This is a genomic window from Planotetraspora thailandica, from assembly GCF_016863335.1.
GTDB classification, from domain to species: domain Bacteria; phylum Actinomycetota; class Actinomycetes; order Streptosporangiales; family Streptosporangiaceae; genus Planotetraspora; species Planotetraspora thailandica.
Window position 1 is genome coordinate 402,189 of sequence record NZ_BOOR01000007.1, and the last position, 51,668, is coordinate 453,856.

48 protein-coding genes (1 of these 48 only partly in view) are annotated in these 51,668 nt (G+C 70.3%); 27 read left to right on the top strand and 21 right to left on the bottom strand.

Annotated elements, in window-relative coordinates:
- On the bottom strand, positions 1 to 181 hold the 5' end (the start) of the coding sequence (locus tag Pth03_RS06805; protein ID WP_239118812.1) for a DMT family transporter. Its footprint begins 779 nt before the window's first position; 181 of the gene's 960 nt are visible here — the first part of the coding sequence; it begins with the start codon at positions 179 to 181; the stop codon falls past the left edge of the window.
- A gap of 67 nt (positions 182 to 248) precedes the next feature.
- On the opposite strand from Pth03_RS06805, the gene pdxR reads away from it, so the two are divergent.
- Both pdxR and iolB read left to right on the top strand, forming a co-directional pair.
- A complete protein-coding gene (gene pdxR, locus Pth03_RS06810; RefSeq protein WP_203943248.1) occupies positions 249 to 1,622 on the top strand; it encodes a MocR-like pyridoxine biosynthesis transcription factor PdxR in 1,374 nt (457 codons plus the stop codon).
- Between the two features lie 104 nt (positions 1,623 to 1,726).
- Complete coding sequence (iolB, locus tag Pth03_RS06815) at positions 1,727 to 2,542, top strand: 5-deoxy-glucuronate isomerase (RefSeq protein ID WP_203943249.1); 816 nt, start codon at positions 1,727 to 1,729, stop codon at positions 2,540 to 2,542.
- Positions 2,543 to 2,578: 36 nt separating this feature from the next.
- On the opposite strand, the gene Pth03_RS06820 is transcribed toward iolB, so the two are convergent.
- Positions 2,579 to 3,760, bottom strand: a complete 1,182-nt coding sequence (locus Pth03_RS06820) for an MFS transporter (RefSeq protein ID WP_203943250.1) — start codon at positions 3,758 to 3,760, stop codon at positions 2,579 to 2,581.
- A gap of 112 nt (positions 3,761 to 3,872) precedes the next feature.
- On the opposite strand from Pth03_RS06820, the gene Pth03_RS06825 reads away from it, so the two are divergent.
- The gene (locus Pth03_RS06825; protein WP_239118813.1) at positions 3,873 to 4,520 is read left to right on the top strand and encodes a DUF1707 SHOCT-like domain-containing protein; all 648 of its coding nucleotides are present in this window, start codon (positions 3,873 to 3,875) and stop codon (positions 4,518 to 4,520) included.
- Positions 4,521 to 4,545: 25 nt separating this feature from the next.
- On the opposite strand, the gene Pth03_RS06830 is transcribed toward Pth03_RS06825, so the two are convergent.
- The 3 genes from Pth03_RS06830 to glpX all read right to left on the bottom strand — a co-directional run bounded on the left by Pth03_RS06830 (position 4,546) and on the right by glpX (position 6,299).
- Entirely contained in the window at positions 4,546 to 4,845 is a 300-nt protein-coding gene (locus tag Pth03_RS06830) for a helix-turn-helix domain-containing protein (RefSeq protein WP_203943252.1), read from the bottom strand.
- The gene (locus Pth03_RS06835) at positions 4,842 to 5,192 is read right to left on the bottom strand and encodes a type II toxin-antitoxin system RelE/ParE family toxin (RefSeq protein WP_203943253.1); all 351 of its coding nucleotides are present in this window, start codon (positions 5,190 to 5,192) and stop codon (positions 4,842 to 4,844) included. Before Pth03_RS06835 ends, Pth03_RS06830 begins: the two co-directional genes overlap by 4 nt.
- A gap of 78 nt (positions 5,193 to 5,270) precedes the next feature.
- On the bottom strand, positions 5,271 to 6,299 hold the full coding sequence (glpX, locus tag Pth03_RS06840; RefSeq protein WP_203943254.1) for a class II fructose-bisphosphatase: 1,029 nt from the start codon (positions 6,297 to 6,299) through the stop codon (positions 5,271 to 5,273).
- A gap of 139 nt (positions 6,300 to 6,438) precedes the next feature.
- Here glpX and Pth03_RS06845 point away from each other — a divergent pair, with 139 nt between their 5' ends.
- Complete coding sequence (locus Pth03_RS06845; RefSeq protein WP_203943255.1) at positions 6,439 to 7,029, top strand: TetR/AcrR family transcriptional regulator; 591 nt, start codon at positions 6,439 to 6,441, stop codon at positions 7,027 to 7,029.
- Between the two features lie 87 nt (positions 7,030 to 7,116).
- Positions 7,117 to 7,665: a DUF4245 domain-containing protein gene (locus tag Pth03_RS06850; protein WP_203943256.1), complete on the top strand. Its 549-nt coding sequence runs from the start codon at positions 7,117 to 7,119 to the stop codon at positions 7,663 to 7,665.
- A 33-nt stretch (positions 7,666 to 7,698) separates the two neighbouring features.
- Here the strand turns inward: Pth03_RS06850 and Pth03_RS06855 are convergent, their stop codons facing one another.
- On the bottom strand, positions 7,699 to 7,938 hold the full coding sequence (locus Pth03_RS06855) for an exodeoxyribonuclease VII small subunit (RefSeq protein WP_203943257.1): 240 nt from the start codon (positions 7,936 to 7,938) through the stop codon (positions 7,699 to 7,701).
- A 123-nt stretch (positions 7,939 to 8,061) separates the two neighbouring features.
- On the opposite strand from Pth03_RS06855, the gene asnB reads away from it, so the two are divergent.
- Positions 8,062 to 9,906, top strand: coding sequence for an asparagine synthase (glutamine-hydrolyzing) (gene asnB / locus Pth03_RS06860; protein WP_203943258.1), 1,845 nt, complete (start codon positions 8,062 to 8,064; stop codon positions 9,904 to 9,906).
- A 5-nt stretch (positions 9,907 to 9,911) separates the two neighbouring features.
- Here the strand turns inward: asnB and xseA are convergent, their stop codons facing one another.
- On the bottom strand, positions 9,912 to 11,114 hold the full coding sequence (gene xseA / locus Pth03_RS06865; RefSeq protein ID WP_203943259.1) for an exodeoxyribonuclease VII large subunit: 1,203 nt from the start codon (positions 11,112 to 11,114) through the stop codon (positions 9,912 to 9,914).
- A gap of 153 nt (positions 11,115 to 11,267) precedes the next feature.
- Positions 11,268 to 11,900, bottom strand: a complete 633-nt coding sequence (locus Pth03_RS06870) for a DUF8129 domain-containing protein (RefSeq protein WP_203943260.1) — start codon at positions 11,898 to 11,900, stop codon at positions 11,268 to 11,270.
- Positions 11,901 to 11,988: 88 nt separating this feature from the next.
- Here Pth03_RS06870 and Pth03_RS06875 point away from each other — a divergent pair, with 88 nt between their 5' ends.
- Complete coding sequence (locus tag Pth03_RS06875) at positions 11,989 to 12,954, top strand: 4-hydroxy-3-methylbut-2-enyl diphosphate reductase (protein WP_203943261.1); 966 nt, start codon at positions 11,989 to 11,991, stop codon at positions 12,952 to 12,954.
- A 49-nt stretch (positions 12,955 to 13,003) separates the two neighbouring features.
- On the opposite strand, the gene Pth03_RS06880 is transcribed toward Pth03_RS06875, so the two are convergent.
- Both Pth03_RS06880 and Pth03_RS06885 read right to left on the bottom strand, forming a co-directional pair.
- Positions 13,004 to 13,516 carry a DUF6542 domain-containing protein gene (locus Pth03_RS06880; RefSeq protein ID WP_203943262.1) on the bottom strand — a complete coding sequence of 171 codons (513 nt, stop codon included), beginning with the start codon at positions 13,514 to 13,516 and terminating at the stop codon, positions 13,004 to 13,006.
- 11 nt (positions 13,517 to 13,527) lie between these two features.
- Complete coding sequence (locus Pth03_RS06885; protein WP_239118814.1) at positions 13,528 to 14,853, bottom strand: DNA recombination protein RmuC; 1,326 nt, start codon at positions 14,851 to 14,853, stop codon at positions 13,528 to 13,530.
- Positions 14,854 to 14,951: 98 nt separating this feature from the next.
- Between Pth03_RS06885 and ychF the strand changes: the two genes are divergently transcribed.
- The 11 genes from ychF (at position 14,952) to Pth03_RS06940 (ending at position 29,999) form a co-directional block, all read left to right on the top strand.
- A complete protein-coding gene (ychF, locus tag Pth03_RS06890; RefSeq protein WP_203943263.1) occupies positions 14,952 to 16,040 on the top strand; it encodes a redox-regulated ATPase YchF in 1,089 nt (362 codons plus the stop codon).
- Between the two features lie 159 nt (positions 16,041 to 16,199).
- Entirely contained in the window at positions 16,200 to 16,937 is a 738-nt protein-coding gene (locus Pth03_RS06895) for a VOC family protein (protein ID WP_239118815.1), read from the top strand.
- 599 nt (positions 16,938 to 17,536) lie between these two features.
- Positions 17,537 to 18,454 carry a conjugal transfer protein gene (locus tag Pth03_RS06900; RefSeq protein WP_239118816.1) on the top strand — a complete coding sequence of 306 codons (918 nt, stop codon included), beginning with the start codon at positions 17,537 to 17,539 and terminating at the stop codon, positions 18,452 to 18,454.
- Positions 18,455 to 18,504: 50 nt separating this feature from the next.
- On the top strand, positions 18,505 to 18,789 hold the full coding sequence (locus Pth03_RS06905) for a hypothetical protein (RefSeq protein WP_373318502.1): 285 nt from the start codon (positions 18,505 to 18,507) through the stop codon (positions 18,787 to 18,789).
- 21 nt (positions 18,790 to 18,810) lie between these two features.
- Complete coding sequence (locus Pth03_RS06910) at positions 18,811 to 21,690, top strand: TcpE family conjugal transfer membrane protein (RefSeq protein WP_203943265.1); 2,880 nt, start codon at positions 18,811 to 18,813, stop codon at positions 21,688 to 21,690.
- 119 nt (positions 21,691 to 21,809) lie between these two features.
- The gene (locus tag Pth03_RS06915) at positions 21,810 to 24,290 is read left to right on the top strand and encodes an ATP-binding protein (RefSeq protein ID WP_203943266.1); all 2,481 of its coding nucleotides are present in this window, start codon (positions 21,810 to 21,812) and stop codon (positions 24,288 to 24,290) included.
- Entirely contained in the window at positions 24,287 to 26,677 is a 2,391-nt protein-coding gene (locus tag Pth03_RS06920; RefSeq protein ID WP_203943267.1) for a type IV secretion system protein, read from the top strand. Before Pth03_RS06915 ends, Pth03_RS06920 begins: the two co-directional genes overlap by 4 nt.
- A gap of 10 nt (positions 26,678 to 26,687) precedes the next feature.
- Complete coding sequence (locus Pth03_RS06925; protein WP_203943268.1) at positions 26,688 to 27,329, top strand: hypothetical protein; 642 nt, start codon at positions 26,688 to 26,690, stop codon at positions 27,327 to 27,329.
- Complete coding sequence (locus tag Pth03_RS06930) at positions 27,326 to 28,519, top strand: bifunctional lytic transglycosylase/C40 family peptidase (protein ID WP_239118817.1); 1,194 nt, start codon at positions 27,326 to 27,328, stop codon at positions 28,517 to 28,519. Before Pth03_RS06925 ends, Pth03_RS06930 begins: the two co-directional genes overlap by 4 nt.
- Before the next feature lie 3 nt (positions 28,520 to 28,522).
- Positions 28,523 to 28,918 carry a (deoxy)nucleoside triphosphate pyrophosphohydrolase gene (locus tag Pth03_RS06935; protein ID WP_203943269.1) on the top strand — a complete coding sequence of 132 codons (396 nt, stop codon included), beginning with the start codon at positions 28,523 to 28,525 and terminating at the stop codon, positions 28,916 to 28,918.
- 130 nt (positions 28,919 to 29,048) lie between these two features.
- A complete protein-coding gene (locus Pth03_RS06940) occupies positions 29,049 to 29,999 on the top strand; it encodes a hypothetical protein (RefSeq protein WP_203943270.1) in 951 nt (316 codons plus the stop codon).
- 77 nt (positions 30,000 to 30,076) lie between these two features.
- On the opposite strand, the gene Pth03_RS06945 is transcribed toward Pth03_RS06940, so the two are convergent.
- From Pth03_RS06945 to Pth03_RS06975, 7 genes are all read right to left on the bottom strand, one after another.
- A complete protein-coding gene (locus Pth03_RS06945; RefSeq protein WP_203943271.1) occupies positions 30,077 to 30,829 on the bottom strand; it encodes a succinate dehydrogenase/fumarate reductase iron-sulfur subunit in 753 nt (250 codons plus the stop codon).
- The gene (locus tag Pth03_RS06950; RefSeq protein ID WP_203943272.1) at positions 30,829 to 32,715 is read right to left on the bottom strand and encodes a fumarate reductase/succinate dehydrogenase flavoprotein subunit; all 1,887 of its coding nucleotides are present in this window, start codon (positions 32,713 to 32,715) and stop codon (positions 30,829 to 30,831) included. Before Pth03_RS06950 ends, Pth03_RS06945 begins: the two co-directional genes overlap by 1 nt.
- A gap of 10 nt (positions 32,716 to 32,725) precedes the next feature.
- Complete coding sequence (gene sdhC / locus Pth03_RS06955; protein ID WP_203943273.1) at positions 32,726 to 33,526, bottom strand: succinate dehydrogenase subunit SdhC; 801 nt, start codon at positions 33,524 to 33,526, stop codon at positions 32,726 to 32,728.
- A gap of 102 nt (positions 33,527 to 33,628) precedes the next feature.
- The gene (locus Pth03_RS06960; RefSeq protein ID WP_203943274.1) at positions 33,629 to 34,066 is read right to left on the bottom strand and encodes a response regulator; all 438 of its coding nucleotides are present in this window, start codon (positions 34,064 to 34,066) and stop codon (positions 33,629 to 33,631) included.
- A complete protein-coding gene (locus tag Pth03_RS06965) occupies positions 34,059 to 35,645 on the bottom strand; it encodes a sensor histidine kinase (protein ID WP_203943275.1) in 1,587 nt (528 codons plus the stop codon). Before Pth03_RS06965 ends, Pth03_RS06960 begins: the two co-directional genes overlap by 8 nt.
- Positions 35,642 to 36,823, bottom strand: a complete 1,182-nt coding sequence (locus Pth03_RS06970; RefSeq protein WP_239118818.1) for a PP2C family protein-serine/threonine phosphatase — start codon at positions 36,821 to 36,823, stop codon at positions 35,642 to 35,644. Before Pth03_RS06970 ends, Pth03_RS06965 begins: the two co-directional genes overlap by 4 nt.
- A 32-nt stretch (positions 36,824 to 36,855) precedes the next feature.
- Positions 36,856 to 37,791, bottom strand: coding sequence for a LysR family transcriptional regulator (locus tag Pth03_RS06975; protein ID WP_203943276.1), 936 nt, complete (start codon positions 37,789 to 37,791; stop codon positions 36,856 to 36,858).
- A gap of 148 nt (positions 37,792 to 37,939) precedes the next feature.
- Here Pth03_RS06975 and Pth03_RS06980 point away from each other — a divergent pair, with 148 nt between their 5' ends.
- Genes Pth03_RS06980 through Pth03_RS06990 form a run of 3 tightly spaced genes read left to right on the top strand, consistent with a single transcriptional unit; the run spans position 37,940 to position 41,372 of the window.
- Entirely contained in the window at positions 37,940 to 38,671 is a 732-nt protein-coding gene (locus Pth03_RS06980; RefSeq protein ID WP_239118819.1) for a succinate dehydrogenase cytochrome b subunit, read from the top strand.
- Entirely contained in the window at positions 38,668 to 40,599 is a 1,932-nt protein-coding gene (locus Pth03_RS06985; protein ID WP_203943278.1) for a fumarate reductase/succinate dehydrogenase flavoprotein subunit, read from the top strand. Before Pth03_RS06980 ends, Pth03_RS06985 begins: the two co-directional genes overlap by 4 nt.
- 32 nt (positions 40,600 to 40,631) lie before the next feature.
- Positions 40,632 to 41,372: a succinate dehydrogenase/fumarate reductase iron-sulfur subunit gene (locus Pth03_RS06990; RefSeq protein WP_203943325.1), complete on the top strand. Its 741-nt coding sequence runs from the start codon at positions 40,632 to 40,634 to the stop codon at positions 41,370 to 41,372.
- A 55-nt stretch (positions 41,373 to 41,427) separates the two neighbouring features.
- Here Pth03_RS06990 and Pth03_RS06995 read toward each other — a convergent pair whose 3' ends face one another.
- Together Pth03_RS06995 and Pth03_RS07000 are read right to left on the bottom strand one after the other, a co-directional pair.
- The gene (locus Pth03_RS06995; protein ID WP_203943279.1) at positions 41,428 to 42,009 is read right to left on the bottom strand and encodes a Clp protease N-terminal domain-containing protein; all 582 of its coding nucleotides are present in this window, start codon (positions 42,007 to 42,009) and stop codon (positions 41,428 to 41,430) included.
- A gap of 3 nt (positions 42,010 to 42,012) precedes the next feature.
- On the bottom strand, positions 42,013 to 42,246 hold the full coding sequence (locus tag Pth03_RS07000; protein WP_203943280.1) for an RNA polymerase subunit sigma-70: 234 nt from the start codon (positions 42,244 to 42,246) through the stop codon (positions 42,013 to 42,015).
- A gap of 98 nt (positions 42,247 to 42,344) precedes the next feature.
- On the opposite strand from Pth03_RS07000, the gene Pth03_RS07005 reads away from it, so the two are divergent.
- Positions 42,345 to 44,036 carry an ABC transporter ATP-binding protein gene (locus Pth03_RS07005; protein WP_203943281.1) on the top strand — a complete coding sequence of 564 codons (1,692 nt, stop codon included), beginning with the start codon at positions 42,345 to 42,347 and terminating at the stop codon, positions 44,034 to 44,036.
- A 2-nt stretch (positions 44,037 to 44,038) separates the two neighbouring features.
- Positions 44,039 to 45,787 (top strand): ABC transporter ATP-binding protein, encoded by a 1,749-nt coding sequence (locus tag Pth03_RS07010; protein ID WP_203943282.1) that lies wholly within the window; start codon positions 44,039 to 44,041, stop codon positions 45,785 to 45,787.
- Between the two features lie 37 nt (positions 45,788 to 45,824).
- On the opposite strand, the gene Pth03_RS07015 is transcribed toward Pth03_RS07010, so the two are convergent.
- A complete protein-coding gene (locus Pth03_RS07015) occupies positions 45,825 to 47,900 on the bottom strand; it encodes a S9 family peptidase (protein ID WP_203943283.1) in 2,076 nt (691 codons plus the stop codon).
- A 57-nt stretch (positions 47,901 to 47,957) separates the two neighbouring features.
- Here Pth03_RS07015 and mshB point away from each other — a divergent pair, with 57 nt between their 5' ends.
- The 4 genes from mshB to rraA are packed head-to-tail and all read left to right on the top strand — an operon-like array spanning position 47,958 to position 50,214.
- Positions 47,958 to 48,863 carry an N-acetyl-1-D-myo-inositol-2-amino-2-deoxy-alpha-D-glucopyranoside deacetylase gene (gene mshB / locus Pth03_RS07020; RefSeq protein ID WP_203943284.1) on the top strand — a complete coding sequence of 302 codons (906 nt, stop codon included), beginning with the start codon at positions 47,958 to 47,960 and terminating at the stop codon, positions 48,861 to 48,863.
- Between the two features lie 10 nt (positions 48,864 to 48,873).
- Positions 48,874 to 49,251: a DUF6113 family protein gene (locus Pth03_RS07025; protein WP_203943285.1), complete on the top strand. Its 378-nt coding sequence runs from the start codon at positions 48,874 to 48,876 to the stop codon at positions 49,249 to 49,251.
- Positions 49,221 to 49,742 (top strand): hypothetical protein, encoded by a 522-nt coding sequence (locus tag Pth03_RS07030; RefSeq protein ID WP_239118820.1) that lies wholly within the window; start codon positions 49,221 to 49,223, stop codon positions 49,740 to 49,742. The genes Pth03_RS07025 and Pth03_RS07030 overlap by 31 nt, the downstream gene beginning before the upstream one ends.
- Positions 49,723 to 50,214: a ribonuclease E activity regulator RraA gene (gene rraA, locus Pth03_RS07035; RefSeq protein ID WP_203943286.1), complete on the top strand. Its 492-nt coding sequence runs from the start codon at positions 49,723 to 49,725 to the stop codon at positions 50,212 to 50,214. The genes Pth03_RS07030 and rraA overlap by 20 nt, the downstream gene beginning before the upstream one ends.
- Here the strand turns inward: rraA and Pth03_RS07040 are convergent.
- Entirely contained in the window at positions 50,196 to 51,464 is a 1,269-nt protein-coding gene (locus tag Pth03_RS07040) for a CysS/YqeB C-terminal domain-containing protein (RefSeq protein ID WP_203943287.1), read from the bottom strand. The two genes, rraA and Pth03_RS07040, sit on opposite strands and share 19 nt — an antisense overlap.
- Between the last annotated feature and the right edge of the window lie 204 nt (positions 51,465 to 51,668).

Sequence of the window (51,668 nt, forward strand, 5' to 3'; positions counted from 1 at the left end):
TCCGGACGACGACGAAGAAGATCACTGCGGCGATCGCGTAACGCACGGCCTGCCCGCCGTACAACGGATAGCCGTCGACGACGTCGGAGACGGCGGCCAGAGTCCCGACCATGAACATCGCCGCGGTGGCTGCGGCGGCCGCCTTCCCCTGGCCGGAGGCGGTTCTGGCAACGGAGGTCACAGGTGGAGATGCTAGGAAGCCAATGGTTCACTGAATCAGTCCAATCGGGCGGCGAAATCGGGTACCAATGGCGGATCTCCATCTCACACTCGACCGGGCCGCCGGCGGGCTCGCCGGGCAGATCGCCCGCGAGCTGAGAGCGTCGATCAGGTCGGGACGGCTGGCCCAGGGCACTCGCCTCCCGGCGAGCCGCGATCTCGCGAGAGACCTCGGCCTGTCGCGTGGCGTCGTCGTCGAGGCCTACGAGCAGCTCGTCGCCGAGGGGTTCCTGGAGGCGAGGGTCGGCGTGGGCACCCGGGTCGCCGCTGCGCCGAGCAGGCCGCAGGCGGCGGAGCGGCCGGAAGCCGCCTCCTACTACGGGCACCGCCCGACCTCGCCCGACCTGGCGTCCTTCCCCCGCCGGTTGTGGCTGGCCGCCATCAGGCACGTCCTCGCGACGGCTCCCAACGACGCGCTTGATTACGGCGATCCGGGCGGGGTCCTCGAGCTGCGTGAACAGTTGGCGTCCTATTTGCGTAGGGTGCGCGCCGCGGATGCGGCGCCGGAGAACGTGGTGGTCGTCACCGGCATGGCGCAGGGACTCAGCCTGGTCGTGCGCGTCCTGGCCGAGCGGGCGGGGCGCGACGTGGTCCTGGCGGTGGAGGACCCCACGAGCCCCCGCCAGCTCCCGCTGCTCGCCCGCGCCGGGGCGGACATGGTCGGGGTGCCGGTCGACGACGAGGGCATCGTCGTCGGCGATCTCGCGAAGACCGGGGCCGAGGTCGTGCTCCTCACGCCCGCCCACCAGTACCCGACGGGCGTCGTGCTCTCACCACGCCGCCGGGCCGAGGTGATCGCCTGGGCGGCGGAATCGGGCGCGCTGGTGCTGGAGGACGACTACGACGCCGACTTCCGGTTCGACCGGGAGCCGGTGGGCTGCCTGCAGGGGCTCGCGCCCGACCGGGTGGTGCTCGCGGGCAGCGTCAGCAAGGCGCTCGCCCCCGGCCTGCGGCTCGGCTGGCTCGTGGCCCCGCCCGCCCTCGCCCGGTCCGTACGGCAGGCCAGGGGCGAGCTCGACCTGGGCTCGCCGGTCATCGACCAGCACGCCCTCGCCCACCTCATCGCGTCCGGCGGTTACGACAGGCACCTGCGCCGCATGCGCAGGGAGTACCGGACCCGCAGGGACGCGATGACGGCCGCCCTCGCCGAGCACCTCCCTGAGATCGCCGTCCACGGGATCTCCGCCGGGCTCCACCTCTACGCCGAGATGCCCGACGGCCGGCAGGAGGTGATCGCGGAGGCGGCCCGGGCGGCGGGGCTGAGCGTCGACCCGGTGACCAGGAACGGCGGGGGAGCCGCGCATGCGCTCGTCATCGGATTCGCCCGCCTGCCGGCCCATCGCATCCGAAAGGCCGTGGAGGAGGTCGCCTCCCGGGCCGGCCGGAACGCCGGGACACGTTGACGAGGCCGGCGCGTCGTAACCGGTGTACGCGGTCTCGTGGCGGGCAGGGCGCTGCTGTACCCACCGGAACCCACCGGACGACATAGCCCGGCAGGAGCCGCCACATGACCCACATCCCGTTCGGAACGGCGTCCGCCGGCGCGTGGTCGGTGGAGATCACGCCGGAGTCGGCCGCGTGGGACTACTGCGGCCTGCGCGTGCTCGACCTGGACGGCGACACCGTCGAGTTCGGCACCGGACAGGACGAGATGCTCGTGGTGCCGCTGTCGGGCGCGTGCCAGGTCGAGGTGGACGGCGAGCGTCTCACCCTGGCCGGGCGCCCGTCGGTGTTCGCGGGCGTCACCGACTTCGCCTACCTCCCCGTCGCGGCCACTGCGCGGATCACCGGCAGGGGCCGCATGGCGCTCCCCTCGGCCAGGGCGGCCCGGCGGCTGCCGGTGCGGTACGGCCCGGCCTCCGAGGTGCCCGTGGAGATCAGGGGCGCGGGTCGGGCGAGCCGCCAGGTCAACGACTTCTGCGCGCCGGAGGCCTTCGACTGCGACAGGCTGGTCGCCGTCGAGGTGCTCACGCCGGGCGGCAACTGGTCGTCGTATCCGCCGCACAAGCACGACACCGCCGGGGAGGGCGAGGCCGTGCTGGAGGAGATCTACTACTTCGAGGGCGGCCCCGGCTACCAGCGCGTGTACGGCACGCACGAGGTGCTCGCCGAGGTGGGCGGCGGTGACGTGGTGCTGGTGCCGCGCGGATATCACGGCCCGTCGATGGCGGCCCCCGGCTACGACCTCTACTACCTCAACGTGCTGGCGGGGCCGGGGGACAAGCGCTCGATGGCCTTCCGCGACGACCCGCGGCACGCCTGGATCCGCTCCTCGTGGGCCGGGCAGCCGATCGACCCGAGGCTGCCCTTCGGGCCCGCCTGAGGTGCGCTCAGGCGGGCCTGGCTAACAGGCCCCAGCTCACGACGTGGCGGTGGCCGTGACCGCGGGAGCCGTACGCGGCTCGAAGCCCCGCGCGAGGATGATGATCACGGCGGCGAGCACCAGGGGAGCGGCGAACGCGATCCGGTAGTCGGCGGCCTCGGCGATGCCCCCGACCAGGGCGGCGCCGACGATGAAGCCCACGTAGTTGAACATGTTGACCCAGGCGATGGCCTGACCGGTCCCGGCCGGGTCGAGGCGTCCCGCCGCGGAGAACGACTGTGGCGCCACGACCGACAGGCCGATGCCGGTGAGGGCGAAGCCGGCGATGGCGAGGGGTTCGTTCGGGGCGAGCACGATCGCGACGAAGCCCAGTGTGGCGACGGCCGCGCCGAGCCGCACGATCATGGCGGGCCCCCATCTGCGGACCGCGAGGTCGCCGCCGATCCTGACCACGAACGTCGTCGCCTGGTACGCACCCAGAGCCAGCGGCACCACGGCCGCCGACGCCTTCATGATCTTGTCCATGAAGACGGATCCGTAGTTGGAGATCGACGAGTCGCCCACGTAGAGGAAGGCCATCGCCAGGCAGAGCGGGATGACCGCCTTCCACGGGATCGAGGGGCCGGTCTGGGCGGCCTCCACCTCGACGTGCTCCTCCGCTGGCGTGCAGAGCCAGGCCGACGCGACCAGCGACAGGATCGCGGCGGGGGCGAGCACGATGGCGAACGTCACGGGGAGGCCCAGCCCCATGCCGCCCGCCGCGGAGGCCCATAATGCGCCGATGACCGCCGCCGCGCTCCACGACGCGTGGAACCCGGTCAGCACGGCCCTGCCGTACCGGCGTTCCACCGTGACGCCCTGCATGTTCATGCCCGCGTCGACGCCGCCGAGGCCGAGCCCGAACAGTACGTTGGCCGCCACGAGCATCGGGACGCTGGGGGCGAGGCCGGCGAGGAAGACGGCCGCGCACGCCAGCGGCTGGACGACCCGCAGGATCACGCGGCTGCCGTGGCGCGAGGCCAGCGACCCCGCGATCACGCTGCCGACGCCGGCGATGACCGGGACGACGAGCAGGAGGATGGTCAGTTCGCCGTCGCTCAGCCCGTGCTTCTTCTGCAGCGCGGAGACCTGGGTGAGCAGCGTGGCGAACGTGAGGCCCTGGACGAAGAAGACGGCGAAGGTGGCGAGCCGCGCCCGCCGGTCGCGTGGAGTAGGCACCGCGGCCTCCGACGAACATGAGGGGGGTTCAGGTTCCGTCAGACTAGGAGCCCCCGGCCACCTGGTCAATGGTGGGTGATCGACCGGGATGGATCGGTTTAGTCTCAAAGATGTGAGCAGCGAGTCTCGACTGAGCAACCTGGTCTCCGCCTTCCTCGCCGCGCGGGTGCCGCAGTCTCCCGCCGCCGCGGAGCTGCGGGCCTCCGACGCCGACAGGGAGCGGGTGATCGCCGCCCTCGCGGAGGCCGCGGGCGACGGCAGGCTCACCCACGATGAGCACGAGGAACGGGTCGGACAAGCCTACGCCGCGAGGACGCTGGGCGACCTCGCCGCACTGACCGCCGACCTGTTGCCCCCCGAGCGCCAGCCGCTGCGGATGGACGAGCGCCCGCTGACGGCCTTCTTCCGCAGCGAGCAACGCACCGGCCGCTGGGTCGTGCCCTCCCACGTGCCCGTGACCTCGGTGGGCGGCCGGATCACCATGGACCTGTGCGAGGCTCTGCTTCAGTCGCGCCACGTCGTCGTCCAGCTGGCCGTCATGGCGGGCACGGTCACGCTGATCGTCCCCGAGGGCGTGCGCATCGTCACCGCCCCCTCCGCCCGGGTGGGTTCGGTGCGCGACGAGGTACGGCTCCCGCCGGGCGCGACCGGTCACGCCCCCGACGCGCCCGTGATCGAGCTGGCCGGGTTCGTGCTCGGCGGCAAGGTCGTCGCCCGGTCGCCCCGCCGCCCCAAGAGAAGCCTGTTCCGCCGCCCCTGACCGTTTCGTCGGCGATCCCCGCCGATCAGGCCGCCGGCGCCCGCGGACTTATGCGCACCTGCAATTCCGCGTCCAGAGCCCGGGCAAGGCGTTCGAGCACCGGCAGCGTGGGCACGGTGCCGCCGGCTTCGAAGCGCGCCACGGCCGACTGTGTCATGTCGGCCGCGGCGGCCAGCTCACTCTGGCTCCATCCACGATCTTCCCGCATCTGCCGTACGGCACGGCCGAGTTCGAAAGCCAGCCGAGTGGCCTCATACGCCTCGGCCGCGCCGGGCTCGGCCAATCGCCGCCCTCTGAGCTCGCCCCAGGAGGTTCGCTCGTTCATTCCGGCTCCTCATCCGCCGTGTGTGCTTGGTCGATGCAGCGAAGCAGCGCCCGGCGAGCTCGCTTCACCTCTCGGTCTTCCCGCATGCGAGTCTTACAGAAGACCGTCAGCAAAACGATCCGCCTACCTGGAGCTATCCAGTAGCCGATCCGCATCGACAGCTCATCTATGTGGAACCGCAGCTCTCGGAGCTTGCCGTCGAGTTGCCGCGTGTACGGCTCCCCGAGTAGCGGACCTTCCATAGCTAAGAGATCGATATAGAAGGCTGCTCTCGCGAACGACGTTGCCGACAACTTTTCGAGCCACTCCTGAACCTCAGGCTCCAGCTCCACGGTACCCCAGGTCATAGCGATGATGCTATAGATGGAGGTCCGCGCGTGTCCGGATGTTCGGCGAACACATTTGCGAGAGGCGAGCGGGCGGACTCAGACGGCCGTGTCGAAGTTGATCGCGCTGTAGGCCCCGAGCTTCCAGAGCTGGTGCTCGCTCTCGATCTTCCGGATGGTGCCCGACCTGCCCCGCATGACGAGCGAGTGCGTGACGGCCGCCCCGCCCTGGAAACGCACGCCGTACATCAGTTCGCCGTCGGTGATCCCGCTCGCCGCGAAGAACACGTCGTCGGAGCGGACCAGGTCGTCGGTGGTGAGCACCTGACCGAGATCGAGCCCCGCGTCGAGGGCCTTGGCGCGCTCCTGGTCGTCGCGCGGCCACAGGCGGCCCTGGATGACCCCGCCCAGGCACTTCATCGCGCACGCCGCCACGATGCCCTCGGGCGTGCCGCCGATGCCCAGCATGAGGTCGACGCCGGTTCCGGCCCGGGCCGCCATGATCGCGCCCGCCACGTCGCCGTCGGTGATGAAGCGGATCCGCGCCCCGGTCTCCCTGATCTCCTTGACGATGCCCTCGTGCCGGGGCCGGTCGAGGACCACCACCGTGACGTCGGACGGCTTGGCGCCCTTGGCCTTGGCCACCGCCCGGATGTTGTCGGCCACCGGAGCCTCGATGTCCACCTTGTCGGCGGCTTGGGGGCCCGTGACCAGCTTCTCCATGTAGAAGACGGCCGAGGGGTCGTACATCGAGCCGCGCTCGCTGACGGCGATGACCGAGACGGCGTTGTTCATGCCCAGCGCGCACAGGCGGGTCCCGTCGATCGGGTCCACGGCCACGTCGCATTCGGGACCGGTGCCGTCGCCGACCGGCTCGCCGTTGTACAGCATGGGGGCGTTGTCCTTCTCGCCCTCACCGATCACGACGACGCCGCGCATCGACACGGTGTTGATCAACTGGCGCATCGCGTTGACCGCCGCGCCGTCCGCGCCGTTCTTGTCGCCGCGGCCCACCCAGCGGGCGGCCGCCATCGCGGCGGCCTCGGTCACCCTGACGAGCTCCAGGGCCAGGTTGCGGTCGGGTGCGTGCTCGCCCGTGGCCAGGGCGGCAGGTACGTGGTCGGACATCGATCCCCTTTCCCGTATGTCGAGATCGTAGTTCGACAGACCGCGCTTTGTCCGATTGGTCTGGACCTGTTGGCGCAGGTGGCGAGCCATTTGGTCTGGTTGTCCCCAGGGGGCGGCGGGTCGGGATATGGTCGCCGTCATGAGGGGCGACACCGAGCGAACGGCCACAGCGCGCACGTCAGAGCGTGGAGCCGCCACGCGGGTCGCGCTCCTCGACGCGGCCAGGGAGACATTCGTCACCAGTGGATTCGCCGAGGCCGGCGTGACCGAGGTGGTGGCCCGTGCGGGCGCCAGTGTCGGCAGCCTCTACCACCACTTCTCCGGCAAGGCCGACCTCTATCTGACGCTTTTCGAGGAGTTCCAGCACCGGCAGACGCAGCGGACCAAGCAGGCCGTGCAGAACGCCAGGGCGGCGGGCGACAACGATCCGATGCCCCTGTTCCTGGCCGGTGCTCGTGCCTACCTCGAGGGCTGCCTGGCCGAGCGAGACCTCGCGGCGCTCTTCCTGCGGGGCGACGCCCCTCCCGGGTTCGAGGTGATCATGCGCGACCGGCTCCGCCAGTGGGCGCGCAGGACGGCCGCCCTGTTCGAGCACGAGGACACGCTGGTCATCGTGGTCACGGGCGCGCTGGCCGCGGTCGTGCAGGAGGTGACCCTCTCCGAGGATCCGGAGGAGGCCCGCCGGACGGCGGAGGACGCCCTGCGCATCATCGCCCGTACGACGTCGTGATCGCCGTGCCGTACGGCGCTCCGGACGCGGCACCGCATGAGCGGCTGGCCGCGGGGGCGTGGTCATGAGCCGGTAGTCTCGTGTGACGTGGGACGACTGACGCAGGGTTTGTACGGCTACGCGTTCGCTCTGTTCGTGTGCCTCGCGGCCGTGGGCCTCTTCCTGCTCGTCACGCCGCAGAGCAGGACCGGCCACGTGCCGCGGATCGACTATTCGATCGACCAGGCCAACGCCGCCCGCACGGCCTCCTACCAGGTCGAGGCGCCGCGCCAGGTCCTTCCGAAGTGGGTGCCCAACAGTTCCTCGCTCACCCAGACCGGGTCCACGGTCTCCTGGCGGCTCGGCTTCGCCACGGAGAAGGAGATGCACGCCCTGGTCGCGCAGAGCGACGAGCAGCCGCAGGCGGGCTTCGCCGACCGGATGGCTAACACCGACAAGGTCTCGGGAACACGGCAGATCAACGGCGTGGCCTGGCAGGAGCGGTTCCGTTCGGACAAGGACCAGCGCTCGCTCGTCCGGATCCTGCCCGATCACACCGTGGTCGTCACCGGCTCAGCCGACTGGCAGGAGTTGAGCGCCCTCGCCGGCTCACTGAGCCCGGTGCCCCGCCCGGCCGCCACGCCCGCGGCCGGCTGACCGGCCTCACCGGGCGATTCCGGGCCGCCGAGATCAGAAAGGCGCCTCGGCGGAGCCGTTCTCCTGCTGATCACCGCGCTGGGCCATCGCCGCGGCCAGCTTGACCCTGGCGCCCTGCAGCCACTCCTCGCAGATCGCCGCCAGCTTCTCGCCGCGCTCCCAGAGCTCGATGGACTGTTCCAGCGTGAGCCCGCCCGTCTCCAGCCGGCGCACCACCTCGGTGAGCTCTTCCCTGGCCTGCTCGTACGACGGAGTCTGCTTGTCGTCGGTCACGCCCCCACCTTAGATCTCATCCGCTGCCAGGATGCCCGATGTCTGATATGGGCATAAAAGACCATATTTGCCTGTTTTCACTTAGTGTGACTAACCAGTTTCGGGGGGAAGGGGACGTCAACAATGTGTGGAATCACGGGCTGGGTGGACTACGAGAGGGACCTACGGCAGGCGCGAGGGACCGCACAGGCCATGGTGGACACGATGGCCTGCAGAGGACCCGACGCAGAGGGGCTGTGGCTCTCGCCGCACGCCGCGATGGGCCACCGGAGGCTCGCGATCATCGACATCGAGGGCGGCCGCCAGCCCATGATCAATGAGGAGGACGGCCGGGAACGGGCGATCCTGTCCTACAGCGGCGAGGCGTACAACTTCCACGAGCTTCGCGCCGAGCTTCGGCAGCGGGGGCACCGTTTCCGGACCGAGAGCGACACCGAGGTGGTCCTCGAGGCCTACATGGAGTGGGGCGAAGACTTCGCCACCCACCTCAACGGCATGTACGCCCTGGCCATCTGGGACACCCGCACCGAGGAGCTGCTGCTCGTCCGTGACCGGATGGGCATCAAACCGCTGTACTACTACCCGACGCCCTCGGGGGTGCTCTTCGGCTCCGAGCCCAAGGCGATCCTCGCCAACCCGCTCGCGCAGCGGGTGGTCGACGCCGACGGGCTCCGCGAGCTGCTCGCCTTCGTCAAGACGCCGGAGAACGGCGTCTTCCGCGGCATGTACGAGGTGCGCCCCGGCCAGATCGTCAGGATCCGCCGCGAAGGCGTGAGCAAGCGGCGCTACTGGCGGCTCGAAGCCCGCGAGCACACCGACGACATCCCCACGACCGTCAGGAACGTGCGGGAACTGCTGGACGACATCGTCGCCCGCCAGCTCATCTCCGACGTGCCGCTGTGCACCCTCCTGTCCGGAGGGCTCGACTCCAGCGCCGTCACCGCTCTCGCCGCCCGGGCGCTGGAGGGCACCGGCAAGGTCCGCTCGTTCTCCGTCGACTTCACCGGCTACACGGAGAACTTCCAGCCGGATGAGATGCGCGACACCCCGGACACGCCGTACGTCCACGATCTCGTGCGGCACGTCGGCTCCGATCACACCGACATCGTCCTGAACTCGGCCGACCTGATGGACCCGGCGGTGCGCGACGCGGTGTTGCGCGCCAGGGACCTTCCGATCGGCATCGGCGACATGGACACCTCGCTGTACCTGCTGTTCAAGGCGATCCGCGGCCACTCCACGGTGGCGTTGTCCGGTGAGTCGGCCGACGAGGTCTTCGGCGGATACAAGTGGTTCCATGATCCGGAGGCGGTCAACGCCGGCACCTTCCCGTGGCTGGCCGGCGTGGGCCTGGCCGGGCACTCCGCCCGCGGCGGCTTCATGCCCGACGACCTGCTCCGCAAGCTCGACATCCCGGCCTACCGGGCCGACCGCTACCAGCAGGCCCTGGCCGAGGTGCCCAGGCTGCCGGGCGAGACCGGCCTGGAAAGGCGCATGCGGGAGATCAGCTACCTGCACCTCACGCGGTTCGTCCAGATCCTGCTCGACCGCAAGGACCGCATGAGCATGGCCGTCGGGCTCGAAGTGCGCGTGCCGTTCTGCGACCACCGGTTGGTCGAATACGTCTTCAACGCCCCGTGGCGGATGAAGACCTTCGACGGCAGGGAGAAGAGCCTCCTGCGCGCCGCGGCAGGCGACGTGCTGCCCGTCTCGGTCCGCGACCGGCTCAAGAGCCCTTACCCCTCGACGCAGGACCCGACCTACGAGGAGGCCCTGCGGCTCGAAGTCACCCGGCTACTCGGGAGCGGCGACTTCGCCGCCGCGTCCCTGGTCGACACGGACAAGGTCCGCGCGATCATCGACGAGCCCCTGGGCACCATGAGCCTCCAGGGGCCGCGCTCGTCACTCGAGGGGCTGCTCCAGTTCAACACCTGGCTGGAGGACTACGGCACCCGGATCGTCGTCTAGGGCACTCAGTCCTGGGCGGTCACCGTCACCCGGTCGTCGGAGAAGCGGATCGTGAGCTCGTCGCCGGGCTTGACGTCCGCCGCCAGCCGTACGACCTCTCCTGAGGGGCGTTGCGCGATCGCGTAGCCGCGCTCCAGGGTCGCGGCGGGCGACAGGGCCACGAGCCGGGCCCGCAGGTGGCCGAGCGAGTCGGACGAGCGGTCCAGCGAGGAGGTGAGGCAACGCCGCGCACGGTCCCGCAGGGCGTCGACCTGCTCGGCTCGCCGGTCCAGCTCACGCACCGGGTCGGCGAGCGAGGGGCGGGAGCGCACCGACGCCAGCCACGACGACTCCCGGTCGAGCCAGCCCCCGACCATCCGGCGGCCCCGGTCCCTGAGCTGGCGGATCAGGGTGAGCTGCTCGCCGACGTCGGGCACGATCTTCTTGGCCGCGTCCGTCGGCGTGGAGGCCCGCACGTCGGCCACGAGGTCGAGCAGCGGGCTGTCCTGCTCGTGCCCGATGGCGCTCACCACAGGGGTACGGCAGGCGGCGACGGCGCGCACGAGCGACTCGTCGGAGAACGGAAGCAGATCTTCCAGCGACCCGCCGCCGCGCGCGACGACGATCACGTCCACGTCGGGATCGGCGTCGAGCCTGCGCAGCGCCTCGGTCACCTCGCCGACCGCGTAGGGACCCTGGACGGCCACCGCCTCCACCCGGAACCGTACGGCAGGCCAGCGGCGGCGGGCGTTCTCCAGCACGTCACGCTCGGCCGCGGAGTCGCGCCCGCAGATCAGGCCGATGGTGCCCGGCAGGAACGGCAGCCGCCGCTTCCTGTCGACGTTGAACAGGCCTTCGCCGGCCAGCACCTGCCGGAGCCTTTCCAGCCGGGCCAGCAGTTCGCCGATGCCGACCGGCCTGATCTCGGTCGCGGTGAAGGAGAACGAGCCCTTGTTGACCCAGAAGTCCGGCTTCACGTGCATGACCACGCGGGCGCCGTCCACAGGGCGGGGCACGCTGGCCTCGTAGACGCCGCGGGAGCAGGTGACGCGCGCCGAGACGTTGGCCACCGGGTCACGGAGCGTGAGGAACACCGTGGAACCGCGGGCGGTCAGGTCGGTGATCTGCCCCTCCACCCAGATGGTGCCCAGCTTGCCGATCCACTGGGCGACCATCTGCAGCACCGACCGGATCGGCAGCGGCGCCTCCGGCGAGGTCTTCGCGGTCACATGGCCTCCTCAGAGTTGGGCTTCGGGGGTGTGCTGTGCGAACCGGCGTGGCTCAGAACCGGCCGGCCGGACTCCGGCGCCGCGGCCGTGGCGGGCCGGCGATCAGGCCGTGCGCGGGGCTTCCGTCACTGGGCTCTGATCACTGTGCTTCTGTCACTGGGCTTCGAGCTTCGTGAGGCGGTTCTCGTACAGGCGGACGATCTCGGGACGTCCCGCGTGCGCCTTCTCGTAGGCGAGCAGTTCGCGAATCTGCTCGATCGACTGGCCGCGCAGGCGCCCCCGCAGGGATGCCATCGTCAGCTCACCGTAGCCGGGCAGGGGCTCGTCCGTCGCCTTCCGGGCGGCCGCCCGCGGCTTGCGGGGCTCGGCCGCCTTCTTGACAGGCTTTTCCTCAGCCGCGGCGGGCTCGGCGGTCGCCTTCGTGGCGGCCTCCTGCTCCTTCGCGGGCGCGCTCTCCTTCCTGGGCGCGTAGATGACGGGCTCGCGCCGGGCGGGCTCCGGTTCCGCGGCCGGTTCGGGCGCCTTTTCCGCCTTCTCGGGCGCGCCCGCGGGCTTTGCCGCCGGCGCTGGAGCCGGGGTGGTCGCCCGCTCCACGGTTTCTTCCTCGGTGCTGGTCAGACGCTTGATCGTCGTCCGGACCCGGTCGGTGAGCAGCAACGCCTGTCCCACGCCGCTCAAAGCGGTCTGCAGGATGTGAACGGGCAGGTCCTTGGCCTTCTCGCGCAGCTGGTCACCCTGATGCAAAACCTCACGCAGGGGTTTGGTGACGGCTCTAAGGACGGACATCGCAGCTCCTGGGGAGATATGTCGTTGGACATCCAGTCTCCCAAGACCACGGTCAAGAGGCGGCTGGCGTTCCACATAGCATAGGAACATGGATTCAGAGACCCCTCGGGCCCGCCGTGTCCTGCTCGCCAAGCCGCGTGGCTACTGCGCGGGAGTGGATCGCGCCGTCGAGGCGGTCGAGAAGGCGCTCGACCAGTACGGCGCGCCCGTCTACGTCCGCAAGCAGATCGTCCACAACACCCACGTCGTGAAGACGCTCGAGGCCCGCGGCGCGGTGTTCGTCGAGGACACCGAGCAGGTTCCCGAAGGCGCCATCGTGGTGTTCTCCGCCCACGGAGTCGCGCCGAGCGTCCACGAGGAGGCCGCCGCCCGCGGTCTCAAGACGATCGACGCCACCTGCCCCCTGGTCACCAAGGTCCACAACGAGGCCAAGCGGTTCGCCGCCAAGGACTACGACATCCTTCTCATCGGCCACGAGGGCCACGAGGAGGTCGAGGGCACCGCCGGAGAGGCGCCGCAGCACATCCAGCTGGTCGACGGCCTCGACAGCGTCGAGACGATCGAGGTCCGCGACCCCGAGAAGGTCGTCTGGCTCTCCCAGACCACCCTTTCCGTCGACGAGACCGAGGAGACCGTGTCCCGTCTTCGCGGGCGCTTCCCCAACCTGATCGACCCCCCGAGCGACGACATCTGCTACGCCACCTCCAACCGGCAGACCGCCGTGAAGGAGATCGCCGCGGAGTCGGAACTGGTCATCGTGGTCGGGTCGGCCAACTCCTCCAACTCCAAGCGCCTGGTCGAGGTGGCCAAGGACTACGGCGCCGACGCCTCTTACCTGGTGGACGACGCGTCGTTCGTCCAGGAGGAATGGCTCGACGGGGTGACCACGGTCGGCGTCACCAGCGGCGCCTCCGTCCCCGAGGAGCTCGTCGACGGGGTGCTGGCCAGGCTCGCCGACCTCGGGTTCGCCGACGTCCACGAGGTCGAGTCGGTCAAGGAGAGCATGCGGTTCGCGCTGCCTCACGAGCTGCGGCGCGACCTGCGCTCCGCCTGAGCGGCGCCTGGCGCCTCCCCGGCCAGGTCGTCCTTCAACGCGGAGGACTTCAGTCGCCCTGCTCGCTCGTGGAGGCCTTGCCGTACACGCGGGGCTCGAAGTACCCCTCCGGTTCGGGGGCGAAGGCCGTCTCGACGCTGGCGCGCTGCCGGGGCACACCGGCGGCGACGCCCGAGCCCAGGTCATGGCGCAGGTCGCGAACGTTGTCGCGCAGGCCCCGCCGCCATGCGATGCCCAGCATCAGGGCGGAGCCGCCGAACAGCCAGGGCGCACCCGACGACAGCGCCGTGAACAGCCCGAGCCCGAGCGTCTGTAGCATCGATGCGGAGCCGATCGACCGCACGACCTCCACGAGAACCGTGGCGCCGAAGAAGATCAGCGGAGGGGTGACCACCAGGGGCAGCAGGTCGCGCGGCTGAACCAGGAGCGCGGCGACGACGCAGCCGGCGACGAAGGCCGGACCGGACAGCGGGAGAATCTGCCCCAGCAGGGTGACGGCGAACAGCAGGCTGACGGCTCCCCGAGCCGTCAGCTTGAGTCTTGCCTGGTCGGTGCTTGTCATCGAGCCCCCTCTTACGACAAGTCTCGCGTGAATTTACCGTTCTGGCGGGGGAAAGGCGGAGAGCTTACCTGCTCTTCACCATCGAGTTCCGGCATCCCGACCAGACGTGGAACGTCTTCGACGGGAGCCGGCGGATCGAGAGGCGTGTTCGTCAGGCCGAGGTCGTTCATCTTGCGCGCGCTGACGAGCACCCTGTTCTCCAGCGACCCCACGGTCTGGTTGTAGGCGGCGACCGCCCTCGACAACGCCCGGCCGAGCCCGTCCACATGGCGGCCGAGGCCGCCGAGCCGCTCGTAGAGCTCCTTGCCGAGGTCGAAGACCGCGCGGGCGTTGTCGCTCAGCGCGGCCTGCTGCCAGGCGTACTGCGCGGTGCGCAGCATGGTGATCAGCGTGGTCGGCGTGGCGATGTGCACCCGCTTCTTCATGGCGTATTCGAGCAACGAGGGGTCGCGCTCGAGGGCGGGGGCGAGGAACGCCTCCCCGGGGATGAAAAGGACCATGAACTCGGGCGCGGGGCTGAACGCCTGCCAGTAGGACTTGGCGGCCAGCCGGTCGACGTGCTCACGCAGGTGGCGGGCGTGCGCGTCGAGGCGGGCCGAGGCGAGCTCGGGGTCGGTCGCCTCCGCCGCCTCCAGGTAGGCGGCCAGCGAGACCTTCGAGTCGACGATGATGTTCTTGCCGCCGCTGAGCCGTACGACCATGTCGGGGCGGACCAGCCCGTCCGGGGTCGGCGCGCTGACCTGCTCGTCGAAGTCGCAGAACCGGGCCATGCCGGCGATCTCGGCGACCCTGCGGAGCTGGAGCTCTCCCCATCGGCCGCGCGCCTCCGGCCGCTGGAGTGCGCGGACCAGGGCCGTCGTCTGGGCCTTGAGCTGCTCGGAGCTCGCCCGGACGAAGTCCATCTGCTTGCCGAGCTCGGCGCGGGCCGCCCTCGCTCCCGACTCGCTCTCCCTGAGCTGGTCCTCGACCCGCGCGAGGGTCTCCCTGAGCGGGGCCACGAGGTTCTCCACGGCCTGCCGTCGCTGGTCGAGATCGCCTGCCGCTTCGGCCCTCGTGGTGTTCAGGCGGCTTTCCGCGAGTTCCAGGAACCGCAGATTGGCGACGTCGAGGGCACGCGCGGAAAGCGCCTGGAAACGCTCGGGAAGCTGGGCCTCGACGAAGGCGACCCTGTCTTCGGCCGCCCGCGCCCGGGCCTGCGCCTCGGCCAGCTCGACGGCGGCGCCGGCGCTTTCGCGGGTCACCCGCCCACGGCCGAGCGTGAAGCCGATCACGAGCCCGGCCGCGAGGCCAACGGCCAGCCAGAGTGCGAGAGCCACGACGTCCACGGTCTGGATCATCCCAGGTTGTCCCTCTCCGCACGGGGAGGCGCGCGCACCCGGACCGTCGGAGCGCTTGATGTGCTGCTCACCGGCGTGGGCCCGTAAACTCGGCGAACGTGAGCCTGAGCATCGGCATCGTCGGCCTGCCCAACGTCGGCAAGTCCACTCTTTTCAACGCCCTGACCAAGAGCGGCAACGCGCTGGCGGCGAACTACCCGTTCGCCACGATCGAGCCCAACGTGGGAATCGTCGGCGTGCCCGATCCGCGGCTGGCCCGGCTGGCGGAGATCTACGAATCGGCGCGGATCCTGCCCGCCAAGGTGGAGTTCGTCGACATCGCCGGGCTCGTCAAGGGCGCGTCGGAGGGACAGGGCAGGGGAAACCAGTTCCTGGCCAACATCCGCGAGACCGACGCGATCTGCCAGGTCATCCGGGTGTTCTCCGACCCCGACGTGACCCACGTCGACGGCGACGTGGCGCCCGAGCGCGACATCGAGACGATCAACACCGAGCTGATCCTCGCCGATCTGCAGACGATCGAGAAGGCCGTTCCCCGTCTCCAGAAGGAAGCGCGGACCAACAAGGACAAGAAGGTGCTGCTGGAGGCGGCCGAGGCCGCCGCCAAGCTGCTCGACACCGGGACGACCCTCTACGCCGGGGCGGCGTCGGCGGGCATCGACCTCGCCGATCTGCGTGAGCTGCACCTGCTGACCGCCAAGCCGTTCCTCTACGTCTTCAACCTCGACGCGGACGAGCTCGCCGACGGCGACCTGCGGGCGCGCCTGTCGCAGATCGTGGCGCCCGCCGAGGCGGTCTTCCTCGACGCGAAGATCGAGTCGGAGCTGGTCGAGCTGCCCGACGACGAGGCGCTCGAACTGCTCCAGTCGGTCGGCCAAGAGGAGTCGGGCCTGTCCCAGCTGGCCAGGGTCGGTTTCGAGACGCTCGGCCTGCAGACGTACCTGACGGCCGGGCCCAAGGAGACCCGCGCCTGGACGATCCGTCAGGGCGCCACCGCTCCCGAGGCCGCCGGCGTCATCCACACCGACTTCCAGCGCGGCTTCATCAAGGCGGAGGTCATCTCGTTCGACGACCTGGTCGAGGCCGGTTCGATGACCGCGGCGCGGGGCGCCGGCAAGGCCAGGATCGAGGGCAAGGACTACGTCATGCGCGACGGCGACGTCGTCGAGTTCCGCTTCAACGTGTGATGTGTGATCCCTTGATCGGCTGAAGTGGCTGGTCAGAGCAAGAAACCCCAGGTCAGGGGCCAGATCTTAGGGTCTGGCCCCTTCCTGTTTTCTCCGGCTGGATCTCTGTTTGGCGACGGTGCGGATGTCGTTGCAGAGCGGGTGCCTAAGATCGCGGGCATGGCGTTGCGACCTGTTCTGGTGAACATGAAGGCTCTTGATGACTCGGCGGTCGGCCGGTTCTGGGCGGAGGCTCTCGGCTGGGATGTTTCCAGCGAGGGACGCGGCGCGACCGCCGCTCAACCCGTCGGCTTCGATTGGCTGGACCCGGTCACCGTCTGCGTCGACGTCATCGCCGTCCCGGAACCCAAGACGACAACGAAGAACCGTGTGCACCTCGATCTCGCCACCACCTCTGCAGCCCATCAGGCGGAGTTGGTCGCGCGCCTCCAGTCTCTTGGTGCGACGCCCGCCCACGTGGGCCAGGGCAAAGTGCCGTGGACTGTCCTCGCCGACCCGGAGGGCAACGAGTTCTGCGTGCTGGAGCCTCGGGAGATCTACCGGGACACCGGGCCGATCGCCCGGGTGGTGGTCGACTGCGCGGATCCGCGGGCCATGGCCCGGTTCTGGGACGAGGCGATGGACTGGACCCTGCACGAGGTGACTGACGACCATGCGGTGTGGCGCTCCGCCAAGGGTGTCGGCCCGTATCTCGAGTTCCTCCGCACTGGCGTGAAGACCGTGCCAGACCGCGTCCATCTTGACCTGGTGCCGGACCTCGGTGACGACAAAGCGGCGGAGGTGGCCCGGCTGCGGGCCCTCGGCGCCACCGACCTCGACGTCGGCCAGGGCGACGTCCCGTGGACGTGCCTGACCGACCCGGAGGGCCACGAGTTCTGCGTCCTCGCCCGGTCCTGACGCGGGGCCTTGACGACACCCCGGCAATCATGCGGCGGAGCGTACGGCGAGTGCCGCTCGCGTCGCTGTCCCGAGGCGCGTGCGGGGCGCACGACACGGTGAACTTTCGGCAACGAAGGACCATCGACGTGAGGCCAAAAGGCCGCACGACCAGGGCGTCGAGTTCCATCCCCAGGTCGGCCGCGTGACTCAGAGTTCCGCCGCAACGTCTGAAACGCCTTTGGGATACGTCTCTGACCTGCTAGGACAGCAATACCTGGCGGTTTGGTAATCGATGTCCGACCTCGGCCAGGCGTAACGTGCTTTCCCGCGAGCTGCCAGGCGTGGGGCGTCTCATCTGGAGGTAGACCTGGTTTGCTCGGTCACGGCGATGCTTGCACCATGGGCGTGGCTTTACTGGAAGAATTGGCGAGACCGCTAGGGTGAAACTTCAATGCGGCTAACCGGATCGAAAGTAAGACAACACCGCGCCAGCCGGGGGGATCGGCGCGAGCGGAGGCGTGATGGCTCGCAGGTCAACCGTCCAGCAGGATCCGCGGATCGCTGGCGAGCCAGAGTCATACCCTCCGGAGGGTCCTGATCGGTTGGCCGTGTCGCGCATGACGTCCTCCCAGCGCGGGGGATGGGGCGGCGGCGGAGGCCGCTGGCTCGTGTGGACGGGCCGCGCGATCCTGTGGGCGTTGATCATCGTCATCGTCGTCAACGGCGTGCGGGCGCCGTTCGAGCGTTTCAGCCAGGGCGACACGAAAACCACGACGGCGGCCGAGCCGACCGATTCTGAATTCCCCGTGACGCAGGCCGCCGCATTTGCCAACCAGTTCGCCGCCGTCTATTTGAATTACGACGCCTCGAACGCGCAGCAAAGAGCGGAACGGTTGCGGCCTTTTCTTCCCCAGGGCGCCGACGACCAGTTCGGATGGAACGGATACGGCCGGATGACCGCCGGGTCGATCCAGTTCTCCGGAATCAAAGTGAACGGCGACCACGACGCGGTCGTCACGGTGTCCTATCAGTCGGGCGGAGAGCGGGGTTTGCTCTCTGTTCCGGTTTATTACGACCAGGGACATTTCGTGGTGTCCGCCCAGCCGGGGCTGCTGCCCGCTCCCGCGATCGCGGGGCTGCCCCAGCCGGCCGATCCGGCTCGCGACGGGGCGACGGAGGCGGAGCTCCGCCCGCAGATCGAGGGCTTCTTCAAGGCGTTCGCGTCGGGTGACCCGGTTGATCTGCAGCGCTATGTCGCGAGCGGAGTGACGATCAACGGCTTCAACGGGGAGTTCACCCTGGCGAAACTCGACCAGCTCATCGTGCCCGAAGGCGCGGCGAACAGCAGGGAGGTCACCGCTGTGGTCGTGTGGGCCATCTCGTCGAACGGGTCCGACGCCGTTTCGACGTCGGGAGAGAACGACCCGTCCGTCCAGCCCGGCGGCTTGGAGCAGGCTTACACGTTGTCCATGGAGAAGCAGGGCGGCAAGTGGTTCGTCCAGCAGGTCCAAGGTGCGAGCCGGTCCGTGGGGTAGCGCATGCCCGGCCATGACATCGCTGATCCATACCCCCGGGAGGGCGAGAATTGATTTTGAAGACCATCGTGGACAGTGCGTTGCATCTGGCCACGCCACAGGCGCCGACAGGCGGAATCAACACCGAGGGACTGGCCGACTTCCTGCGGACCTTCTTCGCGCCGCTGTTCCTCGCGATCGTCTCCGTCGTGGCGCTGTTCTTCCTCTTCACTCGTGAGATCACCAGATTCGTTCAGTTCATCCTTCTGGCGATCGCGATCGGCGTGATCTTCTACGTCCCCAACATCATCGAGGTGGCGGCGAAGGCGATCGCGGGCGCGCTCGGAATCAAGTGATCCGGCGGAGAGGAGGATCGGGTGGATCTCCCCACATATACGAATATCTGGCGAATTGAGAAGCGGCTTTACAAGCTGTACGACCTACGGCTGCCGATGCCGCTTCCGATCGTCTGGATCGGTGTGTTCGTGGGCGTCTCGGTCCCCTGGTGGGTCCTCCTCTGGCTGGTGAAAGTTCCCTTCGCCGCGCCCTGGCACGTGGTCTACCTGCTTCCCCCCGGGATCGTGACCTGGTTGTCGACCCGGCCCGTGATCGAGGGCAAGCGGCTGACCGAGGTCCTGCAGTCGCAGCTGCGCTATCTCGCCGAGCCCCGCACGTGGTGCCGTATGGCGCCGTCGGCGGAGCCCGAGGAGGTCTCCTTCACCGCCCGGGTGTGGCGGATCGCCCCGCCGCTTCCGCGTGTCAGCGTCAAGGCCGCCCGCAGGGCGGAACAGCCGGCCGTCGCGGCTGCCGAGGCCGCGGTGACGGCGGACACGGGTGCGGAGGTCGCCGGCACCCCGATCAGAGGAATGGCCGCCAGAAACCTCGCAAGCACAGGGAGCCCCTCCCGGCGCCCGGCCGCAGAGGCCGGCTCCAGGGGAGGCGGCTCGCGGGGCCGCGCCGTACGGGGCACCGGATCCGCGGGCCCGTCCGTCAGAGGTACGGCCGGCACGCCGGTCAGGGGGACCGGTTCAGGAGGCTCAGGGGCGGGCCCAGGCAAGGGAAAGGGCACAGGCAAGGGCACAGGATCGGGAGGCGCACGAGGCAGGGGCCGCGGCAAGGCGGTCGAACCCTGGACCCCGGAGCGTGCCATTCCCCCGCGTCCCGTTCCCCCTGCCGCGCTGCCCCCGGTCGCGTTGCCCCGTGCCGAGTCGCGCCCTGCCGAGTCGCGCCCCGCCGCCGCACTGCCCCCAGCCGAGTCGCGCCCTGCCGAGCTGCGCCCTACTGACTTGCGCTCTGCTGACTCTGCCGAGCCGGCGCGTCCCACGCCCGCCGTTCCCGCTGCGGGATCTCCCGCGACGGTGCATCCCGCGGTCGCGGCCGCCGCGGCAGCGGCCTCTGCCGTTCCGGAGACTCCGCCGGCGAGTGACCCTGCCTTCTTCCTGCCGGCGGCGCAGAGCGGGCCATCCTCTGACGCCGGGCAGGTTCCGGCGGATCCCCGTCCCGGCGCGGCCACTCAGCCCGAGGTCCGCCCTGGCGATGCGTCCCAGGAGAGCCCGCAGGAGCCCGGCGCGGCCGAGCGGCGCGGTACGGCTCCTGCTCCGCCGATCGGCACCGAAGCGCTGCGACGGTTGCGGCGGCTGGCCGCGTCCGCCGAGCACGATGAGCGGAACACGCCCGAGCTTCCGCCGGGCGTGCCGGTGCCCCGCGCCCTGGACTCCCGTCCGGAGGCGACCAAACCGCAGGCCATCGCTCCCAAGCCCCCTACGATCGGTTCTCTGACGCCGCCGGAGGCGGTCGCGCCCGAGGCGCCGCAGCACGCTCCAGAAAAGACTTCCGGCACGCCCGCACCGAGTCCTGATGTGACCGGTGCGCGTCCCGAGGCGCCCGACGTGCGCCCGGACGCGTCTGAGCCGGACGCGGGTGCGTCCGAGCAGGAGGCCGGCGCGACCGCGCCGCGTACGGCCGGCCCGTCGGAGCGGCAGCGCGAGGCGTGGGAGCAGCACAGGAAGGGCCAGCCTCCCCGGCCCGTCCGCCCGGTCGAAACGCAGCGCCCCACCGAGATGGAGGGCCCGTCCGGCACTCGGGGTCCGGCGGAGGCCGGTGGCGGCGAGAGCCGTCCTGCTGAGGCCGTCCGACCGGCTGAGGCCGCCCGCGCCGCAGAAACGGGACAGCCGTCGACGCCTCCGGTGCTTCCGTCCGGTCCTGCGTCTCCGGTCGCACCGGGCACGGGGCACAGAGGAGTGTCGATCAGGACTGTGCCCTCCGCCTCGCAGGTCGGGGGGCCCAGCGGGCCCGCCAGCCCGGTGCTCCCGCCCACCACCACGCCTGGGGCGCCGGTGAGCGAACCACGCGTCCGGAGGGTGGAGTCCGTCGTCGGCCGCGGCTCATCGGGCGGGTGGCGCAAGCTCGCCCAGGTGGTCGTCGGCGGCAGCCGTACCGACGGCATGGAGATCGACGAAGCGAGGGCCCGCACGCCGCTCACGACGAGCAGGCGGATCATGGTGCTGGGCTGCACCGGAGGTGCGGGCCAGACCACCACGGCGCTCATGCTGGGCCACACGCTGGCCCGCTACCGGGACGACCGCGTGCTCGCCCTCGACGCCAACAGCGGGGACGACACGCTCACATCGCGAATTCAGGCCGAGTCGCCGGAGACGCTGACCTCGCTGCTGGAGGGGTCGCGGTCCGTGAGCGGCTACCTCGGCATGCGGTCCTACACCTCGCGATGCGAGTCGGGTCTCGAGGTCGTGGGCGCCGACACCGACGCCGGGGCCGAGCAGCGGTTGTCGGACCGGGCGTTGCTGAACGACTGGCGGCGCACGCTGGCCACGCTCGACCAGCACTACCGCCTGGTCGTCGTCGACCCGGCGGCCGCGCTCGCCGCCCGGCTCCTGCCGTACACCGACCAGCTGGTGCTCGTCGCGCCCGCGAGTGAGGACGCGTCGGAGTCCATCGCGATGACGTACGAGTGGCTCGACGGTCACGGCGTCTCCGACCTGCGGCGCAGGGCCGTCATGGTGATCAACGGGGTGAGCCGGCGGAGCATGCCGGACGTCGAGCAGGCCGAGGCGGTGGCCAGCGGGCGCTGCCGGGCCATCGTCCGGGTGCCGTGGGAGGACGAGCTCGCACCCGGCCGTCCCGGACCGGTTGACGTCAACCACCTACGGACCGGTGGACGCAGGGCGTACGTTGCATTGGCAGGAGTGATCGTGAGCGGCTTGGCGACCATCCAGGCCAAGCAGGAGGTGGCCAAATGAGCGCCCGGAGCGAGCGAGGAAGTTGGTGAGCGACCGATGAGCGCCGGGAGCGAACCCGACGAGCGAGCGGCGCATATGGGGTCATCGGTCCTGCGAGCGAGGAAGTTGGTGAGCGACCAATGAGCAGGGGGGCGCGGAGCCGCCTCGCGGTGCGGTATTTCGACGACCGCATCCTGCTCACCGAGGGGGCGGCGTGGGCGTACTACCGCCTGCCCACGGTGAGCTACGAGTTCCTCACTCCTGAAGAGCGGGAGGCGCTCGCCACCAACATCACGATCGCGCTGGCCGCGATCAGGATGCCCGACGCGGAGGTGCATCTGCGTGTCGCGCACCGGGCCTACCCGGCGGCCGAGTGGGCGATGGCGCTCAACTCCACCTCCGACGAGGGCCCCGGCTGGCGCGACTACCTCGAAGAGATGTACCGCCATGTGTGGGCGAAGGACTTCTGGAGCAAAGAGGTCTACCTGGGCGTACGGCTGGGCCCGAGAGGGGCGCAGCTCGGCGCCGGAGTGCTGGCGCAGATTTTCGGTTTCTACCAGCGAAGCGAGCGGGCTCTCGGCATCGAGGACGACCACGTCACCGATCGTGAGATCGAGCGGTGGACCGGCCAGGCCGAGCGGCTCGGCCGCGCGCTTTCCTCCAGCGCCCTGTTGGCCCGGCACGCCACCTCCACGGAGATCGCCTGGTTGTTCCAGCACGCGGCTTCCGGCGCCCTGGGTGAGCCGCCGCCGTCGGCGTCGCCGCGCCGCAAGTGGGGCAAGGGCGAGATCGAGGCCCTGGTGGAGGGGCAGATCCACAACGGCAGGTCGTTGCTCCGCATCGAGCAGCCTGCGGGCGACTCCTATACGGCGCATCTGTCGTTCGCCCGTTTCCCCGACCTGATGGCCTTCCCCGACGGGGAGCCGTGGCTGCACTTCGCCGACCAGTTGCCGTTCCCTGTGGAGTTGTCCAGCCGGATGCGGCTGATTCCGCCGGTGCGGGCGAGCAAGGACGTGGCGCGCAAGCTCGCGCACGCCCGCGACATGGACATCCACATCCGTGAGGCGGGGGCGGAGGCGCCGCTCGCGCTGGCGGAGCAGATCGACGCCGCGCGGATGCTGGAGCACGGCATCACCAAGGAGCGCCTGCCCTTCGTGTACGGCTGGCACCGGCTGAGCGTCAGCGCGCCGACCGAGGAGATCTGCGTGCAGCGGGTCGAGGCGGTCGTGGAGCACTACCGCGACCTCGGAATCGACGTCGTCAACTCGACCGGCGACCAGTTCTCGCTGTTCTGCGAGGCGCTGCCGGGTGAGCGGCTCCGGGTCAACGCGTACGCCCAGCGGCAGCCCCTGCGCACGATCGCGGGCGGCATGGCGACGGCGACCGTGGAGCTCGGCGACCGGGTGGACGAGTCGAACGCCGGCTGGATCGGGCCGTACGTGGGGGAGACCCTGGGGCGGGCCCGCAGCATCGTGCACTTCGACCCGCTGGTGGCGGCGGCGAGGAACCGCCCGACGGCCATCGCGATCACGGGTGAGCCCGGCGGCGGCAAGACGACCTTGGCGCTGTTGCTCATGTACCAGATGGCGTTGCGCGGCGTGACCATCGCCGTCATCGACCCGAAGGGCGACGCCGAGTCTCTCGTGCAGTTGTTGCAGCGACGGGGCCGTAAGGCGCGGACCATCCCGCTGGGGTCGGCCGCGCCGGGGTTGCTCGACCCGTTCTCCTTCGGAGACGACATCGCGGCCAGGAAGACGATGGCGACCGAGACGTTGCGGCTGCTGCTTCCGCGCATGTCGGAGGAGCGGGAGTCGGCGATGATCCAGGCGGTGGCCGCGGTCTCCAACGAGCCTGACCCGTCGCTCGGCAAGGTCGTCGACCACCTGGAGCGTTCGGAGGACGCCGCGTCCAAGAACCTCGGGGCGGTGCTGCGCTCGATGTCGGAGATGCATCTGGCCCGGTTGTGCTTCGACAAGTCCGGCGGCGACCAGATCGACCCCGAGGGCTGGACCACGGTCTTCACGCTGGGCGGGCTCACGCTGCCCGACGTCACGACCACCCGCGACGACTACTCCTACGAACAGCGGCTGTCGGTGGCGCTGCTCTATCTGGTGTCCCAGTTCGCCCGTCGGCTGATGAACGGGCTCGACCGGCGCACGCCGAAGGCGATCTTCCTCGACGAGGCGTGGGCGATCACGTCCACGCCGGAGGGGGCCAAGCTGGTGCCGGAGGTCTCCCGGATGGGCCGCTCGCGCAACACGGCTCTCGTGCTGGTGTCGCAGAACGCGGGCGACCTGCTCAACGAGCAGGTCACGAACTGCCTTTCCTCCGTCTTCGCGTTCCGCTCCACCGAGCGTGTGGAGGTGGGGAGCGTGCTGGAGTTGCTCGGCGTGGACCCGTCGGAGGAGCACAAGGCCGTGCTGCGTTCGCTGGGCAACGGCGAGTGCGTCTTCCGTGACCTGGACGGCAGGGCGGGCCGGATCGGCGTGGACCTCATCTCCGAGGAATTGCTGCGCTGGCTTGATACCAATCCGACACACGACAAACCAAGCGAGAACATGCATGATCGTCTCAGCGGGGACGCTGATCGGTCGGGGGTCACGCAGGAGGTTCGGTCGTGAGATTGCGCAAGATCGTCCTGGTGGTGGCCGCCTTCGTGGTGGCGTTCCTGTCGCTGCCGCTGCTGTTCTCCCCGGACACGGCGAGCGCGGCGGGGCCGTGTGACTTCTCGCCCCAGATGGCGCCCGAGCTCGTCGGCGGAGGTGTGGACGGCCTGGTCGAGCCGCCGCCCCCCGACGACAGCGGAACGTCCGCGGCCGCACCGAAGGAGCCGCTGACCAACTACGACCGGTACGGCACGTCCGGCCAGTTCTGGCACACCTACGACCTCGGCTGTTCCGACGTGACGGCCATGATGGGCAACACCTGGGCCAACGCGATCTTCTCCGCGGCCAAGGCCGTCGACCGTCTCACGATCAGCACCTACCAGGCGGCCGCCACCGAAGGACCGCTTCAGCCGATCAAGACGGTCGCCGACAACATCATCACGAACCTGGCCGACGCGATGTACTGGCCGTATCTGCGGCCGATCATCATCCTCGGCGCCATCTGGCTCATGTGGTACGGCCTGATCCGCAAGCGGGCGACCACCACCAGCGAGGGCATCATCTGGATGGTCATCGCGGTCGTCGCGGCCGTGTGGTTCTTCAGCCGCCCCGGCGACTTCACCGCGCTCGGCAAGACCGTGACCGACAAGACGGGCGAGGTCGTCAACTCGGCGTTCGCGGGGCTGCCCGGCGCGGGCGGAGCGACCTGCCTGCCGCCCAAGGGCGGTACGAACACCCAGGCCCCGGCCCCCGGGTACGGTCAGACCGGCACGGAGTCGGTCGACCAGAACGCCGACGCCCTGTGGTCCACGCTCGTCTGCAAGCCCTGGCTGATGGGCGAGTTCGGCACCGCCGACCCCAACGCTCCGGTGGTCAAGGCCTTCGGCGCCAAGCTGCTCGACATTCAGGCGATCGACGCGAGCGAGCAGGCCGCCAAACAGATGCCGAGCAGCGACTCCCACCAGCGGGAGTTCGAGGAACAGATCGCCAAGCCGCTGCAGAACTCGCCCCAGTTCTTCCTGCTGCAGGGCAAGGACTGGACCGGCCGCCTGGGCATCGCCATCGGCGCCTTCCTCGCGGCGGTCGTCGCGGGCCTGCTCATCTTCCTGGTGGCGGTGACGCTGCTGGTCCTCAAGGTGGGCTTCCTGCTGTTGCTGATGCTCGGCCCGGTGTTCCTGCTGATCGGCGTGCATCCCGGCTCGGGGCGCATCATCGCCATGCGCTGGGTCGAGATGCTCGTCGGGACGTTGCTGCGCCAGGCCGTGCTGGCGCTCGTGCTCAGCATCCTGGTGTACGGCTACGCGTTGATCATTTCGACCAACCTGCCCTGGGGCATGCAGATCCTGTTCATGGCCCTGTTGACGATCGCGGTGTTCTTCTACCGGAAACCGTTCGAGCATCTCTTCGCGTCCATGAGCGGCAGCACGCTCACGACGCGGATGCTCGGAAGCGCCGCGACCGCGGACACGCTGGGGGGCACCACCCGAGCCCTGCAGCGGCCTGCCGTACGGGCCGCGCGGTGGGCCCGGCGCGGGGCCGAATCGCTGGAGGAGGCCGCCGAGCCGGCAGCCAAGGCCGGGACGGCCGCGGCCGGCGTCGCCCAAGGCCGGGTGCGCGCCGAGGAGGGCGCGGCCGCCGCGGGGCAGGCAGGAGCCCGAGCCGGCGAAGCCCCGCCGCAGTTGGAGAACGACGCCCAGACCGCCGCACGGAGGAAGGCGGGCGGGACCGCGCCGCGCACCGGCTCGGCACCGCCGCTCAACCTCACCGGCGGCAGGGCACCGGCCCGGGACGGGTCGGCGCCCGCGCCTCGCGCCGGTGCCGCGCCGGTGCCGATCCCGAGGGACGCGCCCTCGAGCGGCGGCGGCGAGAACCGGGGCGGAGGTGGCGGCAGCCGGGGCGGGACCCCCGTCGGCAGTGGCACCGGTAGCGGTGCCAGGAGCGGTGGGGGGCGTAGCGGCGGCTGGTTCAGCGGTGGCTCCGGCGGCTGGGCCTCCCGGCCGTCGACGCCCAGCGCCCCCAGCGGTTCCCGTGGCTTCTTAGGCGGTCGTTTCTCAGGCGGCGGCTCATCCGGAGGATCCTCGGGAGGCGGCTACCGCCCGTCGCGCGACGACGAACGCCGGTACACCGAACGGCGCGAGAGCGACCGCCGTGCGGAGGAGCGCCGTTACAGCGAGCGGCGGGAAAACGACCGCCGTGACAGTGAACGGCGCTACAACGAGCGGCGCGACCGGGACCGCCGTGACGGCGACCGGCGCTCCAGCGACCGGCGTGCGTCGTCCGGCAGGTCGTCGGACGCGCCTCCCCTCTGGCTGCCGCGCCGAGACGAGAGCAGGCGAGGAGACGGCGACGCGTCCGCGCCCTTCTGGGCGCGCTCCTCCCGCAGCGATTCCAAGGACACGTGACGCAGGACCGATGACGACGCAGGGAACCGACCGCCGGAAGGCATTCGCCTTCGTGGGCGCCGTGGTGGTGCTCGCCGCCGTCGGCGTCTACCTGACCATGAGCCCGACGTCCGGCGGCGGCCGGACCGAGGCGGTGGCGACGGCGCCGCCTACCGTGGCGCAGAGCCAGACCGCCGACCCGGCGCCGAGCCAGGTGGCGGTCACGCCCGGAGCGTTCGACGTCTACCGCTATCTGCCGTTGTCGAAGGGCGAGATCGGCGCCGCGGCCGACCTGGCCAGGCGGTTCACCGCGTCGTACGGGACCTTCCGGTACGACGAGGATCCGGCGGCCTTCGCCGACCGGTTGAAGGGCTTCTCCACCGACGAGTTCGGCGCCCAACTCACCAGGGCCATGACCGACCCGGGGCTGGTCGACGACAACCAGAGGGACCGGATGGTCTCCAAGGGATCGGCGCAGATCGTCTCGATCCGCGACATGAGGGCGAGCACGGTGGTGTTCGTCGTCGACTCGGTCTGCGAGGTGGCCTCGAAGGCGGGGCAGAAGGAACAGAACGAGGAGTACGCCGTCACGGTGGTCAAAGTCGGCACGGATTGGCGGGTCTACGACCTGGAGTTCGCGAACGCGGGCCAAGACGGGGACACCTCCTCATGACGCCGCGGCGCACGGGGTCGGTGTTACGGAATCTGGCCAGGCGCGGGTTGGTCGCCCGCGGTCTGCTCCCTCCGAGCGTGGGGCTCGGCCTGCGGGCGTTGCGGGTGGCCCGGGGCGGCCGCTCATGGCGGTGGCTCGCCGCCGCCCTCGTTCTCATCGTCCCGCTCACGTTGTTCGGGTCGATCATCGTGATGACGCCCGCACCGTCGATCTTCCTCGGCAGCGGTTTCGGCGCAGACTGCGCGTCGGCGGCCACCGCCCCGGACGTTTCGCAGACGGCCCAGTCGGACATCCCGCCCGACTACCTGCAGCTCTACAAGAAGTTCGGCCAGGAGATCGGCGTGCAGTGGAACGTCCTGGCGGCCATCGGCAAGCGGGAGACCGACCACGGCAGGTCCAAACTGCCCGGCGTGCAGAGCGGCACCAACTACGCGGGCGCGGCCGGGCCGATGCAGTTCCTGATCAGCACGTGGGGCGGCAAGGCCAAGATAAAGATCAACTCCAAGTTCAACGGGTACGCCTCGGACGGGGACGGCGACGGGTTCGGCGACGTCTACGACCCGGCGGACGCCATCCTGGGCGCGGCCAAGATGCTCAAGCGCAACGGGGCGCCCGACGACCTGCGGGGTGCGATCTTCGTCTACAACCGGGCGACGTGGTACGTCGACCAGGTCCTGGAGATCGCCAAAGGTTACGCGACCAACGGTGAGATCGGCGTGCCGCCCGAGGCCGACCCGGCGTGCGACGAAGGCTACGTCGACAGCGTGTCCAGCGAGGTCGTGCAGAAGATCCTCGAGTACGCGCTGGCCCAGCGCGGCAAGCCGTACATCTGGGGTGGGACGGGGCCGGACGGGTTCGACTGCTCGGGCATCATCTACATGGCGTACCGGAACGCAGGCCTGTCGATCCCGCGCACGACCTTCGGCCAGTGGCCCTTCGGAGTGCACGTGCGGGCGGGCAATGAGAAGCCAGGCGACCTGGTGTTCTTCGACTCGGGCCCGAACACCGGGCCGAACCATCCGGGCCACGTCGGCATGGTCGTGTCGAAAGGCAAGATGATCGAGGCACGTTGCACGCGGTGCGGGCCCATCAAGGTCACGACCTACAACGACCGCCCCAACATCGTCGGGTTCACCCGGCCCCTGCAGAATGCCGATGTGCTGCAGCAGCTCAAGAAGGCGCTGACCTGACCGATGGAACCGATCGTCGTGGGGGCCGCGATCGTCGCGGACGGACGGCTGCTGGCCGCTCAGCGGGCCGAGCCCGAGGCGCTGAGGGGCGGGTGGGAGCTGCCCGGGGGCAAGGTGGACCCGGGGGAGACCGAGCCCGACGCCCTGGTGCGTGAATGCCTGGAAGAACTGGGCGTCGAGGTCGTCCTGGGGGAGCGGGTGCCCGGGGAGTGGCCGCTGCCGAACGGCTTCATGATGCACGTCTGGATCGCGGGCATCGGGCGGGGAGCGCCGCACCCGCACGAACACCTCGCACTGCGCTGGCTGGGACGGCACGAGCTCTACGAGGTCGCCTGGCTCGCCGCCGACCTCCCTGTCGTCGCCGCGGTCGAGAAGATCGTGTGGGGCGGCAGAGGCTAGCGACGACAAATGTTGGCCGTTCAGAGGTTTTGCCGTCGTTTTCCCCAAACTAGACTGATCCATTGTCTAAATGGATTCGGTCGAAGGGCGAGTGGTGGTAAGGCGCACACACCTGAGGGCCGCGACTTCCGTGGCCGTATCTCTTGGGATCGTGGCCATCGGCCTGGTCGCGGCAGGCCCGGTGTTCGGCGTGACAGCCGACGAGCCGACTGATCCCGGCACGGGGCCGAGTCCCTCGGAGGTCACGGTCACGATCACGACGACCATCACGCATACGACGACCGCCACGGCCACGGCGCCGGGTCCCACGAAAACCATCACCAGGACCGCGCCGGCGAAGCCGCAGCGTCCGGTGGCCACCGTCACGGTCACCAAGACGCACACGGCGCCGACGGTCACCCAGACGGCCATCGCGCAGGCGCCGGGGCTGGCGGCTTTCCCGACGACGACGGTCCAGGTGTCGGCACCTCCGCCGCCGGCACCGGCTGTGTCGCTGGCGCCCGCTGTGCCGACGCCGACGCCGACTCCCACACCGACAGCCGCGGTCACGTTCGAGGAGCCCACGCCGGAGTCGGTGCCGATCGAGATCCGCAACGCGACCCCTGAGTTCGACCAGGCCACGATGAGCAGGAAGCTCTCGATCCTGGCGGCCGGTCTGGTGTTGCTGGCCCTGATGACCTGGCTCGTCTTCGAGGGCAGGCTCCGCCGCATGGCGCACGCGGCGGCCGTGCGCAAGGCGGGGCCACGGTCGGCGCGGGGGCAGGCGGGAACGCCGACGCCCGCGGTCTACCCGCAGGTGGTCTACGTGCCGGTGCAGAGCTACTCGGCCGACGGGCAGCCGCAGACGGTCATGTATGCCATGCCGTACCCGTCTTCCCAGGAGGCTCCTCAGCAGGCGGACGCGAAGCAGGCGGTTGCCGTGCTGGAGGCGCCGGCCGCGCCCGCAGGCCAGTCGGCGGCCGAGCGGCCGTCCCGCTGGAGACTGTGGCGCCGTTCCGCTAAGAGCGCCGACAGCGTTGCCGGAAGCGCCGCCAAGAGCGCCGAAAGCGCCGCCAAGGACGCTGACAGCGCCAAGAGCTAGGGACGCAGGAAGAAGCAGAGAAGCTCAGACAAACGGAAACGCCGGCCGGGTGAACCCGGCCGGCGTTTCCGTTCGCGTCAGTTGCTCCGCTTGAAAATCTTGGATCCGAGCCAGACCAGCGGGTCGTACTTCCGGTCGACCACACGCTCCTTCATCGGGATCAGCGCGTTGTCAGTGATCTTGATGTGCTCGGGACACACCTCGGTGCAGCACTTGGTGATGTTGCAGTAGCCGAGGCCGTGGTCCTCCTGCGCCGACTCCCTGCGGTCGAGTTCGTCGTAGGGGTGCATGTCCAGCTCGGCGATCCGCATGAGGAAACGCGGGCCCGCGAAGGCCGGCTTGTTCTCGTCATGGTCGCGGATCACATGGCACACGTTGTTGCACATGAAGCACTCGATGCACTTGCGGAACTCCTGGGACCGCTCGACGTCGATCTGCTGCATGCGGTACTCGCCGGGCTTGACGTCCTTCGGCGGGGTGAACGACGGGATCTCCCGCGCCTTCTGGTAGTTGAACGAGACGTCGCAGACGAGATCCTTGATCACCGGGAATGTCCGCATTGGCGTGACCGTGATGGTCTCGCTCTCGTCGAACGTGGACATCCGGGTCATGCAACCCAGGCGGGGCCTGCCGTTGATCTCCATCGAGCACGAGCCGCACTTGCCGGCCTTGCAGTTCCACCGGACCGCCAGGTCGGGAGCCTGGGTGGCCTGCAGCCTGTGGATGACGTCGAGGACGACCTCGCCCTCGTTCACCTCGACGGTGAAGTCCTCCAGCTTGCCCTCGCCGCCCTCGCCTCGCCAGACGCGGAACTTCGCCTTGTAACCCATCACGACTCCTTGACCGCGGCGTCGTAGTCCGCCAGCTCGTCCTCGGTGAGGTACTTCTCCAACTCGGCCCGGTCGAACAACGTGATCAGATCCCCGCGCATGGAAGGCTGGACCCTCTCTTCGACCGTAACCCCGGAGGCGTCCGGACCGGCGGAGCAGACCAGGAGCTTTCGCCGCCATTCGGGCGACATGCCGGGGAAGTCGTCGCGGGTGTGCCCGCCGCGGCTCTCCTCGCGCAGCAGCGCGGCCCGGGCCACGCATTCGCTGACGAGCAGCATGTTCCGCAGGTCGATGGCCAGGTGCCAGCCGGGGTTGTAGATCCGGCTGCCGGCCGAGGCGGTGTTCTTCGACCGCTCCTTGAGCTTCTCGACGACCTGGAGCGCCTCGGAGATCTCCTCGGACTTGCGGATGATGCCGACCAGGTCGTTCATCGTGCGCTGGAGTTCGTGGTGGACCTCGTAGGGGTTCTCTCCGCCGGTGCGCTGCAGCGGGGCGATCGCCTCCGCCTCGGCCTCCTCGACGCCCGCCGGCACAGGACGTGCGGCCAGGCCGTCGACGTACGCGGACGCGCCCAGGCCCGCCCGCCGGCCGAAGACCAGCAGGTCGGACAGGGAGTTGCCGCCGAGGCGGTTGGATCCGTGCATGCCGCCGGAGACCTCGCCCGCGGCGAACAGGCCCGGCACGGACGCGGCGCCGGTGTCCGCCTCGACCTCCACGCCGCCCATGACGTAGTGGCAGGTCGGGCCGACCTGCATGGGCTCCTGGGTGATGTCCACGTCCGCCAGTTCCTTGAACTGGTGGTGCATGGACGGCAGGCGCTTGACGATCTCGGCGGCGGGAAGCCGGCTCGACACGTCCAGGAAGACGCCGCCCTGCGGCGATCCACGGCCCGCCTTGACCTCGGCGTTGATGGCCCTGGCCACCTCGTCACGCGGCAGCAGCTCCGGAGGACGGCGGTTGTTGGCCTGGTCGGTGTACCAGCGGTCGCCCTCCTCCTCGGTCGTCGCGTATTTGTCCTTGAACACGTCCGGCACGTAGTCGAACATGAACCGGCGGCCCTCGGAGTTGCGCAGCACGCCGCCGTCACCGCGGACCGACTCGGTGACGAGGATGCCCCGCACCGACGGAGGCCAGACCATGCCTGTCGGGTGGAACTGGATGAACTCCATGTTGATCAGCTTGGCGCCGGCGAGCAGGGCCAGCGCGTGCCCGTCACCCGTGTACTCCCAGGAGTTCGAGGTGACGACGTACGACTTGCCGATGCCGCCGGTGGCGAGCACGACGGCGGGCGCGTCGAAGACGATGAAGTCTCCCGTCTCGCGCCAGTAGCCGAAGGCCCCCGCGATCTTGTCGCCGTCCTTAAGCAGCCTGGTGACCGTGCACTCGGCGAACACCTTGATGAACGCCTCGGGGTCGCCGTGCTCACGCTCGTCCTGCTGCTGAAGTGCGACGACGCGCTGCTGGAGCGTGCGGATCAGCTCCAGGCCGGTACGGTCGCCCACGTGGGCGAGGCGGGGGTACTCGTGGCCGCCGAAGTTCCGCTGGCTGATCTTGCCGTCCTTGGTGCGGTCGAAGAGCGCGCCCCACTCCTCGAGCTCCCAGACCCGGTCCGGGGCCTCCTTGGCGTGCAGTTCGGCCATGCGCCAGTTGTTGAGGAACTTGCCGCCCCGCATGGTGTCGCGGAAGTGCACCATCCAGTTGTCGTCGGGGTTGACGTTCCCCATTGCGGCGGCGGCGCCGCCCTCGGCCATGACCGTGTGGGCCTTGCCGAACAGCGACTTGCAGATGATGGCGGTCCGCTTGCCCTGCTGCCGCGCCTCGATCGCCGCGCGCAGGCCTGCTCCGCCGGCTCCGATGACGACGACGTCGTATTCGTGACGCTCCACGTTGAGATCCTTAAGCGAACGGGAAGTTGATGACGCCCTTGGCGACCAGCCGCACGTACAGGTCGGCGATCATGACCGAGTACATCGAGGCCCAGGCGAACTGCTGGTGCCTGGCATTGAGCTTCGAGACGAAGGTCCACGCCTTGTACCGCAGCGGATGCTTCGAGAAGTGGTTCAGGCGGCCGGCGGTGATGTGGCGGCAGGAGTGGCAGCCGAGGGTGTAGCAGAAGATCAGAACGGCGTTGGCCAGCAGGATGAGCGTGCCGAGGCCCACGTGGCCCCAGTTGCCGTGCTCGTCGCGGAACGCGAGGACCGCGTCGTAGGCGAGGATCGCGCCGATGACCACCGCGAGGTAGAAGAAGTAGCGGTGGACGTTCTGGATGATCAGCGGGAGCCTGGTCTCACCCGAGTACTTCGTGTGAGGCTCGGAGACGGCGCAGGCCGGCGGCGACAGCCAGAACGACCGGTAGTAGGACTTGCGGTAGTAGTAACAGGTCAGCCGGAACCCACCCGGCAGGCCGAGGATCAACAGGCCGGGCGGCAGGGTGTACCAGTCCCCGAACGGCGCGAGGCCCAGGAAGCGTGCTCCTTCGGGGCACGAGGTCGCCAGGCAGGGCGACGAGAAGGGTGCGATGTACGGCTCGGCGAAGTAGCTCTTGTCGAGGATCGCCCAAATTCCATAGATCAGGAACGACATGAGCCCGGCGAAGGTCAGCGCCGGAGTCAGCCACCACCTGTCTGTGCGTAGCGTGCGCACATTGAGTTGCGCGCGTTGCTTCCTTATGGGGCTCTCGGCCGTTGTCTGGGTCATCAGAGACTTTCCACCCTCTGGCACGCGTATGGTGGGGGAAACATTACGACGGCCGCATCCCAAAGTGTGAGGAGCGTCACTCCCAACCGTCTGTGATTCCCGTCACTTCCCCGGCAGTTTGACCACGGTCACGAAGAAATCGTCGATCTGTCGCACTACCCGGATGAACTGGTTGAAATCAACCGGTTTCGTTACGTACGCGTTGGCGTGCAGGTTGTAACCCTTGAGGATATCCTGCTCCGCTTCCGATGTGGTAAGGATCACCACCGGGATGGCTCGCAGCGTGGGATCGTTCTTGATCTCCTGGAGCACCTCGAAGCCGTCGATCCGCGGCAGGTTGAGGTCGAGCAGGATCAGGTCGGGCCTGGGCACGTCGTCGTAGGGTCCCTCGCCCCGGAGGAACGCCAGCGCCTGCTCCCCGTCGTGCACCACGTGGAGCCGGTTGCCGACCTTGTTGTAGGTGAAGGCCTCCTTGGTGAGGAGCACGTCCCCCGGGTCGTCCTCGACCAGGAGCACCTCGATCGGGCGGAAATCAGGCATCGGGGTCTCCCACGGGCGGCAGCGTCCAGCGGAACGTGGCGCCATGCGACTCGCTGGGCCCGTCGCCGGAGTCCAGCCAGATCCGGCCGCCGTGATATTCAACGATCTTGCGGCACAGCGCCAGGCCGATGCCGGTCCCCGGGTAGACGTCGCGCGGATGCAAACGCTGAAAAATCAGGAAAATGCGGTCGGCGTACCGGGGGTCGACGCCGATCCCGTTGTCCGCGCAGCTGAACTCCCACATGTCACCGTCCCGCCGTACGCCGATGTGAACGCGGGGCGGGTCGGCGGAGCGGAACTTCACCGCGTTGCCGACCAGGTTCTGGAAGAGCTGGGTCAGCAGCGGGATGTTGCCCAGCACCTCGGGCAGGTCATCGTGGGTGACGGCGGCGTCGGCGTCGCCGAGCAGGGCGTCCAGGTTGCGCAGGGCCGCGGCCAGGGCGTCTCCCGACGGCGCGGGGTGCAGCTCGCCGCCCACCCGGCCGACCCGGGAGAAGTCGAGCAGGTCGTTGATCAGCAGCTGCATGCGCTTGGCGCCGTCGACGGAGAAGGCGATGTACTGCTTGGCGCGGTCGTCGAGCTGGTCGCCGTACCGCTGTTCGAGCAACTGGCTGAAGCTCGCGACCTTGCGCAGGGGTTCCTGCAGGTCGTGGCTGGCCACATAGGCGAACTGCTCCAGCTCGCCGTTGGAACGCTGGAGTTCCCGCGTCTGGTCGGCGAGCGCCTGGCGCGCCTCCACGGCCGTGCGCCACTCCGTGACGATGCGGCGGCGCATGCCGTCCACGTGTCCCGACAACTCGCGCAGCTCGGCGGGCCTGTCGACGCCGAGCTCGTGGTCGAAGTCGCCGGCGGCCACCGTCCTGACCTGCTCGGCCAGCCGTCCCACGGGGCGGACCACGACCTGGCGCACGATGATCCCGCAGCCGATCACCGCGACCACCACGGCGCCCACGAGCGCCCAGATCGAGACGTAGATCGTGCGCCAGCCGTCGTCCAGCTTGGCCTTGCCGAGGTCGTGCAGCCGGTTGAGCTCGGCCTGCTGAGAGCTCAGCGCCGCCCTGATCCGGCTGAAACGATCGACGTTGACCTTGGCCAGATCGCGGTTGAGCGCCTGGGTGCCGACCTTGGGCACCGCGTCGGCGATCTTCTGCGCGTAGTCCCTGCGCCACTCGGCTGCCGCCACGCTCAGCCGGTTGAGCTCGGCCCGCACGGAGGAGGAGTCGGGGAGCCGGGGGATCGACCAGGTGATGGCGGAGGTCGCCCTCTTCTCGTCGATGACGGCCCGCTTGTAGTCCTGGAGGTATTCGGCGTTCGCGGTCAGGCCGTAGCCCCGGATGGCGTCCTCCTGCGCCTGGAGCGCCGTGGAGATCTCCAGGGTGTGCAGAGCCGAGGGGTCGATGACGTCGACCAGCGACTTCCTGGCGTCCTGCGTCTGGCCGAGCGTGATCAGGATGGCGGTGACCCCGAGCACGAAGACGAAGGCGGAAGCCGTACCGGCCAGGACGAACCAGCGGGCGAGGGGCAGCGTCCCGCGTACGGCGGGGTCGGCGAGCGGGGGGAGGGGTTCAGGCCGCTTCATGGCGATTCCGGTTTCCGGGAGACCAGGACGGCGGCGACGTCGTCGCTCAGGGCGTCGCCGACCTCCGCGATGATCCGGTCGAGGTCGACCCCGCCCTGTTCGCGCACGAGGTCGGCCAGCCCCTCGGTGCCGAGCAGGTCGTGCTCGGCGCCAACGGCGGCCTCGATCAGGCCGTCGGTGTAGAGCAGCAGCGACCAGTCGTCGCCGAGTTCCAGGTCGATCGGGGCCCATTCGACGTCGTCGAAGATGCCGAGAGGCGGCCCCGAGGGCATCTCGGTGACGACGTCGACTGAGCCGTCGCGGATCACCAGGGGTGACGGATGCCCCACCACGTGCAGGCGCGCGCGGCTCAGGCCGGGGTCGATGGTGGCGGTGCACAGGGTGGTGAAGATCTCGGGTGACTTGCGTTCGTTGCGCAGCAGCGCGTCGAGCGTGGCCAGCACGTCGGCGCCGGTGTGGCCGGCCAGCACGAGGGTCCGCCAGCCGATGCGCAGGGCCGTGCCGAGCGCCGCCTCGTCCGGTCCGTGGCCGCAGACGTCCCCGATCAGCACGTGCACCGACCCGTCGGCGGTCTGCACGGTGTCCCAGAAGTCGCCCGCCAGCAGGCCGCGCACCCGGCCGGGCAGGTAGCGCGTCTGGTGGTGGAGCGAGGCCGCCTCGAGCAGCGGCACGGGAAGCAGGCCGCGCTCCAGGCGGGCGTTCTCCTGGCCGACGATGCGTTCTTCCACCAGTTCGCGCATGGCGACGTCGGCGCGTTTGCGTTCGATGGCGTAGCGGATGGCCCGCGACAGGAGCCGGCCGTCCACGTCCTGCTTGACCAGGAAGTCCTCGGCTCCGGCCGCGACGGCCTCGATCCCCACATGGGCGTCGGCAAGGCCGGTGAGCACCAGCACGGCCGTGTCGGGGGCCATCGCCAGCACCTGCTGCAGGGCCTCGAGCCCCGTCGCGTCCGGCAGGGACAGGTCGACCAGCACGCACTGCACGTCGTCGGTCAGCCGATCGCGGCCCTCGGCCAGGGTTCGCGCCCAGGTGATCTTCGGTGGCCTCTCGGCGTCCGCCAGCAACTCCTCGACGAGGAAGGCGTCGGCCGTGTCGTCCTCGATCAGCAGGAGCGTCAAAGGGTCTGGCAGGTCGGGCGACGACGTGATCACGAACGCCTCTCGGAGCGCGGGGAACACGGTCGGGAAAATCTACCGTCGGTGTAGGGCCACTATATGGGCTCTTGGTCGGCCAGAGACTCGATTCCCTGGGGAAGAGTCCCGTGACCGGCGGCCTCCACCAGGTACGACAGCAGCACCCCGCGGAAGGCGTGCGCGGCCCGCGTCGGCTCGACGTCCTTGCGGCGGGCGAGCGCGACGGTACGGCGCAGCCCGGGGACGATCGGCGTGCCGACCAGCCTCGGCCGGTTGTCCAGGACCATCGACGGCACCACGGCGATCCCGAGCCCGGCCTCGACGAATCGCAGGACGGCGTCCATCTCGCCGCCCTCGACGGCGAACCGCGGCTCGAACCCGGCCTGCCTGCACGCGGTCAGCGTCGCCTCGCGCAGGTCGTAGCCCCGCCGGAACATCACCAGGGGGCGTCCGCGCAGATCGTCGATCCGCATGTACGGCCGGCGCCCCGGCTTGGAGGCCGAGGCGACCACGAGGTCCTCCCGCAGGATCTCCTCGGTGACCAGAGAGGGGTCGCTGCTCTGCAGCGGCAGGATGATCAGAGCCAGGTCGAGTTGGCCCCGGGCGAGGTCGCGCACGAGGTCGCGGGAGCCGCCCTCCTCCACCTGGAGCTCGATGCCCGGATACTCCCCGTGGAAGCGGGCCAGCACGTCGGCCAGCAGTCCCGCGCACAGCGAGGGCGTGGCGCCGAGCCGTACCCTTCCGCGCCGGAGGCCGGCCAGTTCCGCGATCTCGCGGCGGGCGGTGTCCGCGTCGGCCAGCATGCGGCGGGCGAGGGGGAGCAGCGCCTCCCCGGCCGGTGTGAGGGTCACGTTGCCCCGCGCCCGGCTGAACAGCGGGGCGCCGAGTTCGGTCTCGAGGGCCTTGATCTGCTTGCTCAGGGATGGCTGGGCGACTCGCGTGCGCTCGGCGGCGTGGGTGAAGTGCCGGGTCTCGGCCACCGCGACGAAGTAGGCGAGCTGTTGGAACTGCATGCGTCACCTTCGTGTGAGATTCCTCGCACTCAGGCCGGCGCTGTCACGGTCGGGAGCCGTACGGGCTGAGCGGATAGTCGCAGGCTATCGAAACCAGACCTGCGATGACTTGGACGCCCCAATGGCGGCGAACCTAGCGTCAGGAGTCGTGACAGCCACTCTTGACCACAAAGTGGACCACCGGCCGGATCGTCCGGCCGGTCGGCGGCCACACGGCTTCTACGGATCCTCGAACGGCAAGAAGGCGGTCATGGCCGTCACGGGCGCCGTTCTCGTGCTGTTCCTGGTCGGCCACATGCTGGGGAACCTGAAGGTCTTCCTCGGCGCCGACTCGTTCAATCACTACGCGGAGTGGCTGCGCACCGTGGGCGAGCCCGCGCTCCCGCACCGCACGCTGCTGACCATCGTCGAGATCGTGCTCACGCTCGCCGTGGTGCTGCACATGTGGTCGGCGGTCTCGCTCGCGCGGCGCGCGGCCAAGGCGCGCCCCGTCAAGTACGCGGCCCGGGTGAAGCCTCAGGCCGGCGGATATGCCACCCGGACCATGCGGTACGGCGGCGTGATCGTCCTTCTCTTCGTGATCTGGCACCTGCTCGACCTCACCTTCGGGGTCGTCAACCCCGAGGGCGGATCGGCTACGCCGTACGACCGGGTGGTGGCCGACTTCGCGCCCGGTCGCTGGTGGGTCACGGTGTTCTACCTGGTCGCCCTGGTGATGGTCGGCCTTCATCTGCGGCACGGCCTGTGGAGCGCGCTCCAGACGCTCGGCCTGGCCCATCGTTACCGCGCGCTCAAGGCGGCCTCCACCGTGGTGTCCGTCGTGCTCGTGGCCGGATTCGTCGCCGTACCCGTCACCGTGATGATCGGAGTGGTGAAATGACGCTCTCGTGGACGGTCGGTGAGCCGATCCAGGACACCAAGGCGCCGTCGGGACCCATCGAGGAACGCTGGGACACGCGCAGGTTCCAGGCCAAGCTGGTCAACCCGGCCAACAAGCGCAAAATGACCGTGATCGTGGTCGGCACCGGCCTGGCGGGCGGTTCGGCCGCGGCGACCCTCGGCGAGCTGGGCTACAAGGTCAAGTCGTTCTGCTACCAGGACTCGCCGCGCCGCGCGCACTCGATCGCCGCGCAGGGCGGCATCAACGCGGCCAAGAACTACCGCGGTGACGGGGACAGCGTCTACCGGCTGTTCTACGACACGGTGAAGGGCGGCGACTTCCGCGCCCGCGAGTCGAACGTCTACCGGCTCGCGCAGGTCAGCGTGAACATCATCGACCAGGCAGTGGCGCAGGGTGTGCCGTTCGCCCGCGAGTACGGCGGGCTGCTCGACACCCGGTCGTTCGGCGGCGCGCAGGTGTCCCGCACCTTCTACGCCAGGGGCCAGACGGGCCAGCAGCTGCTGCTCGGGGCCTACCAGGCGCTGGAGCGGCAGATCGCGGCCGGGACCGTGGAGATGCACACCCGCCACGAGATGCTGGAGCTGATCGTCAGCGGCGGCCGGGCGCGCGGCGTCGTGATCCGTGATCTGGCCACCGGCGAGATCGAGACCCATCTGGCCGACGCCGTCGTGCTGGCCACCGGCGGCTACGGCAACGTGTTCTTCCTGTCCACCAACGCCAAGGGCTGCAACACCTCGGCGATCTGGCGGGCGCACCGCAAGGGCGCGATGTTCGCCAACCCCTGCTACACGCAGATCCACCCGACGTGCATCCCGGTCAGCGGCGAGTACCAGTCGAAGCTGACGCTGATGTCGGAGTCGCTGCGCAACGACGGCCGCGTGTGGGTGCCGCTCAAGAAGGGTGACGACCGCACGCCGGCCGACATCCCCGAAGACGAGCGCGATTACTACCTTGAGCGGATTTATCCGGCTTTCGGCAACCTGGTTCCTCGGGACATCGCCAGCCGCGCCGCCAAGAACGTCTGCGACGAGGGTCGCGGCGTCGGCCCCGGCGGGCTCGGCGTCTACCTCGACTTCGCCGACGCGATCGGCCGCCTCGGCCGCGACGCGGTCGAGGCGAAGTACGGCAACCTCTTCGAGATGTACGAGCGCATCACCGGGGAGAACCCGTACGAGACGCCGATGCGCATCTACCCGGCCGTCCACTACACGATGGGCGGGCTGTGGGTCGACTACGACCTCCAGTCCACCATCCCCGGGCTGTTCGTGATCGGGGAGGCCAACTTCTCCGACCACGGGGCCAACCGCCTCGGCGCGTCCGCGCTGATGCAGGGCCTCGCGGACGGCTACTTCGTGCTGCCCACGACGATCGGCGACTACCTGGCGGGCTCCAAGGGCTTCGGAGACGTGGACCAGGCCGACGTCGAGGCGGCTCAGGCGGCCGTCACGAGCAAGATCGAGAAGCTGCTGGCCGTCGACGGCACCCGCACGGCCGACTCCTTCCACCGCGAGCTCGGCCGGCTCATGTGGGACTACTGCGGCATGGAGCGCACGGACGCCTCCCTGCGCAAGGCGCTGGAGCGCATCCCCGAGCTCCGTGAGGAGTTCTGGAACAACGTCAAGGTGCCCGGTGACGGCGAGGGCCTCAACCAGGCGCTGGAGCGGGCCGGCCGCGTGGCCGACTTCTTCGACCTGGCCGAACTCATGTGCCTCGACGCCCTGCACCGCACCGAGTCGTGCGGCGGCCACTTCCGGGCCGAGTCACAGGACGAGGACGGCGAGGCGCTGCGCGACGACGAGCATTTCGCCTACGTGGCCGCGTGGGAGTGGGGCGAGGACGGCCCGATCCTGCACAAGGAACAGCTCGAGTACGAATACGTGAAGATGACCCAGCGGAGCTACAAGTGAGCGAGCGCGCCACAAGCACGGGGAAGGCGGGCATGAACCTGACCCTCAAGATCTGGCGGCAGAACGGCGCGGCCGACCGCGGTCAGATGGTGACCTACCAGGTCGACGACGTCTCGCCGGACATGTCCTTCCTGGAGATGCTCGACGTGCTCAACGAGCGGCTGACCCTGGAGGGCGCGGACCCGGTCGCCTTCGACCACGACTGTCGCGAGGGCATCTGCGGCATGTGCGGCATGGTCATCAACGGCGTCGCCCACGGCGAGCAGCGCGCCACCACGACGTGCCAGCTCCACATGCGCCACTTCAGGGACGGCGACACGATCACGATCGAGCCGTGGCGGGCCGCGCCGTTCCCCGTGGTCAAGGACCTCGTGGTCGACCGGTCGGCCTTCGACCGGATCATCCAGGCCGGCGGTTTCATCTCGGTGCCCGCCGGGTCGGCGCCCGACGCCCACGCCGTGCCGGTGCCCAAGGCCGACGCGGACGCGGCGTTCGACGCCGCCACCTGCATCGGCTGCGGCGCCTGCGTGGCGGCCTGCCCGAACGGCTCGGCCTCGCTGTTCACCGCCGCCAAGATCACCCACCTGGGCCTGCTCCCGCAGGGCCAGCCCGAGCGGGCCTCGCGCGCCAAGGCCATGGTCGAGCAGATGGACGCCGAGGGCTTCGGCGGCTGCACGAACACCGGCGAGTGCACCGCGGTGTGCCCCAAGGGCATCCCGCTGGACGCCATCGCGCGCATGAACGCCGACTACCTCAAGACGGCGGGCAAGTAACCCAGAACGCCGTGATGGACGCCCCCGTGGGAATCCATCACGGCGTTCACCTGTCTTACGGCCGCTGCCGGGGCGGGCCGCCGATCTCCGCGCGGACCTCGGTGCCCAGGGCCGCGAGGTCGACGCCGGTGTCGGCGAGGATTCTGGCGCCGAGGCCCTCGCCCTCGCGGATCAGGCCGAGCAGGATGTGGCCGTCGCGGATGTCGCGGCTCTTGAGCGCGAGGGCCTCGCGCAGGGACAGTTCCAGGACCTTCTTCGCGCGCGGGCCGAACGGGATGCTGCGCCCGCTGACCAGGATGCCCCTGTGGTCCCTGCTGGGACTGCGGTCGAGGGCGCCCGGCCCGAAGGCGGCCTCGATCTTCTCCCTGACCGCCGACAGGTCGATGCCGATGGACTCGAGAGCGTCCGCGTCAAGGTCGCCGGCCGGAGGAGCGCCGACGGCCTGCACGATCGCGGCGGACGCCCGGCCGTGATCAAGTCCGTGCCCGTTGAGGAGCCGTGCGGAGACGGTGCCGGGCTGCTCCAGGAGGCCGAGGAGAAGGTGCTCGGTCCCGATGCGGTCGTGCCGCAGCCGCCGGGCGTTCTCCATGGCCAGTTTGACCGTCTGCCGGGCCTCGTCGGTGAATCGTTCGAACATCGTCTATTTCTCCCGCCTCAACAGTCCCCGTCCGCCCGCGTACTTCTTGTGCACCGCCTGCCGCGTCACTCCCAGCAGGGTCGCGATGTCCTGCCAGGACCAGCCCGCGGCCCGTGCGTTCTCCACCTGCAGTGCTTCCAGCCGCTCCACCAGCACCCGCAGGGCCTGCACGGCGCGCAGCCCTGTGGCCGGATCGCGGCTGGCGGCGTCGTCGGTCAGCCGTGCCGTATCGCTCATGCTGTCAACCTAAATTGACACCGCAAGGATGTCAACCTTGGTTGACGCAGGAAAATCATTTGCCCCATGACCTGCGATCTTGCGAGCCTAGGATGGCCATGATTTCCTTGCCTGTCGCCGATCCCGGCACTCCAGACGCCCGCGGGCCCTTCCGGTACCTGTGGTGGACCGCGCGTGTCCAGGGCCGCATGATGCTGATCGGCATCGGGCTCGCCATCGTGTGGTGGCTCGGGCAGGCGTTCGTGCCCGCGGCGCTCGGCAAGGCGATCGACGCCCTGGCCGCCGACGACACCGGCCGGCTGGCCGAATGGGCGGGCGTCGTGCTCGGGCTCGGCGTCATCCAGGCGGCCGCGGGCGTGCTGCGGCACCGGTACGCCGTGTTCACCTGGTTGTCCGCGGCCTACCGCACGGTCCAGGTCACCACCCGGCAGGCGACCCGGCTGGGTGCGACGCTGCCCAAACGCCTGTCCACCGGCGAGGTGGTGAGCGTGGGCAACTCCGACATCGCCCACATCGGCAACTCGATGGACATCCTGCTGAGGGGCACGGGCGCGTTCGTCGCCATCGTCACGGTGACGGTGATCCTTCTCAGCACGTCGTTGCCGCTCGGGCTGATCGTGCTGATCGGTGTGCCGGTGATGGCGGCGGCCGTCGCGCCCCTGCTCCGGCCGCTCCACAAACGCCAGCACGCGCAACGCGACCTGCAGGGCGATCTCGCGACCCGCGCCTCCGACATCGTCGCCGGCCTGCGGGTGCTGCGCGGCATCGGCGGCGAGGCGGTCTTCGCCGCGCGCTACCGCGAGGAGTCCCAGCGCGTACGGCAGGCGGGCGTGCGGGTGGCCTCGGTCGAGTCGGCCCTGGAGGGCGCGCAGATCCTCCTGCCCGGCCTGCTCATCGCCGGCGTCACGTGGCTGGGCGCCCATTTCGCCATGGAGGGGCAGATCACCCCCGGGCAGCTCGTCGCGTTCTACGGTTACGCGATGTTCCTGATCGGCCCGTTGCGCACGCTCACGGAGGCCGCCGACCGGCTGACCAAGGGTCACGTCGCGGCCCGCCGCATCTGCCGGATCCTCGTGCTCGAGCCGGAGATCTCCGGAGGAACGGGCACGGCACCGCGAAACGGGGTTCTGCTTGACGGCCGATCAGGCGTGGCCGTACGGCCGGGCCGTCTGACCGCGCTCGTGACGGCGACGCCCGAGGAAGCCGCGGAGATCGCCGACCGGCTGGGCCGCTACGCGCCGGGTGAGGTGACCCTCGGCGGCGTCGCCTTGGAGACGCTGCCGGTCGCCGAGGTCAGGCGGCACATCCTGGTCGCCGACAACGCCGCGATGTTGTTCACCGGACGCCTGCGCGACGAGCTCGACGTTCGGGGCCACGCCGCCGACGACGACGTGGCGGCGGCGCTGCACGCGGCGTGCGCCGACGATGTCGTCGAGGCGCTTCCCGACGGGCTGGAGGCCCGCGTCGCCGAGTCAGGCAGGGAGTTCTCCGGCGGACAGCGGCAACGACTGCGCCTGGCCCGCGCGCTGATCGCCGACCCGGAGATCCTGGTCCTGGTCGAGCCGACCAGCGCCGTCGACGCGCATACGGAGGCGCGCATCGCCGACCGGCTCGGCAAGGCGCGCGCGGGCCGCACGACGCTGGTCTGCACGACCAGCCCGCTCGTCCTCGATCGGGCCGACCTCGTGTTGTACGTCGAGGACGGCAAGGTCCGGGCCGAAGGAAGCCACCGGGAGCTGCTCCGGGCCGAGCCCGGATACGCGTCCACCGTCATCAGAGGGGAGGGCTGACCATGGCGAGTCGCATCCTGCCGGTCGCCGACCGCGCGCAGGTCCGCGCCTACGCGCGTCGGCTGGCTCTGAAGTATCCGAGGGAACTCGCGCTCGCGTTGTCCCTGCACGCCCTCGCCGCGACGTCCGGGCTCGTGTCTCCGCGCCTGCTCGGCGAGCTGGTCCAGTCCGTCGCCGACAGGACCGGCGACGTCGACGTCGACATGATCGCGCTGGCCATCGGCGGATTCGTCGTCGTGCAGGCGGTGCTGATCCGCTTCGCGGTCTACGCGTCCTCGCGGCTGGGCGAGAAGGTGCTGGCGGAGCTGCGGGAGGACTTCGTCGAGCAGGTGCTCGCCCTGCCGCTGTCGACCGTCGAGCGCGCCGGCTCAGGCGACCTCATCACCCGCACGTCCCGCGACGTCGACGCTCTGTCCCGGTCCGTACGGCAGGCCGTGCCCGAGACCCTCATCGCCTTCGTCACCTGCGCGTTCGCCGTCGGCGCCCTGCTGCTCGTGGGGCCGGTCATGGCACTGCCGCTGCTGGTGGCGGTGCCCGTGCTGTGGATCTCCACCCGGTGGTACCTGAACCGCGCCAGGGACGGCTACCTGCGGGAGAACGCGGCATACGCGGAGATGACCGAGGGACTGGCCGAGACGGTCGAGGGCGCGCGGACCGTCGAGGCGCTGGGCCTGCAGGACCGCCGTCACCGCCGGACGGACGGCGACATCGCGGGCTCCTTCGCGGCCGAGCGCTACACCCTCGGCCTGCGGATGGTCTGGTTCCCCACCGTCGAGGTCGGCTACGTGATCCCCATCGTGGCGACCCTGCTGCTGGGCGGCCTGTTCCACACCTGGGGCTGGGTTTCGCTCGCCCAGGTCACGGCGGCCACACTGTACGTCCAGCAGCTCATCGACCCGCTCGACCGGGTGCTGTCGTGGATGGACGAGCTCCAGGTCGGCGGCGCCTCCATGTCGCGGCTGCTCGGCGTCGTCAACGTGCCCGACGACCGGGTGGCGGGCGAGGCCCGGCCGGACGGCGAGGAGCTGCGGGCCTCCGGCGTGCGCTACGCCTACCGCGAGGGCCATGACGTGCTGCACGGCATCGACCTCGACGTGCGGGCCGGCGAGCGGCTGGCCATGGTCGGCCCGTCGGGCGCGGGCAAGTCCACGCTCGGCCGCCTGCTGGCGGGCATCCACGGGCCCCGGACCGGCACGGTCACCGTGGGCGGCGTGCCGCTGGTCGACCTGCCGCTCGACGACCTGCGCGGCCACGTCGCGCTGGTCACGCAGGAGCATCACGTGTTCCGGGGCACCCTGCGCGACAACGTGCTCATCGGGCGGCCGGACGCGACCGACGCCGACGTCCGCAGGGCGCTGGAGGCGGTGGACGCCCGGGAGTGGGCGGAGGCGTTCGACGAGGGGCTGGACACGGTCGTCGGCTCAGGCGGGCAGGCGTTGTCGCCCGCGCAGGCGCAGCAGCTCGCGCTCGCCAGGCTGGTGCTCGCCGACCCGCACACGCTCGTGCTCGACGAGGCCACCTCGCTGATCGACCCGACGGCCGCCCGGCACCTGGAGCGGTCACTCGCCGCCGTGCTCGACGGGCGCACGGTGATCGCGATCGCGCACCGGCTCTACACCGCCCACGACGCCGACCGCGTGGCCGTCGTCGAGGACGGCCGGGTCAGCGAGCTCGGCTCCCACGACGACCTCGTCGCCGCCCGGGGCGCGTACGCCGCGCTCTGGGACAGCTGGCACGGCAAGAGCCGCTGAGATCCCCCCGCGCGCGGCGCGCGCGGGGGGATCCGCCTCACTCGTGGTGGGGGAACTCCCCGCCGAGCGACGACGTGAGGAACTGCAGCTGGAGCCGCAGGAGGTTCTCCGCGACGACCTCCTGCGGGGTCATGTGGGTGACCCCGGACAGCGGCAGCACGGTGTGCGGCCGCCCGGCGCCGAGCAGGGCCGACGACAGCCGCAGCGTGTGCGCGGCGACCACGTTGTCGTCGGCCAGGCCGTGCACCAGCAGCAGCGGCCGTTCCAGCTTCTCGGCGTCGCCGATGAGCGACGACGCCTCGTAGTGCCCCTCGTCGGGGTGGCCGAGGTAACGCTCGGTGTAGCAGGTGTCGTAGAGCCGCCAGTCGGTGACCGGCGCGCCCGCGACGGCGGCGTGGAACACGTCGGGACGGCGCAACACGGCCAGCGCCGCGAGGTAGCCGCCGAACGACCAGCCCCTGATCGCGACCCGGCTGAGGTCGAGGTCGTCGGGGTGCAGCGCCGCCACCCCCTGAAGGGCGTCCACCTGGTCCTCCAGGGCCAGGGTGAAGTCGTGCAGCATCTCGCGCTCGAACGCGGGGCCCCGGCCGGGCGTGCCGCGTCCGTCGGCGACGATCACGGCGAAGCCCTGATCGGCCCACCACTGGGGCTCCAGGAACATCCGGCCGGCCGCGAGCACGCGCTGGGCGTGCGGCCCGCCGTACGGGTCCATGAGGACGGGCAGCCGGGCCGAACCGGGCACGTGCCACGACGGCAGCACAACGGCCGTCGACAGGCCCCGCGAGCCGGCGCGCACCAGCGAGACGCGGGGTTCGAGGCCCGGCCGCTCGGCCACCGACGCGATCGACGCCGGCGAGCGGTCGGGGCGCACGACCGCCACCGACGCGCCCTCGGCGTCGAGGCTCTGCCGTACGACGACGGTCACACCGGCCGCGAAGCGCCCGGTGTGCACGCCGGCCTCGGTGGTGACGGGACGGATCGAACCGCCGGAGTAGACCCAGAGCTGGATCTCGGTCGGCTCGGTGGACGCCTGGAAGAGCACCGTGTCGCCGTCGACGTCCAGCACCGCCCTGACCTGCAGGGTCGGCGGCGTGACCGGCTGGTCGCCGATGAACAGGCGGTGGCCGCCGTCGGCGACGGCGGCCCAGACCAGGCGCCCGTCGGACAGGTGGCCGGGCACGCCGGTCACGATGTCCACCCACGCCGGGTCGGTGTCCTCGCGCACGAGCTCCGTGGCGCCCGTCTCGGGGTCGACCGCGAGCAGCCGCATGGTCCGCTGGTCGCGCGAGAGCGTGACGATGGACAGGCCGTGCCCGTTCCAGGCGGCCGTGACCAGATACTCCTGCACGAACGGCACGGCCACGCGCGAGCCGTCCAGGCCGAGGACGAACAGCGACACGTCGGCGTTGGCCGTACCGGCCGCGGGGTAACGCTGCGGCACCGCAGGACGGTCCGGGTTGGCCGGGTCGGCGATGTGCCACAGGTCCACGGGGCTCTCGTCGGCCCGCTCGACCAGCAGGCGGTCGCCCGAGGGGGCCCACCAGTAGCCGCGCATGCGGTCCATCTCTTCTGCGGCGATGAACTCGGCCAGGCCGTAGGAGACCTCCTCGGCCTCGGGGGCGGCGAGCACCCGGTCCTCGCCGGTCGCGACGTCGAGCACGTGGAGGGCGCCCGCCGAGACGTAGGCCACCCGGGTCCCGTCCGGGCTGAGCCGGGGGTCGATCACCCCGCCCCGCGTCCGCAGCGTCCGCACGGCGCCTGTGGCGATCTCGGCCAGGTGAAGCTCGCCCGACAGGGCGAAGACGGCCTGGCGGACCTCGCCGTCGGTCGCGTAGGCGACGACGCCTCCCGCGGACTCCCGCGACCGCTCCCGGCGGGCGCGCTCCTCCGCGGGCAGATCCTCGTCGGCCGCTCCCATCGCGTGCGGGTCGACGACCAGGCGTTCCTCGCCGGAGACGGTGTCGAGCTCCCACAGGCACGTGACGGGATCCGTACCCGACCGCGTGCGCAGGAAGACGACGCGGCCGCCGTCGGGGGAGATCGTGAAACCACGCGGGACCCCGAGGGTGAACCGCCTGGTCCGGGCATGCAGACGCGGGAAGCTCTCAGTCATAGCCCCCCATACTGTCAGCTTGCCGAACGATGGCGGCGATGACCTAGGCTCGAATCCATGACTGATCGGCGTTTGCTGCTCGTGCACGCCCACCCTGACGACGAGTCGATCGGGACGGGCGCGACGATGGCGAAATACGTGGCCGAGGGAGCCCACGTGACGTTGGTGACCTGCACGCTCGGCGAAGAGGGTGAGGTCATCCCGCCGGAGCTCGCCCACCACGCCGCCGACAGGGGCGACACGCTCGGCCACTACCGCATCGGGGAGCTCGCCGCCGCGTGCAAGGCGCTCGGCGTCACCGACCACCGCTTCCTCGGCGGGCAGGGCCGCTGGCGCGACTCGGGGATGATGGGCGTCGCCTCCAACGACCGGCCGGGCTCCTTCTGGCAGGCCGACGTCGACGAGGCGGCGGCCGAGCTCGTCACCGTGATCCGCGAGGTCAGGCCGCAGGTCATGGTGACCTACGACGAGAACGGCTTCTACGGCCACCCCGACCACATCCAGGCCCACCGGGTGGCCTGGCGGGCCTTCGAGATGGCCGCCGATCGCTCCCATCCCGGCGGGGAGCCGTGGCGGGTCGCCAAGTTCTACTACACGGCGATGCCGAGGTCGGTCATGAGGCGGGCCGCCGACGCGATGAGCGAGGCGGATGTGGACTTCTGGAGTCCGGAAACCGATGACATGCCCTTCGGCTGCGCCGACGAGGAGGTCACCACGGAGATCGACGCCCGCGCATTCGTGGAGGCCAAGCTCGACGCCATGCGCGCGCACGCCACCCAGATCGCCGTGGACGCCCCCTGGTTCGCGCTGTCCAACAAGATCGGCCAGCAGGTGCTCGGGGTGGAGCACTTCATCCTCCGTGCCGGGGTCCCCGGCCCGTCGGGCGTCGGCGCCCCGCACGAGGCCGGCGGGATCGGGGAGCCGTACACCCGCGAGGAGGACCTGTTCGCGGGCATCCGCTAGCCTCAGCGGCATGTCACCGATAACGGGCGCGGCGTACGTTGTGCTCTTCCTGCTGGGGTTCGTCCTCGGTGTCGTCGGCGGCTTCGAGCATTCCTGGTACACCGGGGCCGTGCCGCTGGCGGCCATCGCCTGGTTGCCCGTCCTGTTCGCCATGGCGTACGTGATGGGCCGGCTGATGGGCGGGAAGCTCGGCGCGACGGTCCCGGCGCTGGGCTGGCTCGTGGTCTCCTTCGTGCTCGCCACCAAGCAACCGGCCGGAGACCTGGCCATCTCCGGTGACACGTCGGGCTTCGTCTACCTGTACGGCGGGGCGGTCGCGATCGCGGTCGGCGTAATGCTCACCCCGTCGTCCGGGTCGTGGCTGCTGAAGGAGCCGGGCGGCTCCTGACGCTTTACCTCGGGGCGGCCGTCGCCGATCCTGAGGAGATGCGGCGATGGCACCGGACTCGGCAGGTGATCAACTATGCCAACCTCTCCACGCCCGCCGGGCTGCTCATCGCCCTGATCGGCGGCGCGAAGCCGTGCAGGGGCGAGCAGGGCCTGATCTTCGCCCACGGCTACCGCATCCCGTTCCCCGTGGCGGGAGCGTTCACGGTGGGCAATGTGGTGCTCACCAAGAACCCCGAGGGGTATCTCACCGGCCGGCTGCTCGATCACGAGGCCCGGCACGCCAGCCAGTACGCCGCCTGCGTCGGCCTCCCCATGATCGTGCTGTATGTGATCGCCTCCGGCGTCTCCTACGCGCTCTGCGGGCACCCGGCGTCGTGGAACCCGTTCGAGCGGCTGGCCGGTCTCGACGACGGCGGCTATCCGCACCATTCCGCCCGGTGGCGGCGAGGCCGCGGGGGAGGATCCGATCATGACGTTCACCACCTCTGACCTGTTCGACGCCCATCCCGGGGCACTGAGCAGCTGCGTCACCCAATTCCGCTCGTACGGCTCCCGCGCCCGGTTCCTGGGCCGGATCGCCACCGTCCGGTGCCTGGAGGACAACGCGCAGGTCAAAAGGGTGCTGGCGACGGAGGGCACCGGGCGGGTGCTCGTCGTCGACGGGGGCGGCTCCCTGCGCTCGGCGCTCGTCGGCGACCTCGTCGCGGCCTCCGCCGTACGGAACGGCTGGTCAGGGGTGATCGTCAACGGCGCCGTCAGGGACACGGCGGCGCTGGCCGGGCTCGACCTCGGCGTGAAGGCGCTGGGCTCCAACCCGCGCAGAAGCGCCAAGGAGGGGCGGGGTGAGGTGGAGATCCCCGTGACCTTCGGGGAGGTGACGTTCGTCCCGGGGGACTGGCTCTACAGCGATGAGGACGGCGTGGTCGTCGGCGCGCTCCCGGTTCACAACGCCCAGGTCTGACCCTCCGGGGTGTCGGCGACCTCGACGCCGAGGCCGGCCAGCTCCTCGCGGAGCCTGTCGACGGCGGCCCAGTCTCCGCCCGCCAGCGCGCGCTCGCGGGCATCGAGCAGCTCGCCCGCCCCCGCGGGGAGCACCGGAACCTTTCCGATGTCGATCGACAGGTCGAGGCCGAGCACATGATCGAGGTGCAGGAACGTCTCGAAGCGGGACCCCGGCGCGACGGACTCGTCGGTCTCCAGGTCGCGCAGCAGCCGCAGGGCCGACGGCGTGTCCAGGTCGTCGTCGAGCGCCTCCCGGATCGCCGTCGCGTGAGCGGTGTCGATGGGGCGGCTGGGAGACTCCGCCCATTCGGCCACACGTCGCCGCCATCGCGTGAGCGTCCGCGCGGAGGCCCGCAGATCGTCCTCGGTGAGGCGGACGTCCTCACGGTGGTGCCGCTCCATGAGCGCCAGCCGTACGGCCAGCGGGTCGAGGCCGGTCGCGGTGATCTCGCCGAGCGAGGCGGTCTCGACGTCCAGACGGCCACCGCGGAGATGCCGCACGGCCGGGGCCGACAGCGCCGCCACGGCGTCGCCGTGCCGCCCGGCGCCGCTGACGTGGAGGTCGTGGCGCTCGCCTAGAAGGCGCAGCGCGAGGGCCGGGCACCAGGCGTCCGGGCCGGGCGCTCCGGGCCCCCAGGGGGAGTCCCAGCCCCCGGGAGAGGGTGTCCAGAGCCGGTGCGGGCCCGACACCACGCCGCCGTCGCCCGTGGGGCGGGCACGCCCGGCGGAGATCAGCCGGGCGACGAGTTCGATCACCGCGTCCGCGTGCTCGGACTCCCGCAGGGACCGCTCAGGGGCGCGGATGTTCATGGCCAGGGCGTCGCGGCGCAGAGCGTCGTCGAACCGCTCGGCGGCTTCTGCGTGCTCGGCGGGTTCAGCGTGCTCGGCGGCCTCAGTGGGTTCGGCGGCCGCAGTGGGTTCGTCGTGCTCGGCGGCCCCGGCAGGCCCGGCGGCCTCGGAAGGCTCTGAGGGACCAGCGGCGGCCTCGCCGTGGTGGCCGACGTCGGCGACGCTCGTGCAGGAGACCACCCGCAACCCCTGCCGGTCGGCGACCCTGACGACCAGGTCGGCCAGCAGCAGCGTGCGCAGATCGCCGAGGTGGGCGGACCGGTGCGGGGGCGGGCCGCAGACGAACATCCGCACAACCCGCGACCCGGGAGCGGCCACCGGCTCCAGGCGGCCCGTACCCGTGTCGTAGATCCGCAGCATCCTCCGAGCCTAAACGAGTTCCTCCCGAAGCCCGATCAGCGGTCGATCGGGAACCAGTCGCGGGTCGTCGGCACGCATTGCGACGATCATCTCGTTGATCACGCTGGCGGCTTTGTCAGGGGAAGTCCGTCTCTTACGGTGGGTCTCCGCTCGCCGCCGGGGCCGTGGTCCGGGGTGGCGCCGTCGGTGTTGTTCGGCGGTGTC

Excerpts from the sequence above, each read along its gene's own strand:
- Pth03_RS06875 (WP_203943261.1), top strand. The coding sequence starts at position 11,989 with ATGGATTCAGAGACCCCTCGGGCCCGCCGTGTCCTGCTCGCCAAGCCG.
- Pth03_RS07010 (WP_203943282.1), top strand. The coding sequence starts at position 44,039 with ATGGCGAGTCGCATCCTGCCGGTCGCCGACCGCGCGCAGGTCCGCGCC.
- glpX (WP_203943254.1), bottom strand. The coding sequence starts at position 6,299 with ATGTCCGACCACGTACCTGCCGCCCTGGCCACGGGCGAGCACGCACCC.
- Pth03_RS06945 (WP_203943271.1), bottom strand. The coding sequence starts at position 30,829 with ATGGGTTACAAGGCGAAGTTCCGCGTCTGGCGAGGCGAGGGCGGCGAG.
- Pth03_RS06885 (WP_239118814.1), bottom strand. The coding sequence starts at position 14,853 with ATGATCCAGACCGTGGACGTCGTGGCTCTCGCACTCTGGCTGGCCGTT.
- Pth03_RS07040 (WP_203943287.1), bottom strand. The coding sequence starts at position 51,464 with ATGCTGCGGATCTACGACACGGGTACGGGCCGCCTGGAGCCGGTGGCC.
- asnB (WP_203943258.1), top strand. The coding sequence starts at position 8,062 with ATGTGTGGAATCACGGGCTGGGTGGACTACGAGAGGGACCTACGGCAG.
- Pth03_RS07025 (WP_203943285.1), top strand. The coding sequence starts at position 48,874 with ATGTCACCGATAACGGGCGCGGCGTACGTTGTGCTCTTCCTGCTGGGG.
- Pth03_RS06915 (WP_203943266.1), top strand. The coding sequence starts at position 21,810 with ATGAGCAGGGGGGCGCGGAGCCGCCTCGCGGTGCGGTATTTCGACGAC.
- Pth03_RS07005 (WP_203943281.1), top strand. The coding sequence starts at position 42,345 with ATGATTTCCTTGCCTGTCGCCGATCCCGGCACTCCAGACGCCCGCGGG.
- Pth03_RS06925 (WP_203943268.1), top strand. The coding sequence starts at position 26,688 with ATGACGACGCAGGGAACCGACCGCCGGAAGGCATTCGCCTTCGTGGGC.
- Pth03_RS06985 (WP_203943278.1), top strand. The coding sequence starts at position 38,668 with ATGACGCTCTCGTGGACGGTCGGTGAGCCGATCCAGGACACCAAGGCG.
- Pth03_RS06895 (WP_239118815.1), top strand. The coding sequence starts at position 16,200 with ATGGCGTTGCGACCTGTTCTGGTGAACATGAAGGCTCTTGATGACTCG.
- Pth03_RS06845 (WP_203943255.1), top strand. The coding sequence starts at position 6,439 with ATGAGGGGCGACACCGAGCGAACGGCCACAGCGCGCACGTCAGAGCGT.
- Pth03_RS06930 (WP_239118817.1), top strand. The coding sequence starts at position 27,326 with ATGACGCCGCGGCGCACGGGGTCGGTGTTACGGAATCTGGCCAGGCGC.
- Pth03_RS06900 (WP_239118816.1), top strand. The coding sequence starts at position 17,537 with ATGACGTCCTCCCAGCGCGGGGGATGGGGCGGCGGCGGAGGCCGCTGG.
- rraA (WP_203943286.1), top strand. The coding sequence starts at position 49,723 with ATGACGTTCACCACCTCTGACCTGTTCGACGCCCATCCCGGGGCACTG.
- mshB (WP_203943284.1), top strand. The coding sequence starts at position 47,958 with ATGACTGATCGGCGTTTGCTGCTCGTGCACGCCCACCCTGACGACGAG.
- sdhC (WP_203943273.1), bottom strand. The coding sequence starts at position 33,526 with ATGACCCAGACAACGGCCGAGAGCCCCATAAGGAAGCAACGCGCGCAA.
- Pth03_RS07000 (WP_203943280.1), bottom strand. The coding sequence starts at position 42,246 with ATGAGCGATACGGCACGGCTGACCGACGACGCCGCCAGCCGCGATCCG.
- Pth03_RS06960 (WP_203943274.1), bottom strand. The coding sequence starts at position 34,066 with ATGCCTGATTTCCGCCCGATCGAGGTGCTCCTGGTCGAGGACGACCCG.
- Pth03_RS06835 (WP_203943253.1), bottom strand. The coding sequence starts at position 5,192 with ATGACCTGGGGTACCGTGGAGCTGGAGCCTGAGGTTCAGGAGTGGCTC.
- Pth03_RS06965 (WP_203943275.1), bottom strand. The coding sequence starts at position 35,645 with ATGAAGCGGCCTGAACCCCTCCCCCCGCTCGCCGACCCCGCCGTACGC.
- Pth03_RS06830 (WP_203943252.1), bottom strand. The coding sequence starts at position 4,845 with ATGAACGAGCGAACCTCCTGGGGCGAGCTCAGAGGGCGGCGATTGGCC.
- pdxR (WP_203943248.1), top strand. The coding sequence starts at position 249 with ATGGCGGATCTCCATCTCACACTCGACCGGGCCGCCGGCGGGCTCGCC.
- Pth03_RS06995 (WP_203943279.1), bottom strand. The coding sequence starts at position 42,009 with ATGTTCGAACGATTCACCGACGAGGCCCGGCAGACGGTCAAACTGGCC.
- Pth03_RS06935 (WP_203943269.1), top strand. The coding sequence starts at position 28,523 with ATGGAACCGATCGTCGTGGGGGCCGCGATCGTCGCGGACGGACGGCTG.
- Pth03_RS06880 (WP_203943262.1), bottom strand. The coding sequence starts at position 13,516 with ATGACAAGCACCGACCAGGCAAGACTCAAGCTGACGGCTCGGGGAGCC.
- Pth03_RS07015 (WP_203943283.1), bottom strand. The coding sequence starts at position 47,900 with ATGACTGAGAGCTTCCCGCGTCTGCATGCCCGGACCAGGCGGTTCACC.
- iolB (WP_203943249.1), top strand. The coding sequence starts at position 1,727 with ATGACCCACATCCCGTTCGGAACGGCGTCCGCCGGCGCGTGGTCGGTG.
- Pth03_RS06870 (WP_203943260.1), bottom strand. The coding sequence starts at position 11,900 with ATGTCCGTCCTTAGAGCCGTCACCAAACCCCTGCGTGAGGTTTTGCAT.
- Pth03_RS06990 (WP_203943325.1), top strand. The coding sequence starts at position 40,632 with ATGAACCTGACCCTCAAGATCTGGCGGCAGAACGGCGCGGCCGACCGC.
- Pth03_RS06975 (WP_203943276.1), bottom strand. The coding sequence starts at position 37,791 with ATGCAGTTCCAACAGCTCGCCTACTTCGTCGCGGTGGCCGAGACCCGG.